Here is a 56,535-nt window from a genome sequence, read left to right as displayed (position 1 = left end):
CATTACTAGCGGGGTAGGCATTCGCGAGGGTGTGTACTTGCAAGATTTGCTACGCCCTAAACACACTTTTCCTGTAAATTTTAACCCTAGTTTAAAATCTCTACAAGATAGATTTCTTCAAGGAAATATAAACAACAAAACACCTTATTTTTCTATACAAATTTTTAAAGTCTTACAGGGTCTTCATAAAATCCATGAAAAATATCAACAAAGCCTATTAAATGCCGCAAAACTTTGTCATTTGGGTGAATATTTGAATTTTTACTTTACTAATGAACACTCTGCATATTTTATTTTAAATGGATTAAATTATGGCTTTTCACACCAAGAAAAAGTGTTGATTGCAACTCTTATTAAATTAAATGGCAAGAAGGTGAATCCTTATAATCTTGAGCCCTATAGACAGCTTTTGCCAAACACACATATCATTTCTTGGTTGAATTTTATTCTTAGCTTAGCTAAAATACTAAGCACAAATGAAAATAAAATCGAAATTGCTTTTGCCAACAATACACTTTATATTTATAGTGAGTCAAAAATTCTTGATCTACCTAAAGATGAACTGAAAAAAATCACCAAACCAGCCACGATAGCCTTAGCTATCAATCAAAAGCCTTAAGATTTTTTATTCTTTTGGCGTTGCTCTATAAGACTTTGGATACGCTTTTTATTCTCTTCAAAGAAAGAATCAAAATTTTTTTCAGATTTTTCTGTAACCTTTGGCTCATAATCTGGAATTTCAATCTCTTCTAATACAATATTAGAATTGCCCACTATCATAGTATAACGCTTGCTTGCGTATTCAAAAACTATCAATTGATTATTTTTATCTAAAAATCTTTGAAATACCATACGAAAATCTCTAGAAACACCCGTATTTTTAAAAGCTAAAGTTCTCTTAAGCCACCAAAGCACTATAAGCAAGACAAATAAAACCAGCATTACTAAAATGTAATTTGTATAATCATAGCCTTCTAAGCTTGTCTTTTTAGAATTTAAAATCGGCTCTTCATTTGTACTTAAATTGCTTTGTTCAGGATTTATACTTTCTTTACCTTGCTGAACCGCTCTTATCCTAACTCCAAATTTATCATTAATAGAGCTTAATTCTAAGGAGATTGGCTCTTTGTTCTGTAGCATGATATATGTATTATTATCTTTAGAACTGATACCGATCTTATCCACAAGTCCTGAATTTAAACTTTTGAGTTCTTCTTTGCTGTATTTTAAATCACTCAAGGTTAAAAGAGTAAGATTTTTTTCTTTTTTCTGAGAAATTTTACCCCCATAAGCACTATCAAAAGATAGCATTAAATCTACTCTATCATTTCTATCGTAAATATTATAACTGATTAATTCTACAGCAAAAAGGGGCAGTGCGAGTATGCTTAATAATAAAACTTTCATTAAATTTCTTTTTTGAAATATTGAAGTACGGTTTTAGAATCTAGAATTTCATTAATTCTAATTGCTAAATTTTTCTCATAAACCATAACTTCGCCCTTACCAAAGATACGCTTATTGATATACAATTCAACACTTTCCCCAGCAGGTTTTTCAAGATCGATAACCGAACCTACTTCAAGTTTTAAAAGTTCAGCTACACTCATATTGGTAGTGCCAAGCTCACTAACAAAATCTACTGTGATATCTAAGATATCTTCATAAGACTGCAAAAGTCCATGACGATCTCCAAAATCAATGTCGCTGCCCATTATTTACAATATCCTATTCTAAAATAATGATTTTCAAAGCTATAAGTTAAAGATTCATCTAATATAATAGATGAAAAATCAACCCTACCTAAATACTCTGGTATGCCAAGTTTATACTCATCATCTCCCTTAGCATCATTGAGTAAATTTTTTGCATAACCTATGATTTGATTGGCGCATTCTTTACTTAAATCACACCAATCATCTTCTTTAAATTTTTCATCACGAACTAAAACATTAGCAATTGTTTGTAGAAATTCTTTTGGAAAAAATAAATAAAAATGATATTCTCTACCACTTTTTTCCATTACAGGAATACTGGCTCCATAAAGTTCACCTACTATATCTTCAGCCTTTTCGATATGAAGTCTTAGGATATGTTCAAAAAAATGTGTTATTGAATATTCAAGAACTTTCAACATAATATCACCTTTATAAAAAACTTAATTAAAAATTATAGTAAATATAAAATAAAAATATGTTTTAAAAAATTATTTTTCAAAAATTTCTTCTACACCTTTTAAAATTTGATTTACATCATTGCTTGCAAAAAGCTTTACTATATTCGTTCCTACTATCACTCCATCGGCTAGTTTACGCATATTTCTTACATCTGTGTTATTTTTTACCCCAAAACCAACATAAATAGGCAGTTGTGTGAAAGATCGGATTTCTTGTATTTTTTCTTGCAAAAGTTTATTATCCGCACTTTGTCCTCCTGTTATGCCTACACTAGCAAGTAAATAAATAAAACCCTTAGCATTTTTTACAAGTTCTTTAACACGCTCTTTAGGAGTTGTAATGCTTACAAGAGTAATCAAAGCTATGTCATACTTTTGACATTCTTTATACAAAGGCTTACTTTCTTCATAACTTAGCTCAGGAACTATCAAAGCAGAAATTCCCAAAGCCTTGGCTTTTTTAACAAAATTTTCTAAGCCGTAGGAAAAAATTAAATTATAATACACCATAAAAACAAGGGCTTTTTTTGTTTTTATTTTGGCTAAAAGCTCAAATATTTTATGAATGTCTGCGCCTTGTTCTAAGGCAATTTTTGCAGCATTGGCGATGATCTCACCATCAGCAATAGGATCACTATATGCGATTCCTAATTCCAAAACATCGATCGAACTTTCATCCAAACGCTTTAAAAACTCTTCACTAATTTTTAAATTTGGATAGCCTAAAACCATATAAGCTACATTTGCCTTATCCTTGTAAAATTTTGTAAAATCAACCATAAATTGTTCCTTTTTTATATTCTCTAATCGTTTGCATATCTTTATCGCCTCTACCTGATAAATTAACCACTATCACGCTCTTTTTGTTTAACTTAGGACAAAGTTTTTCCAAAAATGCCAAAGCATGAGAACTCTCAATAGCAGGGATAATCCCCTCTTCCTTACAAAGCATTTTTAAAGCCATCATGCATTCTTCATCGGTAATGGCATAATATTTTGCCCTACCGCTTTGAGATAAAAAAGCATGCAAAGGACCAATTCCTGGATAATCAAGTCCCGCAGAAACACTATGCACAGGTAAGATGTTTCCTAATTCATCTTGCAAAACCTTCGTTTTCATACCATGGATAATACCTGTTTTTCCCTTGGTTAAAGTTGCTGCATGATAAAGGGTGTCAACACCCAATCCCCCTGCTTCAATTCCAATAAGATTTACACTCTCATCTTTGATAAATTCGTAAAAAATTCCACCCGCATTACTTCCACCTCCTACTGCAGCGATGATATAATCTACTTTTTTACCTAATTTTTTAAGTTGACTTTTGCATTCTTTTCCTATAACACTTTGAAAATGTGTAACCATTTTAGGGTAAGGATAAGGTCCTACAGCACTTCCAACTACATAAAAAAGATTTTTAATATCCCCCACCCAAGCTTGGATAGCAGCAGTTGTAGCTTCTTTTAAGGTTTTAAGTCCACTTTGTATAGCATTAACCTTAGCTCCTAAAAGCTCCATTTTATAAACATTTAAAGCTTGTCGTTGCACATCAGTCGCTCCCATGTAAATTTCACACTCAAGTCCTAAAAGTGCTGCAGCAGTAGCAGTTGCTAATCCATGCTGCCCTGCCCCTGTTTCGGCAATGATTTTTTTCTTACCCATTTTTTTTGCTAAAAGTGCTTGAGCTATAGCATTGTTGATTTTATGTGCTCCTGTATGGTTTAAATCTTCACGCTTAAGATAAATTTCATGTCCGTATTTTTTACTTAAATTTCGAGCAAAATAAAGCGGAGTGGGGCGTCCTACATAAGTAGTTAAAAGGTCTTGAAGCTCTTTTTTAAAGGCTTTATCTTGTGCAAATTTTAAAAAAGCATCTTCAAGCTCATTTAAAGCAAACATCGCACTCTCAGGCAAAAACTGCCCACCAAATTCACCATAATACGCCTTTTTCATTTTCTCACCTCCTTTAAAATATACTTGATTTTTTCCACATCTTTTAAATGATTTTCCTTTTCTATCTTTGAATTTAAGTCTATGATTTTTGGTTTTAAACTTAAAGCTTCATTGATATTATGAGTTCCTATGCCTCCTGCTAAGGCAAAATCTTTTTTAAAGTCTTTCAAAAGATCCCAGTTAAAACTTTCCCCATTGCCTCCATGAAATTTTCCCTTAGTATCAAATAAAATTAAATCCGCATAAATATTTTCTTCCAATTCCAAACGATCCCCTACACTTAAAACCTGCCAAACAAAAACTCCACTTTCTTTTAAGGTTTTAAACTCAAATTCACTGATTTTTCTATGAATTTGCACTCCATCAAGCTTTGCTTGTTTGATTGCTTTTAAAATAAATTCCAAATTTTCATCGACAAAAACTCCTACACTCTTTTTAAATCCCGCATGGATGATATCGCTTAAATTCATTGCTTGTTCTAAACTAAGCTGTCTAGGGCTTTTTGCAAAAATAAGCCCCATGAAATCGACATTTAATTCAGCGATTTCCTTGGCATTATTTTCATCCTTAATGCCACAAATTTTAAGCTTTGTCATTTAGACTCCTAAAATACTCCATCACCTTGCCAGAATATATAGCCTCTAAAATAATATCTTTTGCTTTTAAAGGTGTTGAAACTTTGTTGGCTGTATAAAGTGCGAACATAGAATTTAAAACCACGATATCAAATTTAGCCCCTTGTATTTTTCCACTTAAGATATCTTTTAAATCCTTAGCATTTTCATAAGCATTGCCACCCATAATCTCACTATGAAAAGCTCGCTTAAAACCAAATTGTTCGGGTGTAACGCCGTATTCATAAATTTCACCCTCTCTTACTTCAAAAATCTTTGTTTCATCGCAAATACTGATCTCATCCATGCCATCATTGCCACGCACCACCAAAGCTCTTTTTCGTCCTAGTGATCTTAAAACTTCAGCCAAAAGCTTATGCACAGGTGCATGATAATTTCCCATCATTTGATATTTAAGCTTTAAATTAGGATGAAGCAAAGGTCCTAAAACATTAAATACAGTTCTTATGCCAAGCTTTGCCCTAAGCTCTCTTAGCTCACCTACTAAAGGATGAAAATACGGGGCATGAAAAAAGGCTAAATTTTTATTTTGCAAATCATTTAAAGCACATTCTAAATTATCAGGAATTTTTACATCTAAAGCATCTAAAACATCGGTGCTTCCACTTGAACTAGAAATCGCTCTGTTTCCATGTTTTGCTACTTTTACCCCCAAAGCTGCTAAAATAAAAGCACTTGCTGTTGAAACATTGATACTTTTAAAATTATCTCCTCCAGTACCACATATATCTATCATATCGCTTTCATCACTAAAGGTTTTAGAATAACGCAAAATTTCACGCACAAGACTGCTTAATGATTTTTGATTGAGGGATTTTTCACTGATTAAAACAAGTAAAGCAGCCGCTTGTAAAGGCTCATAATCCCTGCTCATAATAATCTTGCAAATTTCTGAAAAATCTTCACTTTCTAAATAATGATTTTCACTCATTTTTTGCAAATAAAATCCAAGAGTATGTTTTTTATCCTGAACTGCTTTTTCTTGATTTAAAAAATTAGCAAAAATTTTGATTCCGTATTCGCTAAAATAACTTTCAGGATGAAACTGCACGCCAAAATAAGGTAAAGTTTTATGTTTTATAGCCATGATAACATTATCATCACTCAAAGCCAAAATTTCAAAATCATCGGGCAAAATTTTAACTTCTAAAGAGTGATAACGCATCACACTTACCTCATCTTCAAAATCTTTAAAAATTGTATCTTTATTATAAATTTTAATTAAGGAATTTTTTGCATGCATAGGGTTTTGCAATTTAGCAATTTCGGCCTTAAAACTAAAACCCAAAGCTTGATGTCCTAAGCAAATTCCAAGCGTAGGGATGTTGAGTCGTGATTTAAAAATTTCAAGACACACTCCACTATCTTTTGGGTGTTTTGGACCAGGACTTAAAATGATATAGTTTGGATTTAAAGCTTTGATTTCATCAAGAGTGATTTTATCGTTTCGAACAACTAAAATTTCACCCTTGTATACATTTTCGAGCATGGATTTGATATTGAAAACAAAAGAATCATAATTATCAATTAAAAGTATCATCTTAACTCCTTTTAGCCATTTTTTCAAAACTTACTAATAAAGCTTTACGCTTAGCGCAAATTTCTTCATATTCTTTTTGTGGATCACTTTGTAAAACTATACCCGCTCCACTTGCTATAAAAGCTTTATTTTCTTTAAAAAAAGCCGATCTTATGGTAATAGCTAAAACCACATCTTCATTAAAATTTAAAAACCCAACAGCGCCTCCATAAACTCCTCTGTCTAAATTTTCAAGCTCATTGATAATTTCTAAAGCTCTAATCTTTGGGGCACCACTTAAAGTTCCTGCTGGAAAAACCGCTCCTATAATATCAAAAATATTGGCTTGCTTATCCATCGTCGCATAAACTTCACTGACTATATGCATGACAAATTTATTTCTTGTTATACTAAAAAGATTTTCAACTCGCGTATTTGTACCGAATTTAGATGCATCATTTCTAGCTAAATCAACAAGCATTTTATGCTCACTCAATTCTTTTTCATCGCTTAAAAGATCTTTTTCTAATTTTAAAATATCTGAATTTTCATCCAAATTTCGAGTACCTGCTATAGGAGCTAAAAAAATTTCTTTGTTTTTTATTTTCAGTAAAAACTCTGGAGAAGAACCTAACACAACCCCATATTGAGTCGGAAAATAAAACATATAAGCACTAGGATTTAACTCACTTAAAGTTTCATAAAATTCAAAACTATCAAAATTATGCTCTATGCAAAGCTGCTTGCTTAAAACCACTTGAAAAATATCTCCGCTTAAAAGATATTCCTTGGCTTTTTCCACACTTTGGATAAAATCTCTTTTTTCTTCTTGAAAATCCTGCAAGATTTTATATTCGCAAACTTTTTTATCGAAAACAAAATCTTCTTTTAAAAAATCAAAATACTTATTTTCTCCGTATTTAAAAAACATTTTGCTAGTTTTTTCATAAACCAAATAAGCTTTAGCATTGGCAAATAAAAAATTTGGAAAATCATAATTTTTATTTTCATTTGAGGGTAAATTCTCAAACAAAGAAATAAAATTTGCACTAAAAACACCAAAAAATCCAGAATATTTGCAAATTTGCTCCCTTGAAGCATTTTCATAAAATTTCGCCTTTAATTCGCTAAGAGTGATATCCTTAGCATCATAAAAATCGCAATCAATACCTATAATAACCCTGGTAGAATCTTCAGCAAAGTAAGAAGAAGGAAATTCTTTTAAAATTTGCCTATAATATAAATTTGCTTTCATTTCAAGCATAATACAACCTTTATAAAAAATAAAATAAAAAAATATTGAGAAGTTAAAAAAAGAAGCTTAGAAGCGCCAAGAACGAAGAGTGTGTGTTGATACTAAAATTAAAGAATTATTTAAAAAATCGTTTTCATTCATCTTCTACCTTTCAAAAAATTAAGCCTCATTTTAAACTATGATGACTTTTATTAATTTTAGAGAAAAAAACATAAAATTATCCTTTAATATTTATTTCATTTTCAAAAAAATAAATCCATGTAACTCTGTGGAAAATATTTTGTCAAAATAAGCCTTGTAAAACATTATAAAAAATTTTAAAACTAAGATAAGCTTGATAAGATAAAATTACTCCTTATTTAATCAACAAACGATATAAATTTAGGAAAAAGTATGAATTTTGCAGATTTGCCTTATATCTTTATAGGTATATTTTCAGGTATTACTTCAGGACTTTTTGGCATAGGTGGGGGAATGATTATCGTGCCCTCAATGTTTGCTTTAGGAGCAAGTGCTCATCATGCTATTGGAATTTCTGTATTACAGATGATCTTTGCGGCCATTTTTGGTTCTTATATTAATTATAAAAAAAAGAATTTAAATCTCAAAGATGGTATTGTTATAGGACTGGGCGGTCTTTTGGGGGCAAGTTTTAGTGGAATTTTATTACAAGCCTTAAGCGATGTAGCTCTTACTGCTATATTTTTAGGAGTAAGTTGTGTATTTTTTATCAAATATGCCTTTGGCATCAAAGAAAGTGTTGTAAAAAGCCATAAAAGCGTATGGGTTAAAAATGGAATTTTATTTATAGCGGGAGCTTTTACGGGAATTTTTGCTATTTCTTTAGGTATAGGCGGAGGGCTTTTAATCGCTCCAATTTTAGCTTGTTTCTTAGGCTATGATAGCAAAAAAGTGGTTTCGCTTTCTTTATTTTTTGTTATTTTTGCTTCAATCTCTGGTATCATCTCTTTTGCAAATTCAGGTGTAATTGACGCTGAAGTTATCCACAAAGGTGTTTTAGTAGGTTTTGCTTCTATGATAGGTGTTTTTATAGGTATAAAAATCATAGAAAAAATGCATATTTCAGCTCATAGAAAAATTTTACTTTGCGTATATGCTTTATCCATACTTGCAACCACTCTTTCTCTGCTTAGAAAACTTGGAATTTTAGCATTTTAATCCATTAAAATGCTAAAAAATTTAAAAACATAATTTTTATATTTTTATGTTAAAATGTTAAATTTATTTAATGCTTAGGAAAAACTTATGAATGATACGATAAAAATCATTGGCGCAAAGGAAAATAATCTTAAAAATATTCATCTTGAAATTCCAAAAAATAAACTCATTGTTTTTACAGGATTAAGCGGTAGCGGAAAATCAACCCTTGCTTTTGGCACACTCTATGCCGAAGGTCAACGCCGTTATATAGAAAGTTTGAGTGCTTATGCAAGACAATTTTTAGACAAGGTAGGCAAACCCGATGTGGATAAAATCGAAGGTTTAACCCCTGCTATTGCGATTGATCAAAAAACCACTTCTAAAAATCCGCGTTCTACAGTCGGAACCATCACTGAAATTTATGATTATTTAAGACTTTTATATGCAAGAGTGGGCATTCAGCATTGCCATCAATGCGGACAAAAAATCTCATCTATGAGTGCAAGTGATATAGTAGGAGAAATTTTAAAATTTCCAAAAGGAGCTAAAATCATCATCTACGCTCCTTTGGTGCGTGAAAAAAAAGGAACTTATGCGGATTTACTTGAAAATTTGCGCAATAAAGGCTATGTAAGAGCGCAAATTGATGGGGTTTTAGTAAGACTTGATGAAGATATAGAACTTTCAAAAACTAAAAAACATACGATAAAACTCGTCATTGATAGACTCGAAATACAAGAAGATCTACTTTCTCGCCTTGCAAGCGATATAGAAAAAGGTTTGGAAGAAAGCTTTGGAGAAATCGAGATAGAAGTCTTAAATCCCGATGAAGTAGGACTTAATAAGCACTATCACTTTAGCGAACACTCCGCTTGCTTTGCTTGTAAAATTTCCTTTGTTCCTCTTGAGCCTTTAAGTTTTTCTTTTAACTCTCCAAAAGGGGCTTGTGAAGCCTGTGATGGACTTGGAATTCGCTATACCCTAGATATGAAAAAAATCATCGATGAAAGCCTAAGTCTTGAAAATGGCGCGGTAAAAATAATGTATGGATTTAACAAAAGCTATTATTATAAATTTTTAATTGCTTTTTGCGAGCAAAATGAAATTCCTATTAAACTCCCTTTTGCTGAACTTAGCGAAGAACAAAAACGCCTTGTGCTATACGGAAATGCAAAAACCATTGACTTTTTTTGGAAAAGAAATCGCCTCAAACGCACCTTTGAAGGTGTGGTAAAAATGGCTTATGAAATGCTAAAAGATGAAAAAGACTTAGCAGAATACATGAGTGAAAAAATTTGCAAAGATTGTGCAGGTCATCGTTTAAAACCTGAAAGTTTAGCCGTAAAAGTAGCCTCTAAAGGACTAGGCGAAATTTTAGATATGAGTATAGAAGATAGCACTAGCTTTTTTGCAAATAAGAAAAATTTCTCTTATTTAAGCGAGCAAGAAAGACTTATCTCTGAACCCATATTAAAAGAAATCAACGAAAGACTTTTCTTTTTATATGATGTAGGACTAGGCTATTTATCTTTAGGACGCGATGCAAGGACGATTAGCGGAGGTGAGGCACAAAGAATTCGCATCGCTTCACAAATTGGCAGTGGTTTAAGTGGGGTGATGTATGTTTTAGATGAACCTAGTATCGGACTTCATGAAAGAGATACAGCAAAACTCATTAAAACCTTAAGAAATTTACAACAAAAAGGCAATACTCTAATTGTCGTAGAGCACGATAAAATGACTATAGAAGAAGCTGATTTTATCGTAGATATTGGCCCAAAAGCAGGAAAATTTGGAGGCGAAGTGGTATTTGCTGGAACTTATAAAGAACTTTTAAAAAGCAAAAGTGAAACCGCACTTTATATGAACGGCAAGAAGCAAATTTCACAGCTTCAAAACAGAGAACAAAAAGAATGGCTAGAACTTAAAAATGTAAATATCAATAATATCAAAGATCTAAGCGTTTCTTTTCCTTTGCAAAATTTAGTCGCGATCACAGGTGTTTCAGGATCTGGAAAAAGCTCTCTCATACTTCAAACCTTACTGCCTTTTGCACAAGAAGAATTAAACCGCGCCAAAAAAGTAAAGAAATTAGGTGGGGTGCAGATTGAAGGGCTTGAAAAACTAGATAAGGTGATTTATCTTGATCAAAGTCCTATAGGACGAACCCCGCGATCAAATCCTGCTACTTATACAGGTGCCATGGATGAAATTCGCAATCTTTTTGCTGCTACCAAAGAAGCTAAAATGCGAGGCTATAAAGCGGGGCGTTTTTCTTTTAATGTTAAGGGTGGAAGATGTGAGAAATGCAGTGGCGATGGAGAGATTAAAATAGAAATGCACTTCTTGCCCGATGTAATGGTGGTTTGCGATACTTGCCATGGCAAACGCTATAATGATGCCACACTAGAGATTAAATACAAAGGTAAAAATATCAGTGAAATTTTAAATATGAGCGTTTTAGAAGCAAGTGAATTTTTTGCAGCTGTGCCAAAAATCAAACAAAAACTTGATACCTTAGTAAAAGTCGGACTTGATTATCTTACCCTAGGACAAAATGCAACGACTTTAAGTGGGGGTGAAGCGCAAAGGATAAAACTTGCAAAAGAATTAAGCCGCAGTGACACAGGAAAAACGCTTTACATACTTGATGAGCCGACCACAGGGCTACATTTTGAAGATGTCAATAAACTCATTTTAGTTTTACAACACTTAGTCGATCTTAAAAATTCTGTTTTTGTGATAGAGCATAATTTAGATGTGATTAAAAATGCTGATTATATCATCGATATGGGTCCAGAAGGCGGAGTAAAGGGTGGAAAAATCATTAGTACAGGAAGCGTGGAAAAAGTTGCAAAAGATCATAAGAAAACAAAATCTTATACAGGATATTATTTGGATTTAGAGCTTAAAAACGCAAAGAGTTAAAATGACACAGGAACAAAAAATATCATTTTTTAAGATTAAAAGATTAAGTATTTATATATTTTTTTGTGCTTTATATAATTTTTTTTACTTTTTTTCTTATGAAAATGTGGGAAGTTTACATTGTGAATTTCTTTGTATCAGCGGTAGATTTTTATGCTTTTTTTCTTGGATTTATATAGTTCTTGCTTTTATTTTTATGGTGGCAAGAATTTATTTTTTATTTTCTTCTAAGAAAATTTTAATTTATTTTTTGCTTGCCATTATAAGCCTTGGCTCATCTTTTTTTCTTTTGGAAAATAAAATTTTATTTTTAGGGCTTTTAGCTTTATTTTTCGTTTTTTATTTTTTATTTTCACTCACTCTTGCTTCGCTTTTTAAAGAAGTGAAAATGTCCTTTTATTTTGTGTTTTTATGTATGCTTTTAGCATTTTTATTTTTTGAGAAATTAAGCTTTTTATTTTTCTTTCTTGCTTTACATTTTTTAACTTTTGCTTATGCTTTTGATAGGTATGAAACTTTAAAAAAGCTGTATTGAGTTCAATTTTAAAGGAAAAAAATGTCAAATTTAAACTTTCATCAAATGTTTGAAATTCAAAGACAAAATGATTTTAAAAGTATCAAAAAGCTTGCGTGGGTAGTTTTTATAAGTTTTTTACTTTGTGTTTGTTTTCAGTTTTTACCCATTATTCTTGATTTTGCCTATGATTTAAAATTGTTGAAATTTAATTCTAACACTAATATTTTAGCTATGGTTTTTAATGCAATTTTTTTAATTTCTTATTTGATTATGATTTTAAAACTTTATTTTGTAAGTCAAAGTAAGGTTTTATTGATCAGTTTTTTTATAGCTGCATTTACTCAATTTATCGCTTTATTAAGCTTGAATTATCTTATTGCTAGTCCTGTTGTTGATAAGATATTACGTATTTTTCTATATGGCTTTTCTTTTTTATGTCTTGCAATAGCCATTTTTTGTACTTTTATATTTTTTAAGACTTTAAAAACTTTATGTGAAAATAAGATTTATTTTAAACTTTGTTTTATTTTCAAAAGTGCGATTTTGATAATTATCTATATACTTATGTTTGTTCTAATTTATAGCGAGCATTCTCTTGCTTTAATTATCGCTTATTTTATGATTTTTTTCTTTGCAGGCTTATTATTTACCATTTATTACGCACTATTTGCTTTCGCGCTTAGTAAAAACCAAAATATCAAATTATCCCAAACTTAAAGCTTATATCCAATGAAAAAGAAAATATTTAAATTTAGTATTTTATTTACCATTTTTATAAGTCTAAGCCAGAGTGCTTTGGTTTTTATTTTTAATCATTATTTAATTATTGATTATAGTGCTTATGAAACACTGCCACAAAGCTTTGCAATGCTAAATTTAGCCGATCAAAAACTTTATCATTTAACGCAAAATTTACGCTTTTTACATTCTATTTTAGCTTTTTTATTAATAATATCATTTTTCTTTGTGCATTTATTTTTCTTTTATATTTCCAGAAAAGAAAAATTTATACCTTATTCCTTTTTTTGTTTTGTGCTTATGGTAATAAGTGCTATTGCTAATTTACTTGAAGGTATAGAGCAAAAAGAAAGTATTTTTTGGTATTACAAGGCATTTCTTGATGTTGGTGTTTGTTTAATTTATCTTTTGTTTTTAGATAAATTTTTTCAAAGTCACCTTTTTAAAATCTTTTTTGTATGTGCTTGCTTGTGTACAATTTTAACAGAATTTAAATTTATGGATTTTACCACGCCTTTTGTTTTGCCTATTTATCTTTTTATTTTATTGATTTTAATGCGTAAAAAGAGCTTTAATGTTTGATTTTTTATATAATGATATTAGCTACTTAGGGCTTTTTATCGTATGTTTTCTTTCAAGCACGCTTTTGCCTCTTGCAAGTGAAGCCTTTGTTGTAGCTTTTATAAAACTTGATTTTAATGCTCATTTAGTTTTATTTATAGCTACTTTAGGCAATACCCTAGGAAGCTTAAGCACCTATGCTCTAGCCTATCTTGGCAAAGAAAAAATTTTAGAAAAATATTTTTCCAAATCTTTAAAAAAGCTTGATAAATTCAATGCAAATTTTACTAAATTTGGAAGTCTTTATGCTTTTTTAACCTTTTTACCCTTAATAGGCGATATCTTTGCTTTAGGCCTTGGTTTTGCAAAATACCCTTTCATCAAAGCTTGTTTTTTCATAAGTCTTGGCAAATTAAGCCGCTATATTTTTATAATTTTTATCGCTAATTCTTTATAAAAATCATCAATCTTTAAAGTGAATTTTGGGATAATAATTTAAAACCCACTAAGAAAGACAACCATGAAAACTTTAACTATTATCGATACTTTTGGCTTCTTTTTTCGTCTTTATTATGCACTCAAAGGATTTAAAAATTCTCAAGGACAAGCTAGTGGAATGATTAGCGGTTTTGCTAATTTTATCTATAGTCTTAAAAACGAATATAAAAGCGATTATATTATTTTTGCACTAGATTCTAAGGGCAAGACATTTCGTAGCGATATTGATCCAAATTATAAAAAAAATCGCACCCCGCCCCCACCCGAACTTTTGGAACAAATTCCAATTTGTATAGAAATGATAGAAAAAATGGGCTTTATGAGTGCCTCTTACGAGGGTTATGAGGCAGATGATATCATCGCTTCAGTGGTTAAAACTTGTAAAGATAAAGATATTTTTGTACGCATTATAACACAGGATAAAGATCTTTATCAGCTTATAAAAGATGGTAAAACAAGTATTTATAGCCCTATTTCAAAAAATGACTATGATGAAGAAGCTTGCTTTGAGAAATACGGTGTCAAACCTTATCAAATTAAAGATTTTTTAGCCTTATGTGGAGATAGCTCGGATAATATCCCAGGAGTTAAAGGCATAGGAGCAAAAGGTGCTAAGACATTGCTTGATGAGTTTGGAAGTATCGAAGGCATTTATGAAAATTTGACTCTAGTACGCAATGAAAGAAGTCGTAAATTGCTTCTAGAAGGTAAAGAAAATGCTTTTCTTAGTAAAAAACTTGCTTCTTTGTATGAGGATTTAGAAGTAAGCAACTTGTTAGAAAAAGCTGATTTTCCTCAAGATGAGCCTCTTTTAAAAATTCTTGAAATTTTAGAGCATTATGAACTCAATGTCTTACTTAAAAAACTTCGCCAAAACCCCGATAATAAAGATAAAAATTTAGGCTTTAAAGCCACTCTTATCCAAGATGAAGACAAACTCTTTGAAATTTTAAATTCTCTTGAACAAGAAAGTATCATAGCTTTTGATACTGAAACCACAAGCATTGATACCAAAGAAGCAAAAATTGTAGGATTTAGTTTTTGTATGAGTGAAAATGAAGCCTTTTATGTACCTCTTACTCATAATTATTTAGGTGTGGGTAAGCAAGTATCATTACAAAGCGCTAAAAAAGCTATAGAGCTTATTTTTAAACATTTTATCATAGGGCATAATCTTAAATATGATTTTAAAATCATAGAAAATAATTTTAAACTCTCTTTGCCGCAAAAATATGCTGATACTATGATTTTAGCATGGCTTAAAAACCCTTCCTTAAGAGTCAATATGGATGATTTGGCTCTAAGACTTTTTAATTATGAAACCTTACATTTTGAAAGTCTTGTAAAAAAAGGAGAAAATTTTGCAAGCGTAGAGCTTGAAAAAGCTTGCAAGTATGCAGCTGAAGATGCTTATATCACTTTAAGATTTTATCTTTATTTTTTAAAAAATCTTGAACCTCATTTGCTTGATCTTGCTAAAAATTATGAATTTGATTTTATTAAAATTATTATGATGATGGAAGAAAATGGCATAAAACTCGATACGCATGCTCTTGAAATTCTCATGAAAAAATTTGAATCTGAAATTAAAATTTTAAGCGAAGAAATCTATGCTTTATGTGAAGATAGATTCAATCTTAATTCCCCAAAACAAGTAGGCGATATACTTTTTGAAAAACTCAAGCTTCCAAGTGGAAAAAAAGGTAAGACAGGGTATTCTACCGATGAAAAAGTCTTAAATGAACTTCTCGATAAACATCCTGTTATTTCTAAAATTTTAGATTATAGAGAACTGGCCAAGCTTTATTCGACTTATTGCGAGCCCTTGTTAAAACTTGCTTTAAAAGATGAAAATTCAAGAATTTATTCGAGCTTTTTACAAACAGGTACTGCTACAGGCCGTCTTTCATCTAAAGATCCCAATTTACAAAATATCCCCGCGCATGGACAATATGCAAAAGATTATAAATCCTGCTTTATAGCCAAAGAGGGATTTAGTTTTATCAGCCTTGATTATTCTCAAATCGAACTTAGAATGCTAGCGCACTTTAGCGAAGATGAAAAACTTTTAAATGCTTTTAAAAACGATGAGGATATACATGCAAGAACCGCTATAATGATATTTGGCGAGAGTAATTATGAAACAAGAAGTATAGCAAAAAGTATTAATTTTGGCTTGATTTATGGTATGGGTTATAAAACCTTAAGCAAAAATCTAAAAATTGAAGCCAACTTAGCTAAAACCTATATAGAAAAATATTTTGAAAATTTTACTAGCATTAAAAGTTATTTCGAAAAAGTAAAAAATGAAGCCAAGGCTAATGGTTTTATTAGCACCTTAAGCGGACGTAAACGCTATTTTGACTTTGAAAATGCTAAGCCCATGCAAGTGGCTATGTATGAAAGAGAGAGTATAAATTCGATTTTACAAGGATCAGCTGCAGATATTATAAAATTTGCCATGCTAGAAATTGCTAAAATTTTAAATCAAGATAAAAGGCTTATCTTGCAAATTCACGATGAACTTATCTTTGAAGTTAAAGATGAATTATGTGAAAATTTTGTGAAAAAAACTAGTGATATTATGGAAAATATAGTAAAATTAAAGGTAAAATTAAAAACAAGCTCAAGTATCGCCAAAAAATGGGGCGATTTAAAATAATCAAGGAGTGATTTAATGGATCTTTCAACCATATTAGGAATGGTTCTTGCAGTAACTAGTATCTCAGTAGGAGATATACTCGAGGGAGGAAATCCTCTGCATGTTATCCACCTTTCTTCTTTTCTAATCGTTATGCCAACGGCAGCTTTTTGTGCCATGACTTCAACTCATAAAAAAATTGTAAAAGCAGCCTATAAAGAACTTAAAATCGTTTTTAAAGGTTCAGGTGTAAATCTACCTGAAAGAATAGCTCAGCTTATCGAATTCGCAATTATTGCACGCCGAGATGGTCTTTTGGCTTTAGAATCAAGAACAAATGAAATTGAAAATGAATTTTTAAGAAATGCTATGATGATGCTAGTAGATGGAAAAAGTTTTGAAGAAATTCATGAAAGTATGGAAATTCAAACCGAACAACTTGAAGAACACTATAAAGAATGTGCAGAATACTGGATAATCTTTGGTGAAACTTGTCCTACTATGGGACTTGTTGGAGCGGTTTTTGGGTTGATTTTAGCACTGAAACTTCTAGATAATCCTCAAGCAATGGCAGCAGGTATTTCAGGTGCTTTTACGGCTACGGTTACAGGTATTTTCGGTGCATATGCACTTTTTGCTCCTTGGGGAAGAAAGATGAAAGCTAATGGTATGGATCTTGTAAAAGAGCAAATTGTCATTACTGAAGCTATAAAAGGAATTGCAGAAGGTGCTAATCCTAGAGATTTAGAAGCTAAACTTTTTAACTTCTTAAGTCACGATGATCCAAGAATTTCACAATTTGACAAAGGTTAAAAATGGCTAAAAAACACAAATGTCCAGAATGTCCAGCAGGTGAAAAATGGGCTGTGCCTTATGCAGACTTTCTAAGTTTGCTTTTGGCGCTTTTTATTGCTCTTTGGGCAATTTCTAAAACAAATCCAGCTAAAGTAGAAGCACTGAAAACCGAATTTGTAAAAATCTTTGATTATACTGCAACCCAAACCGTGCAACAAGAAACACAAGATACTTATAAATATAAGGGTTCTCAAGAAGAAAAAGAAGATGAATTGAGCAAACTTAAACAAATGGCCGTAAATCAACAAGAAGTTATTAAAAAACTTCAAGCCGCTCTTGATCAATCCGAAAATCAAGAAATACTTAACCTACCTTCCAAGGTTGAATTTGAAAGAGGAAGTGCACAAATAGTATCTGCAGATATTCAAGATTATCTTAAACGCATTGCTCAGCTTATTTCATACTTACCTCCTCAAATAGAAATTGAAATCAGAGGTTATACTGACAATAGTGACTCAGCCTTAAGAAGCTATGATCTAGGCTATACAAGAGCAGAAAATGTTTTAAAATATCTTATAGAAGGCGGAGTTAGCACCAAAAATATAAACCTTAAAAGCTATGGATTAAATAGTCCCATCAATGGAAATCCACAAGCTTTAGAAAACAATAGAGTGCAAATTTATTTTAAAGTAGATATTAAGGATAATGACGCAAAACAATCAGTGCTTGATCTTATAGAAAAAAGCAAATAATAAAATTTATTTGCTTAATTATTTTTCTTGACCTGTCCTGCTAAACGACTTTTATTGTTAGTATTGTAAACAAATCCAAGTACCTCTGCTACAGCTTTAAACATTTCTCTAGGAATAAGATCATTAATATCACAAGCCTTATAAAGCTCTCTCGCTAAAGGTGGATTTTCATAAACAACTACATTATTATCATAAGCAACCTGTTTTATACGAAGTGCCAAAAAATCTACTCCTTTAGCCACAACTCTAGGAGCTTGTTCTTTTGTTGTATCATAACGAATCGCTACAGCATAATGCGTCGGGTTTGTAATAACCACATCCGCCCCTGCAACATCTTGAACCATACGGCGGCGTGCTGCTTCCATTTGTAAGCGACGAATCCTCCCTTTTACCTGAGGATCTCCCTCCATTTGCTTGTATTCATCTTTAATTTCTTGCTTGCTCATTCGCAAGCCTTTAAAATACTGAAAACGCACCAAAAAAATATCCAAAACAGCAATCACTAAAAATGCTATGATTACAATAGCTGCCAAAATAATAGCCCTATCCCTAAGCCAAATGAGTTGTCCAATGATATTATAACGCTCAACCAAAGGTAATTCTTGCATAAATTTTAAAAGCACTATAAAAGCTACAGTAAATACTACGCCTACCTTAAGCACGATCTTAACACTCTCGACAAGCTTTTTTAAAGAAAATAAATTTTTTAAGCCTTTTAATGGATTGATTTTTCCTAAATTAGGCATTATAGGTTTAGTCGTAAAAATAAAACCAAACTGCATAACATTACCTAAAATACCTGCGATCATAATACTCAAAACTATAGGTGCTAGCAAAATCAAAACTTCAAAAATGCTTTTAATCATAATGGCTTGGATAATACGCAAATCAAATTCAACACCTATAAAACTTTGATAATATCTATATAGATTAGTAATTCTTTCACCGATAAAACCCATCATAAAAAGTGTAATCACAAAACCAACTATTAAAGTAACAATAGCTGCTGCGTCTTGGGATTTGGGGACATTGCCTTCTTTTCTTGCGTCTTCTATTTTCTTGGACGTGGGTTCTTCAGTTTTTTCTTGATCTTCGCCTGCCATAATTAGCCTAAATTTAAGTTTATAAAATTAGATAAAATTATATAAAAAAATGATGAATTTTAATTAAAGTTAAGAGAAGAAATTTTATCAAGAAGAAAAGCCCTTTTTTAAGGGCTTGTTATTATAGTTTATCTTCGTTTTTATCAAGATACTCAGCAACACCTTTAGGGTTAGCTTTCATACCAGCATCACCTTTGTTCCAGCCTGCAGGGCAAACTTCACCGTGTTCATTAGTGAAAAGCATAGTATCTACCATTCTGATCATTTCATCAATATTTCTTCCAAGTGGTAAGTCATTAACTACAGCGTGGCGAACTGTTCCATCTGCATCAAGCAAGAAAGAACCACGAAGAGCAACTGCTTCTGCATAAAGTACATCAAAATTTCTAGCAATTTGTTTAGTTAAATCTGCAACAAGTGGGAATTTAACTTGACCAATACCCCCTTGATTTACTGGAGTGTTTTTCCATGCAAAATGTGAAAATTCATTGTCGCCTGAAATTCCGATTACTTCAATACCACGATTTTTAAATTCTTGATATCTTTTATCAAAAGCAATTATTTCTGAAGGACAAACAAAAGTAAAATCTTTTGGATAGAAAAATACTACCGCACCTTTTGGGCCTATATTTTTATAAAGATTAAAATCTTCAACGATTTCGTTATTTCCTAATACTGCTGGAGCAGTAAAGTCTAAAGCTTTTTTTGTAACTATCATGTTTTTCTCCTAATTAATAAATTTTATTGATAGCGAAATTATATCGTTTAAATCCTTTAAAGATTTTTAAATGATAATAAATTTTTGAAAATATTTTTTATAGTATTTTATATTATATTATAAATGATAATCAAAATCTAAAAATTATCAAATATATATATTTTTTGATTATCAAAATTATAGTTTTTTAAGAATACTTTGATAAAATGCTTAGTTGAAAAAAGTAAATTTCATATTAATCAAAAAGGAGACAAAATGGCTGTAAAAATTACAGATAGTTGTATTGCTTGTGGTTCTTGTATTGATGAGTGTCCAGTTAGCGCAATCGTTGACGATGCAAACAATCCAGAGGGCGAAGATAGATATTATGTCTATGCGGATAAATGTGTTGAATGTGTAGGACACAATGATCAACCAGCTTGTGCAAGCGCATGCCCAACTGATGGCTGTATAGTATGGAGTGAAATTGCTTCAGGGCAACCAAGTCGTGATAATATCGGTAGCGATATGAGAGATGGAACTACCCCAGTTTTTGCATAATTCTACAAAGGCTAGTTAAAAAGCTAGCCTCTTTTTAACTTTTTTTAAACAAATTCAAGTATAATTTTAAGCTTTATAAAAACCAAGGAGTATAATCAAAATGGAAAAAACCCTATCGATTATCAAACCTGATGCCGTAAAAAAAGGTGTTATAGGTAAAATTTTAGATCGTTTCGAAAGTAATGGATTAAGAATTGCTGCTATGAAAAAAGTTCAACTTAGCAAAGAGCAAGCTGAAGCTTTTTATGCTGTTCACAAAGAAAGACCTTTTTTTAAAGATTTGGTTGAATTTATGATCAGCGGCCCTGTTGTGGTTTCTGTTTTAGAAGGCGAAGGTGCTGTTCTTAAAAATAGAGATTTAATGGGAGCAACAAACCCAAAAGAAGCACAACCTGGCACCATTAGAGCAGATTTTGCTGAAAGCATTGACGCAAACGCTGTTCATGGAAGCGATAGCTTAGAAAATGCAAAAATTGAAATTGAATTTTTCTTTAAATCTAACGAAATTTGCTAATGAAAATAGCCTTTTCTAGGATTAACAATACTAACTATCCTTTTAAACTCAATCTTGAAAATGTTGTTTTTGAAGGAAATTTAGTAAAAGTAAATCCTAAACTTGTTAAAATAAATGCCACAATGCAAGGTTTTGTTTATAGACCTTGTGATAGCTGTGGTGAAGAACTTGAGCTTGAAATAAAAGAAAATTTGGATCTTTTTGCAAGTGATGGTATTTTTAAAGATAATACGAATGAATTAAGCAATACCATTGAATTTTTTGATGGTCATATTGATTTAATAGAAGTTGCAGTTAGTGAGCTTGAAGCTTATTTGAGTGATTATTTTTATTGTAATAATTGCAAAAATAAAAGCTAACAAATTTTAAAAAAGGAGATAAAATGGCAGTACCTAAGAGAAGAGTGAGTAAAACTCGTGCAGCAAAACGCAGAACTCACTATAAAGTAAGTCTTCCTATGCCTATAAAAGACAAAGATGGAAGCTACAAAATGCCTCATCGTGCAAATCCAAATACTAAGGAATACTAAAATCAATGATTGACATTGCTATAGATGCAATGGGCGGAGATTTTGGAGAAAAGCCCATTATAGAAGGCGTTATCGAGGCTTTAAAAGAAAGGCCTTTTAATGCTATCTTAGTGGGAAATCCCAATATTTTAAGACCTCTAATACCTAAAAATTTAGAACAATACATTCAATATGAGAATGCCAATGAAGTTTTCTCTATGAATGAAAATGCAACAGATGCCCTAAAAAGAAAAGAAACTACGATTTATAAAACCATCGAACTTGTCAAAAATGGAAAAGCAAAAGCCGCTGTTTCAGCAGGACATAGTGGTGCAAGTATGTCTTTAGCAACTTTAAGATTGGGCAGACTCAAAGGAGTATTACGGCCCGCAATTGCAACCTTAATGCCAAATACTACAAGTAAAACTTTGTTTTTAGATGTGGGTGCAAATACCGACTGTAAAGCCGAAAATTTATTTCAATTTGCTATAATGGGCGATGCTTATGCAAAAGAAATTATGAAAATTTCAAAACCTCGCCTGGCTTTATTGTCTAATGGCGAAGAAGAGTGTAAAGGCAATGAACTTACTAAAGAGGCTCATCAGCTTATGAAACAAATTCCTAGTTTTGTTGGAAATGCTGAAGGTAGAGATATTTTTAATGGTGAAGTTGATGTCTTAGTTTGTGATGGATTTGATGGCAACGTAATCCTAAAAGCCTGTGAAGGCGTAGCTACAGCAATTATCCACATTTTAAAAAATGAAATCAAGCAATCTTTGATATCAAAAATAGGCGCATTGCTAATGAAACCTTCATTTAAAAGACTTAAAAAACATATTGATTGGCAAGAATATGGCGGCGCCCCACTGCTTGGTGTCAACGGCTGCGTTATTATAAGTCATGGAAAAAGCGATGCTAGAGCAATCAAAAATGCTATTTTTCAGGCTATTAACTTTAGTGAATCAAATATCAATCAAATAATAGAAAAGGAGCTTGAGAAATACAATGCCTAAAGCGAGTTTAAAAAGTATAGCTTCTTATATACCTGAACAAATTTTAAGTAATCACGATCTTGAAAAGATTATTGATACAACAGATGAGTGGATCACAAGACGCACAGGTATAAAAGAAAGACGCATTGCAAGCAAAGATGAAAGCACAAGTGATTTAGGCACCAAAGCAGCTATAAAAGCTATAGAAAGAGCGAATTTAAAACCACAAGATATTGATGCAATACTAGTAGCTACCTTAAGCCCTGATTATTTTACCATGCCTTCAACTGCTTGTAAAATCGCAGCAAATTTAGGACTTAATGGAATCAGTGCTTTTGATATTTCAGCAGCCTGCTCAGGTTTTATCTATCTTTTAGAGCAAGCTAAGGCTCTTGTAGAAAGTGGTTTGAAAAAAAATGTTTTAATCATAGGAGCCGAAAAGGCAAGCTCTATCATGGATTATACCGATAGGAGTATTTGCATACTTTTTGGCGATGGTGCAGGTGCTGGAGTAGTAAGTCTTGATGAGAACAATCCTATAATCGATGTACATACAGCAAGTAATGGAAATTATGGTGATTTACTAATGACAGAACGCTCTCAAGAATCAAAAGAAGCTTCAAGCCTAGCAATGAAAATGAAAGGTAATGAAGTCTTTAAAATAGCGGTGCAAACTTTAAGCAATGATGTCGTTGAAATTTTATCTAAAAATCAAATTTTGCCTGAACAAATTGATCTTTTTATCCCACACCAAGCAAATTTACGCATCATTAAAGCTGTGCAAGAAAGACTGAATTTAAGCGATGAAAAATGCGTTGTAACTGTGCACAAATATGGCAATACCTCAGCTGCTTCTATCCCTATGGCGATGAATGATGCCTATGAAGAGGGTCGTCTTAAAAAAGGGAATTTGATCCTGCTTGATGCTTTTGGCGGTGGTTTTACTTGGGGTTCTGCCTTACTTAAATTTGGTGGTGAGAATTTCTCCTAAAACCTTAAATTTACATTTTAACACTGTGTAAAATTTACCTTAAAAAAGATTTGAACCAAATCTAATTAAACTTTCTATATCTTAATACTAGATATTTTATTGGATTAAATTTATTTTGAAAATTTACATATTTCTATTTTTACTTTTTTGGGATTTTTTATTTAAAACTTGAGTAAATTTTCTGCCACCTTTGAGTGAATTTTATGCAAAGTGGCAGAAGGATTAGTTTAGTTATATTTTTTAGCAAATTCTTTCATAAATTCACACAGGGTTTTAACCTGATCTAAAGTAACAGCATTATAAATACTTGCGCGAATTCCTCCTAAAATTCTATGACCTTTAAGTCCTAGCATACCCACTTCTTCAGCTTCTTTTACAAATATTGGTTCAAGTTCTGAATTTTTAGCGATATTAAAGCTTACATTCATCAAGGATCTATCTTTTTTATCAGCATGTCCCTTGTAAAATCCTTCACTTGAATCAATACACTCATAAAGCATCGCAGCTTTTTGAGAATTTTTAGCATCGATAGCATCTAGTCCACCTTGATCTAAAAGCCATTTCATTTCAAGATTAAACATATAAATTGCAAAAGTCGGAGGAGTATTAAACAAAGATTGATTTTGTGCATGTATGGAGTATTTTAACATACTTGGCAAGTTTTTATTTTGAGATCTTTCTAACATATCTTTGCGTATAAAAAGACAGCTGATGCCCGAAATTCCTGCATTTTTTTGTACTCCGCCATAAAAAAGCGCAATATTTGAAAAATCAACTTTTCTTGAGAAAAAATCACTCGAAGCATCGACGATTAAAGGGGCTTTGGTTTTAGGATAGTTTTTAAATTGTGTGCCATAAATAGTATTATTTGAGCAAATATAGGCATAATCGGCATTATCACTAAACTCAACTTGAGGTATGTGATCAAACTTACTTTCTTCACTACTAGCAACAACCTTGACATTTACCCCTAAAATTTGAGCTTCTTTTATAGCTTTTTGAGTCCAAACTCCTGTATTTGCATACTCACAAACCCCGCCTAAAGATAAATTCATAGGTATCATAGCAAATTGCAAACTCGCACCACCTTGCAAAAATAAAACCTCATAGTCATCATTTAAACCATAAAGTTCTTTTGCTTTTTGCATTGCTCCAAAATGCACTTCTTCAAATACTTTTGAACGGTGAGAAATTTCCATGATAGAATAGCCCTTGCCCTGATAATCACAAAGCTCATTTTTGGCATATTCTAAAAGCTCCAAAGGTAAAGTAGATGGACCTGCGCTAAAATTAATTTTTCTCATTATTTTTCCTTATAGAATTTTTGCTTCTTTTTGTAAAGTTTGAGAACTCAAAGTGATGATATCTTCACTTTTTAGCTCTTCTAAATTTGCTATTTTACCATTTTTTTTAATGGAAATTAGGTTTTTGCTTTTTTTAAAAAAATTTTCATGCTGAAAAAAAGCATTTTGGAGTTTTTGCAGTTCTAATTCAGCTTTTTGAATTTTGCTTTCTATTATGATTTTTGCTTGCTTAAGCAAAAATGCAAGCTGTTTTTCTTTTGCCTCTATCATAGCTTCTAAAGATTTTGCTTTAAAAAATTTGTGTAGATTGCTGAGTAAATTTTCACAATATTCTAATTTACTTTCCCAAAGCTTTGTCAATTTTTCTTCCAAAAGGTCAAGTCCTTGTTCTAAATCAAGTCTAGAATAAAGCAAAGTATCGATAGCAGCTGATGGAGTGGGTGCTCTAAAATCAGCTACAAAATCACTGATCACATAATCAATCTCATGACCAATTGCCGAAATAATAGGTGTTTTAGCTTTAAAAATTTCCCTTGCTAAGCCCTCATCATTAAAACAAAAAAGATCCTCTCTGCTACCACCCCCTCTAGCGATAATGATAACATCTAATCCTATCTCATCAGCTTTTTTTAAAGCTTGAATCAAAGAATAAGCTGCGCCACTTCCTTGCGTAAGTGCGTTAAAAACATAAATTTTAGCTAGAAAATATTCTTTTTGATTGATAAGTTTTAACATATCTTGCAAGGCCGCTGAAGTCTTTGAAGTGATGATTCCGATTTTTTTAGGGAATTGAGGCAAGGTTTTTTTATACTCACTATTAAACAATCCTTCTTTTTGCAAGCGCTCTTTTAATGCTAGAAATTGAGCCTCTAAATCTCCCATTCCCGCTTTTTTCATGCTACTTGCAATAAATTGATAACGCCCACTTTCAGCATACAAACTCACACTTCCAACAAGCTCTAAAAAATCACCTACCTTAGGCTGAAAATCAACTTTTAAATTTGCACCCTTAAACATAGCACAAGCTATACTTGATTTTTCATCTTTTAGATCAAAATACCAATGTCCTGATCCGTGCATGGTGATTTTTGAAAGCTCTCCGCTTAAAACAATATCATTAAGATGTGTTTCCAATAAAGCCTTGGCTTTTAAATTTAATTCGCTTACTTTCATGATTTTCCATATATAAAGTATTACAAAAAGTATCAATTTAACTATATTTTGTATAATAAAGTTACATTTTTTTAAGAATTTTAATCTTTATCTTATAAAAATAGTAAATTTTATAAAAAAGATTATATATAATACTTATATATTTCAAACTTAAAGATTAAAGGATTTTATCATGAAATTAAAAATTTTTTGTTCTGTTTTGATTTTTGGTTTTTCGTTAACTTTTGCTAAAGAACCTAACCGTCCCGAGTGTATTGCCCCAGCTCAACCTGGAGGCGGTTTTGATCTAACATGTAAGCTAATTCAAGTAGGTATGCTTAAAGCTAACATTATTTCAACTCCTATGAGAGTTACCTATATGCCCGGAGGAGTAGGTGTTGTAGCTTATAACACTATGGTTAATAATAGATCTAAAGATGGTAATGTTGTTGTAGCTTTTTCAAGTGGGACATTACTGAATATAGCCACAGGAAAACATGGAAAATATAATGAAAATAATGTCAAATGGCTTGCTTCAGCGGGTGTAGATTACGGAATGATAGCCGTCAAATCAGACTCTCCTTATAAAAATTTAGAAGATCTAATAAATGCCTTGCATAAAGACCCAAATTCTATTAGTATAGGTGCGGGAGGTTCAATAGGAGGACAAGACTGGATGCAAACAGCATTACTTGCAAAAACTATTAATATCGATGTAAAAAAGATACGCTATGTGGCTTTTGAAGGAGGAGGAGATGCTTTAACTTCTCTTTTAGGAAATCATATTGATGTGATTAGCGCAGGCATAGCTGAACTTGTACCTCAAATCGAAACAGGAACTATTAGAGTATTGGCTATCTTTTCCCCAAAGAGACTTCCGGGCACTTTAGCAAATATTCCAACCGCTAAAGAATTGGGTTATGAGGTAGAATGGCCAGTAATTAGAGCTTACTATATGGGGGCAAAAGTTTCAGACGAAGCTTATAATTGGTGGCTTGATGCATTTGATAAATTTCAACAAACCCAAGAATATAAAGATCAATTAAAACAAAGATCTCTATTTGAATTCGATAAAAAAGGTAAAGAGTTAGAAGATTTTGTCAAAAAACAAACTGATCAATACAGAATTTTAGCCAAAGAATTCGATCTTATAAAGTAAAATCATGTCAAGTATAAGAATTGTCGCTGGAATTTTATTGGTTATAAGTTTAATTGGAATTTACATAGGGTGGAATATACATTCAGATTTTAATTATGAGCCCTTAGGACCGCGTCCTTTTCCAGTAGGTACTTTAATTTTAATCGCCCTTTGTTCTATATTTCTTGTTTTTTTCTCTGAAGATACTAAGGTTAAATGGGGTGATTTTATTCTTTGGAAAAAGCTCATCGTTTTAACTTTAGCTTTTTTAATTTATGCGCTTTTTTTTGAGTTTTTAGGCTTTATAATTTGCACAATCTTTTTAATTTTTACAATAACTTTACTTTTTGGGGCAACTTTAATTAAAGCTATTGTTTTTTCTATCTCAAGTAGTATTATTTTATACTATCTCTTTAATACTTTATTGCAAATTACTTTGCCGTTTGGTTTTATATTTGATAATTTTTAATTAAAGGAAATTTATGGATACTTGGATGTATTTAATGCAAGGATTTAGCATAGCCTTAGATCCTTATAATATTCTTATAGCCTTAATCGGTTGTTTTATAGGTACTATTGTAGGTATGCTTCCAGGACTTGGACCCATTAATGGAGTAGCCATTTTACTTCCTCTAGCTTTTGCAATGAATTTACCTGCAGAATCCGCAATTATTTTACTTGCAACGGTTTATATGGGTTGTGAATATGGAGGTAGAATTTCTTCCATACTACTTGGAATACCCGGAGATGCAGCAGCTATTATGACAACCTTAGATGGACATCCTTTGGCTAAAAAAGGTCAAGCAGGAAAAGCTCTTAGCATCTCAGCTCTTAGTTCTTTTATTGGTTCATTTATAGCAATTTGCGGTATTATACTTTTTGCTCCACTTATTGCACAATGGTCGTTAAAATTTGGTCCTGCTGAATATTTTGCTCTTATTGTCTTTGGTTTAGCAACTTTAGGAAGTATGTTAGCCCAAAAACCTATAAGATCTTTTCTATCAGCTTTGATAGGACTTTTTTTAACCACTATAGGTATAGATGGAAATACAGGTGTTTATCGCTTTACTTTTGATAGTCCACATTTATATGATGGAATTTCTTTTGTTGTTTTAGTAATGGGACTTTTTTCTGTTAGTGAAATTTTTCTAATGTTAGAGCATACTCAAACAAGTCAAAACATCATCAATAAAACAGGTAAGATTTTGGTAAATATCAAAGAATTCTTCTTTTGCTTTTGGACCATTATAAGATCCTCTATTATAGGATTTTTTGTAGGAGTTTTACCGGGTGCTGGAGCAACTATAGCTAGTGCCATTACTTATATGAGTGAGAAAAAAATAGCCGGTGAAAAGGGTAAATTCGGCCAAGGAGATTTAAAAGGTGTGGCAGCCCCTGAAGCAGCTAATAATGCTTCAGCCTGTGGTTCTTTTATCCCAATGTTAACACTTGGTCTTCCAGGTTCAGGAACAACTGCGGTTATGATGGGCGCATTAACACTTTATAATATTACTCCAGGTCCTACAATGTTTACTGATCAAGTAAATATAGTGTGGGGACTTATAGCTTCCTTGTTATTTGCAAATGTAATTTTACTTTTAATGAATTTGCCCTTGGTAGGAATTTTCGTAAAAATTTTAAGCATACCTATGTGGAGCTTGGCTCCAATTATAGCAATTGTTTCAATTATAGGTGTTTATTCTATCAATAGTACTGATTTTGATATCATTTTAATCTTAATTATTGGTATTTTAGGCTATTTTTTAAGAAAACTTGAATTTCCAATGGCTCCACTTATACTCGGTTTTGTATTAGGAGAACAATTAGAAACCAATCTAAGAAGAGCTTTATCTATCAGCAATGGAGATTTTTCAATACTTTGGAGTGGGATCATAGCTCAAAGTTTACTGATAGGAGCTGTGCTAATTATACTAATACCCCTTTTAATAAAAAAGCTAAGAAAGTCTAAATTTTAGACTTTCTTAGCTATAAACATAGAACTTACGCCGAAACTAAAACTTTTAAATTCAAGCATTTCAAAACCTACCTGTTTAAGTTCGGCGATAAATTCCTCTTTACTTAAAAAACCTTCTATAGAATTAGGCAAGTATTCGTATGCACTTTTATTTTTGCTTATCATTCCTCCCAAGCTTGGTAAAATATTTTTAAGATAAAAATCCCTACAAGAGGCTACAAAACCTCCTTTTTCTCTTTTAGTAAATTCTAAAACTACAAAAATTCCATCTTGTTTAAGCACTCTTGAAAATTCTCTCAAGGCTTTTTCTCTCTCCACTACATTGCGTATCCCATAGCTTATACTTACGATATCAACACTTTCACTTTGCAAAGGCAATTCTTGCGCTCCAGCTTCTATAAATTCGATATTTGGGAATTTTTGTTTTGCTATATTTAACATACCCTCACTTGGATCAATACCTTTGATGTGGGCTATATTTTTATTTAATTTTTTCGCACTTTCTTGCCAAATTTCTATCATATCTCCTGTGCCACAAGCCACGTCAACTATGTTTAAATTATCCTTTTGGTAAAGCTTTAAAACTCTTTTACAAGCAAATTTACGCCAACTTACATCAACACCAAAACTCAAAATTCTATTAGCCTTATCATAGGTCGGAGCTATTTCATTAAACATTTTTATGATTTTATCTTGCTTTTGCATTAATATCCTTTATAAATTTTCAATTTCTTACTTGCTTTATGGATTAATTTTCCAAGTTTTTCTTTTTTCTTGGTTAATTTTAAAAGCGTCTTTTTTTCAAGATCGCAAATAAAATATTTATTATATAGTTTGCTCAAAATTTTCAAATTATATAAATTATGAAAATATTCTAAAAAAACTGAGAGTCCTAAAAAATTTTCTTCAAAAGTTTCGATTTCAAAATTTTTCAATAAATTTTTCTTAAACAATACAAGTCTTTTTCTTAACTGCATGGCAATCATTTGCTTAAAAAAATATTTTTCTTGCTCGCTCTTATAGAATGAATCTTCTTTGATAAAAAAATCAAAATCACTCAATAAATTTTGCAATTCTTCGCCACTTAAAAATAAAAGTAGATTTTCACCTAGTTCATTATTTGCCAAAATACAATGAGATTTTTTCACTAAGTCTTTGAATCTAAGAGCTAAATTTTTATTTAACTCCTCATCAAAAATTTCTTCTGTACTCATTAAGATAATGTAAATCTTTCTCGCATAAGAAAAAAATTCACAAAAAACCTCTCTTTGTCGGTTTTCTAAAGCTAAATTCCAATATAATTTTAATTTTCTAAATAGATAAAATAAGGAAATTCTATATCCATCAAAAGCTAAAATAGAACTTGGAAAATCTAGGGTAAAGTTTTGATTTTTTTCTATAATTTTAAAACATTTTTCTATGTCTATCTCTAAATTATTAAAACCATAAAGTATTATATTTTTAGAATCCAAAACTCCACAAAGCTCTCTTTGAATTCTAAATTCTTTAGGCAGTATAAAAAGATTTGCTATCTCTAAAGTCGGAAAAAAAACCTTTAAAACATATAGATTAAGATCTTCATATACATCAATAAAGCTTTTAAAAGAACAAAGTTTAAATTCATAGCGTTTTTTCTTGATGCTTTTTTCTATGAGTTTTTTACGGGCTTTTTCATAATCCTTTTTAGAAATCTTTTCTTCTTGATTTTGCTCTAAAATCGGGTTATTTAATCGGGTTATTTTATAAAAATTTCCATTTAAATTTTGAAATTTTACATCATAAAAATATGTTATCTTAGTATAGAATGTTTCAATTTCATAAATTTCAAAAACAATTCCATCTTTTTGTAATTTTTCTAAAAGAGTAGCATCAGGAAGTAAAAAAGTCTTCTGAATTTCATGAACCATTAAAATAACCCTTAAATTCTTTGGGTTATTTTAACTTTATTTTGCTTAATGGCACTTTTTACAAGTGCTAACATGAGCACAAACTGCTAAATGATCGATGATATTTCCCATTTTTTTCTCTAATTTTTCTTGATATTCATCAAGTTCAGCATCTTGAAAACTCATATCTTCGATATTGCCACATTTGTTGCAAATTATATGTATATGTCTTTCTTCATAGATATCATAACAAGTTTTTTGATTTGCTACATTGATTTCTACAACTAAGCCTTGTTCTTGTAAAGTGTTAAGATTTTTATAAACTGTAGCAAGAGAAATGGAAGGGTATTCTTTTTTGATTTCCTCATAAAGCTCTTCGATATTTGGATGTTCATGTCTTTTTAAAATTTTTAAAACACACAATCTTTGTGGGGTTGCCTTCAATTCATGTTTTTTAAGTATTTGTAACAATTCCATTCTTTTATCCTAGTTCTTTTTAACTAGGAATAATAATAAATTTTTTATTAAAAAAAGTTTATATCAAATGATATTTTTTATTAGATAATAAGAAGCTATGAAATTTTAAACATTTTTTTGTTGTTTTGGTTCAAATTTAAAGGATGTTATCGACCCAATTTATTTTTACCCTTTGCACCAAACTATCAATGTCAAGTTTTAAAGCTTTTTCTACTTCATTGGTTTTGCCGTGCTCAATAAAACTATCTTCATATTCAAAAGAAACAATTTTAATTTTTAAATCATTCTTCTGTACAAAGCTCTCTAATAAACTCGCTACGCCACCTATTCTTGCATTTTCGCTAAAAACAAACCAAATTTGACTCTGTTTTGCTAACTCTTTTAAAAGTAGTTTATCTAAGGGTTTAGCAAAAATCAAATCAATCAAATTAGCATTTTGCCCCTCATCTTGCAATTTTCTTAAAACCTTCCAAGCCTTACCCACCCCTTGTCCATAACCTAAAAAAGCGATATTGCTTTGATTTTTTACAAGCCATTGCGCCTTTCCAAGTTCTATCTTGGTAGGGTTAAATTCCTCATCTAAAATAAAAGATCCTCTAGGATAACGAAAAGCCAAACATCCCTCATGGGTATAAGCATACTCCATAATATTTTTCATCATAAGCTCATCTCTTGGAGCTATAAGGGTTAAATTAGGCAAGGGAGCTAAAAAACTTACATCAAAAGCTCCTTGGTGGGTTTCTCCATCTTCTCCTACTATACCTGCCCTATCCATAGCAAAAACCACATTTAAATTCATAATCGCACAATCATGGATAACTTGATCGTAAGCGCGTTGTAAAAAAGTGCTGTATATAGCAATAAAAGGTTTAAATCCTTCTTTAGCCATAGCCGCCATAGAAGTAACAGCGTGCTGCTCAGCAATACCCACATCCCAAAAACGATCAGGATAATGCTCTATAAGCTTTTCAAGTCCTGTTCCACTTGGCATAGCAGCAGTGATACCGACTATATTTTTATATTTTGTAGCCAAATCAAACAATGCCTTAGAAAAAATTTCTGTTGCAGAATTTTTAGCATCAGGCTTTTTAATACTCTCTCCACTATCTACATCAAAAGCACTGACCCCATGCCATTTAGCATTTTTTCCTTCGGCTAAACTATAACCTTTTCCTTTTAAAGTTTGCGCATGAACAATACAAGGTTTTTGCATAGCCTTTGCTTGTTTTAATGCAGAAATAACCTCACTTAAATTATGTCCATCAATAGGTCCTATATATTCAAGACCCAATTCTTCAAATAAGAGTCCTGGGGTTATTAATTTAAAGCTTTCTTCAAAACGCTTAGCCATATAAGTAGCAGAATCAGGTAATGCATCTAACATTTTAGCCACGCGTTTTTTGAAATTTTGATAAAACTGCGTTGCCATGGCTTGAGAGAGGTATTTTGAAATTGCACCTATGGGTTTTGAAATACTCATTTCATTATCATTTAAGATAACTACACAAGGAAATTTAGAATCTCCTAATTCATTCAAGGCCTCATAAGCCATACCTGCACTTAGAGCTCCATCGCCTATCAAAGCTACAGGAGTGCGTTTTTCGCCTTTTAGTGCTATGGCCTTACAGGCTCCTACAGCTAAAGAAATAGAAGTACTTGAGTGTCCTGCTACAAAATAATCCCCATCATTAGGCTTGGTATACCCACTAAGCCCACCAAATTGGCGCAAAGACTCAAAAACATTTTCTTTTCCACTTAAAAGCTTATGTGTGTAAGATTGATGGGATACATCAAATATAAGAGGATCTATCCCATTATCAAATACCGTGTGCATAGCTATAGTAAGCTCAACTGCTCCCAAATTGGAGCTTAAATGCCCTCCATTTTTACTTACTACATCAATAATTTTTTCTCTAATGCGAGCCGCTAAATCTTCAAGCTGGGTTAAATTTAGCTTTTCTAACTCTTCTTTAGTATAAGCAAATTGATAATCTTTTTTAATTATTTCATTCATTATTAACCATTTTTTTGATTTTAATAAGACGCGCATTCAAATTGGATTCTATATTGCCACTATCGCTTAAAATGATAACACTACCCTTGCTAATAGCATCATCAAGAGTGATTTTAATATGAGAATTCTCACTAAAATGCTCTTTTAGATAATTATAATCTATAGAATTTACTTTTATTTCAATAGAACCTGCTCCTTTAAGCTCATTGATGAGATCTTTAGCTAAAGCATAAGCAATTTTGCTTGAGTTATTTTCAAGCTCTTTTAAAATAACCTCTTTGGCAATATCTATAGCTGTATCAGCAAGTTCTTTTTCATTTTTTTCAATAAAAGCATTAAGATTTACACAAGCTTCTTCTAACTTTGAAACACTTTTTAAATACTTATCGCGCAAGTCATTTAATTCTTTTTCAAATTCAGCTCTAGCCTGTTCATAACCCTCTTTAGAAAATTTTTCCTTAGCGCTTTCAAGCTCTGAATTTAAGCGGTTATTAAACTCATTTTCTTGACTTTCAATTTGCATTTGAAGCTTAATGATATTGCTTGACATTTCATCTGTTTTTTTAAGCAAATCCTCAACAAAACTAGGTTGAAATGCAGGAGTTTGCACCTCTTGTACTACTTGAGAGGGTGCGGGGGTTTGACTTTCTTCGACAGGACTTTCATCTTTTGAAGATGTAGTTATATTTTCTTCATTTGAAATCTGTGAATGCTGCTTCTCTTCTGCATGGTTATCAAATTCTGAAATTACCTTAAAACGATATCCTTCAACAACATGTTGATCAGAAGTTCCTCCTGAAATAACATTACTACGATTAACCATCACTCACCTACTCTATCATTTCATCAGCATCGCCTGTTTGTACAAGTCCTTGCTCTGCAAGTTTTTGCACCACTTCAACCACTTTTCTTTGGGCATCTTCAACATCTTTAACACGCACAGCACCCAAAAAGCCCATTTCTTCAAGGAAGGCTTCACTTGCACGCGTAGACATATTGGCTAAGAATTTTTGCTTTAATTCTTCGCTTGCACCCTTTAAACCTATCATTAAATCGCGCTTATCTGCAACTTTTAAAATTTCTCTTATAGCTTGAGTGCTAAGTTTTTGTATATCATCAAAAGTAAACATCAATTCTTTAATCGTTTCAGCCAAACGTTCATCGCTTTGTTCGATGTAAGTAATGGTAGATTTGCTTGCTTTTTGTCCTAAGCGATTAAGTACTTCTGCAACTGCTCTTGGGCCTCCCACTTCAACCTTATAAGAAGTAAGACTTTCGAGTTTGCTTTCAAGTACTGCAGACACTCTTTTAATGATACTTGGAGAAATATCACCTAGATTTGCCATTCTTATAACAACCTCAGCTCTTAACTCATCACTAAAATACTCTAAAGTTTCTGCCGCATGAATTGAATCCATATGAGCTAAAATAAGTGCAATGGTTTGCGGGTGTTCCTTAGTGATGAAGTCAGCAAGTTGTTGAGGTTTAATCTGAGCCAAATAAGCAAAGTTTTGGTTATTCTCCATACTTTTGGTAAGTTTTTCAAGAATTTTATTGGCAATTTCTGGACCAAAAGTACGGAAAAGTATTTCTTTAGCGTATTCCAAACCACCGCTTTTAATGTATTGATTAGATTGAAGCAGGGTATAAAATTCTTCCAAAACCGCAGTAGCTACAGCGCGGTCAACATTTTTTGCCATAGCAATATAGCGTGAAATTTCGGTAATAACATCAATTTCCATATGTGAAAAAACTGAAGTCGTTGCATCCTCGCCAAGTTGTATGAGAAATATCGCTACCTTTTCAGGCATCGATAAATCATCATAGAGCATTTTTTGTTCTTCGCTAAGTTTTATCATCACATATCCTTTTCGCCGAATTCGGTATCATTTTGGATTAAGTTTTGCAAAAGTGCTGCAATTTCTTCGCTTTTATCACTTACTAAGCCTCTTAATTTTTCAAGTAAAACTTCATATTGGATAGAATCCTCATTGAAATTCTCCCCAAAACCAAGCTGCTCTTCAACCTTTTTCCTAGCTGCATTAAATTTCTCTAACGCATCCTCAGCATCATCTAAAACAGCATTTGGACCTTGCTGCACTTCCTCTTGTGCTGCAACATCTTCAAGCATTTTTTGCGTAAATGGAGCAATAACTTTTTTGTAAAAAATAAAAAGCAAAATAGCCGCAATAATATATTTAACCGGTGGGATAAATGGCTCGATAAAACGGCCATAGAAAGTTTTAACCTTGCTTTCTACTCTAATAGACTCACGATGGAAAGGTAAATTCTGCACGACTACACTATCCCCTCTATTAGCACTATAATTAATAGTATTTTTAACTATGCTTTCTACACTTGCAAGCTCTTCTTTACTTAAAGGAACATATTCACTTTTTACATCTCCATTTTCATCCACAACATCTTGATATTTTCCATCTATTGTTACTGCTGCTGAAGTACGCACAACGGTTGCAAATTGTTTTTTTGTATTTGTTATAGTTTTTGAAAGCTCATTGTTTGTAGTAACTTGATTTTTCTTATAGGTATCAATTTGTCCTTTATTATCAAGTCCTTCTACTGGACCTATATTTGAAACCGCACCTGGCACACCTTGAATTTCAGGCTCTTTTCTGCCTGTTCTTTCTTCATTAAGAGTTTGCTCACTTCGAACTATAGGGTTTGGATCATAAATTTCACTTTGGGATTCTTGCTTAGAAAAGTCAAAATCTATATTGACACTTACCCTTACTTTATCTGTGCCTCCTGCATAAGGAGCTAGGGTTTCTATGATTTTATCTTCTAAAGCTCTTTCTTGATCGCTTTTATATTTAATTTGAGCACGAACCAAATCATCTTCATAAGCTTCTTGCTCATCTAAAGGCACACCACTTTGATCACTAATTCTTACATTTTCTTTGGTTAATTTCGGAATAGCAGCTGAAACTATATTTTTAATCCCATCGATTTGTTTTCTAGTAAGTTTTAATCCCTCGCGCACATTTACAACGACTGAAGCTGTAGGAGGAATTTGTCTTTCGGTAAAAACACTGTCTTTTGGAAAGGCTATATGCACTACCGCACTGCGTATAGGCTCTAGAGTTTCAATCGTTCTTGCAAGCTCTCCTTCTATAGCTCTTTGATACTTTACTCTTTGTTCTTCATTTGTAGCTCCAAAACTTTGCGTATCAAAAGCTTCAAAACCCACGCGACTATCTTTTATCAATCCTTCGCTAGCGATAAACATTCTTTGACGATATACCTGATCTTGTGGAACTAAAATTTTACTTTCGCTTTCTAGTATATAAGGTACATTATTTTGTTCAAGTTTAGCTACAATAGCTGCAGAAGAACTTGGATCAACATTATCAACTAAAACAGCATAGCCATTATTAGCACCACTGCCACTTCCACGAAATAGTGCCAAAAATACCAAAAATCCAACAACCACAACGATAGAAGCTGCGATAACTATACGTTGCTTTCGAGTCAAATTTTGATAAAGCTGTCCAATTTGGTGAAGCATATTTTTAAAATCCATTAATTCTCATCCCTTAGTTTAGTGAATCTTACCCATTTTATTCTAAATACCATAAAAATTATCCTTGATTTGAAAAATCAAGACTATTTTAAAATTCCTTCAAATTCTGTAAAAAATCTTTCATTTTCATAAGGCGTTCCTATGGTAATTCTCATAGCATTTAAACCATAACTTTTTAAATTTCTTACTATTATACCCTTTTTAAGCAATTTTTCAGACAAATCTGTGCTATTTTTTTCCTCAAAAAAATAAGTGATAAAATTTGTATAGCTTTCGATAAATTTAATATGATGCTTTTTGGCAAATTCCTTATAAAGCTCCATTTGAGAAAAATTATTTTCCAAAGTTTTTTTAGCAAATTCTTCATCATGTAAAGCCGCAACCGCTGCTTTTAATGCTAAATTGCTTACATTAAAAGGGGCGCGAAGTTTATAAAATGCACTGATAATTTCTGCATTTGCTATACCATAACCTATACGCAACCCACCCAATCCATAAAGTTTAGAAAAAGTTCCTAAATAAAGCACATTTTTAAATTCTTGCACAAGATCACAAGGCTTTAGATACTTATTTTGATCCTTAAAACTTGCAAATTCATTATAAGCTGCATCAATTATCACTAAACAATTCTCATCAATACCGCGTATAAACTCAAACACCTCGTTTGTATCTAAGCACTCGCCCAAAGGATTGTTAGGCAAACATAAGAATATGATCTCAATCTCATCCTTATGTGCTTCATAAAGTGTTTTAAATTCAGATAAATCATGAGTGATACTTTGAGTTTTATAGCATTTTGCACCGCATTGCTTAGCATAAATTTCATACATAGCAAAGCTTACCCCTGCTTGCAAAAAAGCATTTTGAGGGTTAAGTTTAGAATGTATAGCAAATTCAATAACCTGATCGCTGCCCGCACCAATGATGATATTTTCATTTTTTACATTGTATTTTTGTGCTAACTCACCTTTTAGCTCTACCATACTATCATCTGGATAAAGATTTGCTTTAAAAGCATTTTCTTGCAAAACTTTAACCGCTTTAGGTGGAGCACCAAAAGGGTTTTCATTGCTTGCTAATTTTATCACTTCTTTTATGCCATATTCTCTAGCGATAACTTCAATATCCTTGCCCGGCTCATAATTGCTTAAATGATTTAAAAAGTCATTGAATTTCATTCTTTTCTCCTGATAAATAAGATCCAAGCCAAACTACCTCATCTGCGTTTTTCAAAGCGCGTTGAACATTTTCATCATCAATATGCCCTTCAAAATCTATGTAAAAACTGTGTAAAAATTCTTTTGATTTTACAGGACGAGATTCAAGCTTAGTAAGATTGATATTTTCTTTTTTAAATTGCTCCAGTAAAGAACTAAGACCGCCAGGCTTATGTGCAGTGTGAGCTAAAATAGAAGTTTTGCAATTTGGCATTTTTGGATTTTTAATATCACTTAAAATCAAAAATCTTGTACGATTTGCCGCATTATCTTCTATCTTATCAAAAAGTACAGGCACATTGTAAAGCTTTGCAGCTATTTTAGAACAAATTGCAGCCGAATACTTATCTTGAGAGGCTAAATAAGCAGCATTTGCTGTGGATTTTGAAGGCACAAATTCTATATTGCTTAATTCGTGGCTTTCTAAAAATTTGCGACATTGATTATAACCTTGTGGGTGGGAATAAATGCGTTTTATCTCTTTTAAATTTTCATTAATTCCTACAAAAGAATGATGAATATCCATATAAATTTCACCAAAAATTTTAAGCTCATTATACTTACCTAAGCAATCTAAAGTTACACCTACAGCGCCTTCTGTATTATTTTCTATAGGAACAACGCCGTATTTTGCTTCTTTATTGCTAAGCTCTTTAAAAACATCCTCTATGGTTGCAAGTGCGATATAGCGACTCATAGCACCAAAACGACTTCTTGCTGCTTGATGAGTATAAGTACCTTCAGGCCCCAAATAAGCAACAATTTGAGGCATTTCTAAATTCCTTGAAACAGCAAAAATTTCTTGATAAATTGCCTCTATGGCATTTTGATCCAAAAGTCCTAAATTTGCATTTTTTAAGCGATTGATAATCGCTCTTTCACGTTCAGGACGATAAATCGCTCCACCACTTGTTTGCTTGATCTCTCCTATGCTTTTAACATAACTCATTCTTTCATTTAAAAGTTCTAAAATTTTATCATCTACCATATCGATTTTATTTCTAAAATCTTCTAAGTTTAAATTTGACATTTCAAATCCTTTAAAATTTCTAAAACACTAGGATAAACTCCATCAAGCAAATCCGTATCAAACCCTTTTGTGTCGCTTATCTTTCCGCTTAAAACCAGCAAGGTTTTCATGCCAAGTTCTTTTGCCTTAAGCAAGTCACCCCTAAAATCATCACTAACGATTTTAATATCTTCAAAATCGATTTTTGAATTTTGTCTTCTTATTAAATTTAAAGCTTCTTTATAAAAAGCAATGCTAGGCTTACCCACAACCTCATATTCAAAATCAATAGCATTTTTAAGCATAGCCATAATGCTACCTACACCAGGATAAGGCCTACCTTCTTTTTTATAAATACTAGTTTCGTGCATAGCTATAAATCTAACTTCTCTTCTAGCCAATTCTATCATACTAGCAAAATCTTTAAATTTAAAATCATCATAACTAGCTACAAGTACAGCACTAGGATTTACAAAATCGAGTTCAAAACCAAGATTTTCAAGACTTTTTACAAACTCATCTGCACCAAAAGCCGCAACTTTACAAGGTCTTAAAAGGTGTTTTAAAACGCTGAAAGGATCAATATAAGCATTTTCTTTTATAGCCAATCCTTTTTGCTGTAATTTTTCTAAAAAATCAAGTTTTTTTGTATTGTTAGTGATGATAAGATAAGGAAGATTTTTTGCATTTAAAAAATCGATTAGTTCTTTAGCACCATGGATTAAAGATTTATCATGATCAGAAATTAAAGTCCCTTGAACATCTAAAAAAAACATTTTAAGCCTTTAAAAATTTCTCTTCTAAAGCGATTTGATCTTCAAAATTTTCTCTTTGACGGATCAATCTTACCTGTCCTTCTTCAAGGGCTAATTCGCAAACTTTATTACGAGTATTGTAATTACTACTCATGCTAAAACCATAAGCTCCAGTATTTTTAATAACCATTATATCACCACTTTGAGTGCTAGGCAAAGACCTTGCCTTGGCAAAAAAATCTCCACTTTCACAAATTCCACCCACAACATCGCAAGGACTTTCTTCTCCTTGATTATAAGGCAGTAAAATTTCATGATAAGCTTCATACAAACTTGGGCGAATTAAATCATTCATAGCCCCATCTACTATAACAAAACGCTTTGTTTTATTGTGTTTTTCATAAAGCACAGAGCATACAAATTCTCCACTATTGGCAACCAAAAATCTTCCTGGCTCCATTCCTATAGTTACATCCAGTCCGTGTAGTTGAGCAAGTATTCCTTGTGCATAATCATAAAGATCAGGCTCTACATCTTCTTTTTCATACCTTACTCCAAGTCCACCGCCTATATCAAAGAATTTAAGCTCTATTTGCAAGGCCTTAAGCTCTCTTACTAATTTTGCAACAATCGCAGCCGCTTCATGGATAGGCGAGATATCTAATAATTGAGAACCTATATGAAAATGCACTCCAATAGGCTCTAAATGGGGTGAATTTTTAGCATAAAGATACATTTTTCTTGCAAGGTCAATTTCTACGCCGAATTTATTTTCATTTAAACCTGTAGAAATATAAGGATGAGTTTTAGCATTTACATTTGGATTGACACGGATACTTATCCTTGCCTTTAAATTTAACTCTTTAGCTACACTTTCTAAAAGCATCATTTCAGCTTCGCTTTCAAGATTGATATATAAAATATCGTATTCTAAAGCAAGTCTTAATTCTTCTTGAGTTTTTCCTACGCCACTAAAAATTATCTTATAAGATTTTGCACCTGCTTTTAAAGCGCGTTTAACCTCTCCTATGCTTACACAATCAAACCCGCTGTCAAGCTTTACAAGCATTTGTAAAAGACTTAAATTTGAGTTTGCTTTTACCGCATAAAAAATTTGAGATTTCCTAGCTTTGAAAGCATTTTTAAGTTTTAAAAAACGCTCTTTAATAAAATCAAAATCATAAATATAAAAAGGGGTTTGAAATTCATCTTTGAGTTTTTTATAATCCATTTTTCACCTTTATTTTTAATTTTACTATATTAAAGCTTAATTTATCGGTGCTTGTAAAACATAAAACCACCTAAAAAAATTAACAAAACAATAGGCATAACAATGCCTAATTCACTTAAAATCACACCATTTTCGCTCAATCTTGATAGTAAAAATAACATACCCCAAGTAAGCAAAGTGACTACAAAAGCTACAAAAGCTACAAAAGCTAAATTAAAAAATCTTGCAATAACTGGGAAAAAATAATACATAATAAGCATTAAAAAGGGTGCAAAAAACGGCATAAATACAAGCTTATAAAGACTAATTTTAAGCGATTCTATGCTGATATTTTGTGTTTTAAAAAGCTCCAAACTTTCAAGTATATCTAAGATAGAATAATCACTATCACTAGCTACCCCTTCGATGATCTTAGGCTTAAAACCTTCAAGAGTATTAAGCTCTTTAAATTCGCTGATATTTAACCCCTTATTGCCAAGCTCATATTCTTTAGGAAGTAGGGTTAAATTTCCTTCTTTTAAAATCCAATTTTTCTTTTCAAAAATACCGCTCTTAGCTTCGATAAAAGAACTTAAATTTAAATCCTTAATATTAAAAATTTTAATATTTTGTGCGGTACTTTGTCCATTATTAACCTTAGAAATATAAATAAATTCGTTATTAAATTTTAAAAAAACTTCACCGCTTTGTTTTAGCATGGTGCCATTTTTTAGAATATTTCTTTTATAATCATTTGCATAAGCAAAAGGAGTAAAATTTAACCCCACATACACAAAACAAAAAAATAAAGCCCACAAAAAAGGAAATATTATGACCAAATTTTTACTAAGCCCTAAAGCATAAAGGCTTACAAATTCATTAGCCCTTATCATAGAAACCAAAGAAAGCACCAAAGCAAAGATTAAAGAAACAGGCAAGACATAAGTAACAGCAGAAAAAGCCAAAAAAATCACATAAAGCAAGCTAAGATTTGCTGCATCGGGTAAATCATTGAAATTTAAAAGCAAATCAATACCACAATAAAAACCCAGTAAAGACAGAAAGATAATAAAAAAATTCTTAAGATAAATTCCTGAAATAAAACGAAAAAATATCCACATCTTAAGCCTTTAAGCTATACTTTGAAGATATGGCTGATAAATCATCATTGCGGATAAGCTCAAGTAAAGCTTTTTTAGAATGCTCTAAAACCTTACTTAAAATTAACTCTTCTTCGGCTCTAAATTTACCTAAAACATGAGAAATAACATTCTCACCCTTGCCCACTCCTATACGCACTCTTTCATAATCACTTCCGCATAGATTATCTATGCTTTTAAGTCCATTATGTCCTCCGCTAGAACCGCCTCTTTTAAAACGCAAAGCGCCTAAATTGATATCGATATCATCATGAACGACTATGATTCTTTCACATTTGTAAAAATCATTTACCGCTTTTACGCTTAATCCAGAATTATTCATATAAGTATGAGGTTTAAGAAGTAAAGAAGAGCCCATTTTGAAAAGCTCTCCTTTGAATTTTGAGTTTGTGAGATTTGTGAAATTGCCTTCTTTTAAAAGCAAGTCAATAAGCATAAAGCCGACATTATGGCGAGTATCTTCATACTCTTTGCCTATATTGCCAAGCCCTACGACTAAGATCATCTAGCTTTTTCTACGCCCACTACCGCTACTCTATCAGCATCTATCATAGTTACACCTTCAGGCACTACAATATCACGAACAAGTAAAGCATCACCCACATCAAGCTTACTTACATCAAGTTCGAAGAAATTTGGTAAATTTTCAGCTGGACATTTTACTTTTAATCTTCTTTTTGATTGGATTAAAACACCTTTATTTTTAAGACCTATAGCTGTTCCTGTGATTTTAACTGGAACCATGTATTTAGAAATCACACCTTTTTGTGCAACTTTTAAATCCACATGTTTAAGTTCTGCAGTTACAGGATCTTTTTGATAATCTACAACTACAACGCTTAAAGTTTGAGAACCTACTTTTACATCAAAAATTAAAGTAGTTTTTTTACGAACTTCCTTAATAAACTCATTTACTTTAAAAGCGGCATTGATGTTTTCTAATCCTTTTCCATAGATGTTTGCGATTAGATAACCATCTCTTTTTAAAGCTTTAGCAGCTTTTCTACCGATACTCTCTCTAACGATGCCTTCTAACATCTTTTGTCCTTTCTTAAAAAATGAGCTTTGATTATATCTAATTTTGGCTTATGGAAAAGTAAATTTATAGCTTCTTTTAATTTCTTTAAGATATAATTTGTTTTACAAATATTATGTTAATTTAAGGCTTCATGTGAATGAAAAATTCAATATTAATATAGCTTGGTTTTTAATAATCTTAGGTGGAATTATAGAATGCTTTTGGGTAAGTGGACTTAAATATTCTACAGAAATTTGGCAGTATATTTTAACAGCCATTGGGGTTTGTATTTCTTTTACTTGCTTTTTAAAAGCTTGTGAAAGACTTGAAGTAAGTATTACTTATAGTGTTTTTGTAGGCATTGGCACTATTGGGGTGGTTTTAAATGAAATGTTTATTTTTAACGAAGCTGTTTCTATAATTAAACTTGTGCTTATAGCAATTTTACTTTTAAGTATTATAGCCCTTAAATGGGTAAGCAAGGAAGCTTAAGCTATGGAATGGTTTTATTTGTTTTTAGCTACTGCCTGTGAAATTTTTGGCGTGGTGATCATGAAAGAACTTGTAAGCACTAAAAATAAGCTTTACCTTTTAGCTTTGATAGTGTGTTTTGGATTTTCTTTTACTTTTTTAAGCTTAAGTATGCAAAATATCGCTATGAGCGTTGCTTATGCTATATGGACAGGAGCTGGAACCGCTGGTGGGGTAATGATAGGAGTGCTTTTTTATAAAGAAAGTAAAAGTTTTTTGAAACTTTTTTTAATCGCTGTGATTATTACCTGTACAGCGGGTTTAAAATTTCTTTCTTGAGGATTTTTTGTGCAAATTTATGTAAGTGGAATACATACTGATGTAGGAAAAACACATTTTAGCGCAGCTTTTTGTGCGAATTTTAACTATGATTATTTTAAACTCATTCAAGCAGGAACTCCAACAGATAGTGAGTTTATTGCAAAATTTAGCCCAAAAACAAAGATTTTTAAAGAAGGTATTTTTTTGCAAACTCCAGCTTCTCCTCATCTTGGAAAAATCAAAGAAAAGCTTGATTATAAATCCTTAGATATCATTTTACCAAAAAGCAAAAACCTACTTATTGAGCTTGCGGGTGGGCTTTTTTCTCCTATGGATGAAAATTACACTATGATTGATTTTGTGAATATTTTCAAACACCCTACGATTTTGGTAGCAAAATACTATCTTGGAAGTATTAATCATATCTTGCTTAGCATTGAAGCTTTAAAGCAAAGAAATATCAATCTTTTGGCCCTTGTAATGATGGGTAAAAAAGATATCTTACAAGATGATTTTATAAAAAATTATGCAAAAATTCCTATAATCAATCTTGATTTTTTTGATGAAAATAGCATTTTAAATAAAGATTTTAAAGAGCAAATGCAAGAAATTTTACAACTTAAAATTCCTTAAAAATCTGCTCTAAACTCTCTAGTACATAAACGATTTGTTCTTTTGTGATGATGTAAGGAGGCATAAAATAAATCGTATTTGCTAAAGGTCTTAAAAGCAAACCTTTTTCTAAGGCTTTTTGAAATACAAAAAGTCCTACGCGTTTATACTTGGTGCTTAAAATATCAAAAGCACTGATCATCCCGCAAGTTCTAAAATTACCCAAAAAGTCAAATTTTTCAAGTCTTGAAAATTCTTTTTTGATAAACTCGCTTAAAATTTGATTTTTTACTAAAATATTTTCATCCTCAAAGATATCTAAAACCGCATTTGCTGCCGCGCAAGCTAAGGTATTTCCCGTATAGCTATGAGAATGTAAAAAAGCCTTTTGGCTTTCATAAGTATCATAAAAAGCATTATAAATTTCATCTCTTGTAAGCACTACAGAAAGTGGCATAAATCCACCCGTTATCCCTTTTGAAAGGCAGATAAAATCGGGGCTTTGTTTGCATTGATGTAAGGCAAACAAAGTTCCTGTGCGTCCAAAGCCCACTGCAATTTCATCAAAAATCACTTGCACTCCAAATTTATGGCAAAGCTTTATGGCCTCATCAATAAATCCTGCTTGATACATATGCATATTTCCTGCACATTGCACCAAGGGTTCAAGTATAAAAGCACAAATTTCACTTGCATTTTTTTCTAAAATATCTTTTAAAATTTCAAGCTCTTTAGTGTAGTCTTTGCCTTGTGGCACAGGCGTGCTTAAACACTCTAAAAGCAAGGCTTTGTAAGTATCTTTATAAAGCGCAACATCGCCCACACTTAAAGCCCCTAAGGTTTCACCATGATAAGAATTGCTTAAAGATAAAAATTTACTTTTTTTCACCCCCTTATTTAAATGATAATGAAAACTCATCTTAAGTGCTACTTCAATAGCACTTGAGCCATTATCTGCATAAAAACATTTGTTAAAATTCCTGCCTACTTTTTCGCAAAGTCTTGCAGAAAGCTTGATGATGGGCTCATGTGTAAAGCCTGCTAAGATCACATGCTCTAGCTCATCAACTTGTTTTTTAATGGCATTTGCGATTTTTTCATTACAATGACCAAAAAGATTGACCCACCAAGAACTCACACAATCCATATAAGCTTTATCATCAAAATCATAAAGCCATACGCCTTTTGCTTTTTTTATAGGAATTAAAGGTAGGGTTTCGTGATCTTTCATTTGTGTGCAAGGGTGCCAAATGTGTTTTAAATCGAGATTTTTTAAGATTTGATTTTGCATTATAACTTCTTTTTTAAAAATATTTTGGCAAAATAATACTTTAAATTTCTGAATTTTAGGAAAAAAATGAGCCTTAAAAATATCTTAGAAACCCTTGAAAAAAACCATAATCTTAGAAAACTTACAAGCCTTAAACATGAAGGAAATTTTGTTTTTAAAGAGGGTAAAAAGCTTTTAAATTTAGCGGGGAATGATTATTTAAATTTAAGCTTTTGCAAATCTTTAAAAGATGAATTTTTAGATAATATCAAAGAACAAGACTTATTTTTTTCAAGTTCAAGTTCAAGAAGCTTGAGTGGAAATTTTACAATTTATGAAGAATTAGAAAGCTTTTTAAAATCCAAATTTAAAGAAAAAGAAATTTTACATTTTAACAGCGGTTATCATCTTAATATCTCTTGTATAGCTGCACTTGCAAGCATTCCAAACACACTTTTTTTAGCAGATAAATTCATCCATGCAAGTATGATTGATGGACTAAAACTTGGCGGAGCAAAATTTTTTCGCTTTTATCATAACGATATGAATCATTTAGAAAATTTAATTCAAAAACATTATGATCATTATGAAAATATCATCATTTTAAGCGAAGCGTTATTTAGCATGGATGGTGATTTTTCTGATTTTAATACACTCATCGCCTTTAAAGAAAAATACCCTAAAATCAAACTTTATATCGATGAAGCACACAGCGTGGGTTGCTTTGATGAGGAGGGCTTGGGACTTGTTAAAGCTTTAAATTTGGAAGAAAAGGTTGATTTTATAGTTTTTACCTTTGGCAAGGCTCTTGCTTCTATGGGTGCTTGTATGATTTGTAATAATCTTTATAAAAGCTTTTTTATCAACAAGGCTAGAGCTTTTATTTATTCTACAGCATTGCCTCCTATCAATATAGCTTGGACAAAATTTATTTTTGAAAAAATGAGCGAACTAAAAGAAAAAAGAGAAAAACTACAAATCATAGGCAATTTTTTTAAAAATCAACTCATAGAAAAAAGTCATCAAATTTTAGGCGATGCTTACATCATCTCCTTGGTTTTAGGAGAAAATCAAAAGGCTATAGAATTAGCAAAAAAACTTGAAGTAAATGGCATTTTTGCACCCGCTATAAAAGAACCTACTGTGCCTAAAAATACAGCTAGAATTCGTTTTTCTTTGCATGCAGGACTTAGCAAAGAAGACTTAAAGAAAGTGGTAGAACTTTTATGAAAATAAGCAATTTAATTCAAAATCAAAACTCACAAGAACTTATCTTGGTATTTGGTGGTTTTGCTTCACATCCTAGTCATTTTGCACATTTAAAAAGCGATAAAAATGTAGTTTTGGTTTATGATTATGAAAATTTAGACTTTAAATTTGATTTAAACTCTTTTTCTAAAATCACTCTCATAGCTTTTTCTATGGGAGTTTGCGTGGCAAGTAGAGTTTTAAAAAATATAGAGTTTTCGCAAAAAATAGCTATCAATGGTACTCCTTTTGGTATAGATAAATTAAAAGGAATTCATCCTGCAATTTTTGCTAAGCAAATTAAAAAATTTGATCTTACAGCTTTTAAAAAATCTTTATTTAAAGAGCGCGAAAATGAAGCAAAAGATTTTATCTTTAAAGATGAAAAAGATTTAAAAACCGAGCTTGAAAAACTTTTCGAATTTGCCTTAAAAGAGCGTAATGAAAGCTTTATTTGGGATAAAATTTACTCAAGCAATCATGATGAAATTTTTCCTCAAAATGCTTTAAAAAATACTTTTTCAAAGCTTATTTTTTTAGATGAGCCGCATTTTGCTTTTTTTCATTTTAAAACTTGGGATGAAATTTGAATTTTTTAAAAGCAAAAGATTATCAAAAACACGCAAAAGTGCAAGATTTAATGGGCTTAAAACTTTGTGAAATTTTAAAAAATTTAGAAATTTCGCATTTTAAAAAAGTGTTTGAATTTGGTTGTGGCAGGGGCGAATTTAGCGACAAACTTTCAAAAATTATCACTTTTGATGAATATTTAAAAAATGATATTTTGGATTATCCTGATAATCTTAATGTAGAAATTTTTGATATGAATACCCTAGCTACACAGAATTTAAGCAAGCAAAAATTTGATCTTATCACTTCTAATGCAAGTTTGCAATGGCTTGATTTAAAGCAGGTTTTGCCCACGCTAGCAAATATGCTAAATAAAAAAGGAATTTTACTTCTTTCTACTTTTGGAGAAATGAATTTAAAAGAGATCAAACAAAGCACAAGCTTGGGTTTAAAATATTTTAGCACAAAAGAACTTGAACAAATTTTCAAACCCTATTTTTCCGATATTAAAATCACAGAAGAAATTGTAAATTTGGAATTTCAAAACGCTTTAGAAGTTTTTAGACATTTAAAATTAAGCGGAGTAAATTCTTTGGGATTTTATCGCTTAAACAAGCAATTCTTAAAAGAATTTGAAGAAAAATTTCAAAATAAACTCACTTATCATCCTATTTTTATTTTATGCAAAAAAGATACAAAATAAAATTTCTTATGTTATAATACAAAAAATCAAGATTATCGACAAAGGAAAGTGCAATGAAAAAGCTCGTGTTATGTTTTATAGTGTTGTTTTTATCTTTAAATTTAAATGCACAAAATTTAAGTGTTTTCGTAGCTTCTTCGGCTTCAAAAGCTATGGAAGAGGTCAAAAATGAATTTTTAAAATCACACCCTAATGACAATATAGATCTTGTTTTTGGCGCTTCAGGAAAGTATTATCAACTTTTGAAACAAGGGCGGGAATTTGATCTATTTTTTTCAGCCGATACAAAATACGCGCAAGCAATTTATGAGGATCAAAACGCTTTAGATAAACCAAAAGTTTATGTTTTAGGTATCTTAGCCCTATATAGCTTAGATGAAAGCTTACTTGAAGGTGGGATAGAAAAGCTAAAAGATAAAGCAAATAAAATTCATCACCTAAGCCTTGCAAATCCAAAGGTTGCTCCTTATGGAGTAGCTGCTAAAGAAGTGCTTGAAAATTTAAATTTAGACAAACTCTTTGAAGATAAAATTGTTTTAGGTGAAAATATCTCCGTGCCTGTTTTACATGTCGATAGCAATAATGCAGATTTGGGTATTGTGGCTTATTCTCTAGTATCTTCTATCAATCATCCTAAAGGCAAAGCTATTTTAATTGATCAAAAATACTTCACTCCTTTAAAACAAAGCTATGTCATCACAAAATACGCTAAAGATAAAAAATTAGCCTTTGAATTTAGCGATTTTATCAGTTCGCAAAAAGTAAAAGAAATCTTTAAAAAATACGGATTTGACACACCTTGAATATCTTAAATGGTAAGATTATAGAGCTTTTAAATGAGGGTGAGATTGTCATCGTTAAGATCAGTATTAAAGAGCAAATTTTTAAAGTTTTAATGCTTGATCTTCATTCTTTGCAAGATCTTAAAATAGGTACAAAAATTCAAGTACTTTTCAAAGAACACGAACTTGGCTTTACTTTACCCCATTCTATTTTAAGTGTGGAAAATTCATTTCTAGCAAGGATTAAAAGTATCAAAAAAGGCAAAATTCTATATCATATCTTTTTTGATTTTGAGGGTGATGAAATTTCTAGCATTATCACCAAAGAAAAAGCCTTAGAGCTCAAACTTGAAGAAGGACAAGAATGGCTTTGCTTTGTCAAGGAAAATGATATCATTTTAAAGGCTGTTTATGGATAATGATTTTTTACAAACCCTTTATCTTACCTTTAAACTTGCATTTATCACCACCTTTATGCTCTTTTTCATCGGAGTATTTTTAGCCTATCTTTTAAGCTTTGTGAAATTTCCTTTTAAAAGCTTGGTGCAAACCTTTGTAGCTTTGCCCTTGGTTTTGCCTCCAAGTGTTTTGGGTTTTTATTTGCTCATAAGCTTTTCACAAAACAGCTTTTTAGGACAATTTTTAAAAGAATATTTTAACCTTTCTTTGGTTTTTAGCTTTGAAGGTTTGGTATTTGCTTCTTTGATTTTTTCCCTACCCTTTATGGTAAATCCTTTACAAAGCGCTTTTTCATCGATCAATCAAAACCTACTTGATGCTTCTTATACTCTAGGAAAGGGTAAAATTTACACACTTTTTAGAGTAATTTTGCCCAATTCTAAAGTAGGGATTTTTAGCGCTTGTGCGATGAGTTTTGCACACACTATCGGTGAATTTGGAGTGGTGATGATGATAGGTGGACATAAAAAAGGTGAAACTTTGGTCGCAAGTATTGCTATTTATGATGAGCTTGAAGTTTTAAACTATACTTTAGCACATCAATACGCTTTTACTTTATTTGCGATTTCTTTTACCATACTCTTAAGTCTTTATTTTGTAAATAAAAAAATCGCTCTATAGGCCACTTTTATGATAAAAATCGATATAAAACTTCCCATCAACACAGCAAAAGGCAAGAAGCAACTAGAATTAAACACTTGCTTAAAAGCAAATGAAATCACTGCTATTTTTGGGGAAAGCGGTGCGGGAAAAACAACTCTACTTAAAATCATTGCAGGACTTATAAAACCTGAATTTGGACGCATAGAAGTAGGAGATGAGCTTTGGTTTGATACCCAAAAAAATGTCAATTTAGCCATACAAAAAAGAAAAATCGGCTTTGTTTTTCAAGATTACGCTCTTTTTCCAAATATGAGCGTAAAAGAAAACATTTCTTATGCTGCGACTTCAAAACAAAAAGCAGAAGAGCTTTTAAGCTTAATGAATTTGGAAAATTTAGCCAAAATTTATCCCAAAAATTTAAGTGGCGGACAAGCACAAAGAGTGGCTTTAGCAAGGGCTTTAGCAAGAGAGCCACAAATTTTACTTTTAGATGAGCCTTTGAGTGCATTGGACTTTAAAATGCGATCTTTTTTACAAGATGAGCTTGTGAAAATTTTACAACATTTTAAAATCACGACTTTATTAGTAAGTCACGATTTGGCTGAAATTTACAAATTGAGCCATAGAATTTTAGAGCTTAGTGATGGAAAAATCATCAAAGATGCAAGAACAAATGAATTTTTTACCTCATCAAATTTAAGTGCGAAATTACGCTTAAGTGCAACTTTGCTAGAAATTAAAAAAAGTGATATTTTAGTGGTTTTAACCTTGCTTTTAAATCAAGATATTATTAAAATCACTCTTAGTGAAGAGGAATTTCTAAAAGCTTATCAAGATGTAAAAATCGGCGATACGCTTTTGCTATCCATAAAAGCCTTTAACCCTATCATCGTAGGAAAACTTGATAAATAAGAGCAAAAATTTAATTTTTTAATGAGTACTTTAAGTGTACGCAAATCATACAATTAAGTATTTTTGCATTTTACGAAATACTCACTAGCCATCATTTTTAACTTTTTTTACAAGTTCATCTAAATATTTTTCTAAAATTTTTTCTCTTTTATATAAATCTTCAAATTTATCAATATCTAAATTTAGCGCGAAAGCCTTATATTTATTTTCATCTTTTAAATACACAAAACCTACAATCCAAGCAATTTTTTGCTCATCATTAAAACCTGTTTTTCCAAAAAGCTCTAAATTTTCCATATTTTTTAAATAAATCATTTCCTTAACACTATTCATTGCTTCTTGAGAAAAAGGTAAGCTATTTTGTGAAAGTCTAAAAAGCAAAATTGCTTGTTCTTTAGCGCTTATTTTTAGTGAGTTGTCAAGCCAAAAAGTATCGATCTTGGAAATTTTAGCATTACCATAATGAAGCTTGTTTAAATATTCTTGCATAGTTTTGATACCAATTCTTCTTGCCACTTCTTTAAAAGCAAGAACATTAGAATATTTTATAGCTGAACTTAAATTCATATCTTGCGCCCAAGAAGATAAAAATACTTTTTCACCTCTATAGTGATAAAAAATTTCTTTTTTAGTTTTTATCACACCACTATCAAGTGCAATTAGAGCATTAAAAATTTTAAAAGTGGAAGCGGGAGAGAAAGTCTCCATAGCCCTTGAAAAGTCGTTACTCGCCCAAGTTTTTCCATCATAAAAAACAAAAGTGCCGCTTGTATTATACTCTTTAAACCAATTATTTAATATCTTATCTTGCCCAAACACTAAATTTAAGAAAAGTAAAAATAAAGTTATTTTTTTCATAAAATATCTTTCTATTTAAATAATTTTAAACAAAATACTTTTTAAAGCTTTATTTTCTTTAAATATCCTTTAACATGAACTGAAATTTTCTAAAATTGTGACCATTAAAGCAATCCATCGATTAAATATAACTTACTTTATCATTCATTTACTATTTATGAAAAATTATATGCTAGTTTTTTGCTTATTATTTTATAGCTAAAAATTGAGGTATGCAAAATGAGAAAAAGTATGATTAGTTTTTTGGAAAAAAAGGCCAAAAATGAAAAAATAACCATGGTAAGTGCGTATGATTATCATAGTGCAAGAATTTTAGACAATAGCGATATAGATATTATATTGGTTGGAGATTCATTAGCCATGACGGTACTTGGTATGCAAGATACTTTAAGTGTTACTATGGATGAAATGTTGATTTTTACCAAAGCTGTTTCTCGCGGAGCTAAAAAGTCTTTCGTACTTGCTGATATGCCTTTTATGTCTTATCAAAGTTCAGATCGTGACGCTATCTTAAATGCCTCAAGATTTATCAAAGAAAGCCACGCAAATGGGGTAAAAGTGGAAGGGGGTATAGAAATCGCAAGCAAGATTAAATTGATTTCCCAATCAGGAATACCCGTCGTTGCTCACCTAGGTTTAACCCCACAAGCTGTAAATATGCTAGGTGGCTATAGGGTTCAAGGTAAAGATTTACAATCGGCCCAAAAAATTATAGATGATGCAAAAGCTGTGCAAGATGCGGGTGCTTGTATGTTGGTTTTAGAATGTGTGCCTGTAAAACTAGCACAAAAAATAAGCTCTATTTTAGAAATTCCAACAATCGGCATAGGTTCAGGCAAATACTGCGATGGACAAGTTTTAGTTTATCACGATCTTTTGGGTTTAAATAAAGATTTTAAAGCAAAATTTGTAAAGCATTTTGATAAAATTGATCCTCAAGTAGGAGTTGAAAAATATAGAGATGAAGTTAAAAGCGGTATTTTTCCTTCCCAAGAGCACAGCTTTGATTATTTAGATGATGAATTATTAGATAAATTATACTAAGGATACAAATATGCAAGTCATTACTTCTGTCAAAGAAGCAAAACAAATTGTAAAAGATTGGAAATCACATCAACTTAGTATAGGCTATGTTCCAACCATGGGTTTTTTACACGATGGACATTTAAGTTTAGTCAAACATGCCAAAACACAAGATAAGGTTATAGTAAGTATCTTTGTAAATCCTATGCAATTTGGGCCTAATGAAGATTTTTCTAGTTATCCAAGAGATTTAGAACGCGACATTAAAATGTGTCAAGATAATGGCGTTGATATGGTTTTTATCCCCGATGCAACTCAAATGTATCTTAAGAATTTTAGCACCTATGTAGATATGAATACGATCACTGATAAACTTTGTGGGGCTAAAAGACCGGGGCATTTTAGAGGCGTTTGCACGGTTTTAACTAAATTTTTTAATATCCTAAACCCTGATATAGTCTATATGGGGCAAAAAGACGCGCAGCAATGCGTAGTCGTTAGGCATATGGTTGATGATTTAAATTTTGATTTAAAAATTCAAATTTGTCCTATCATTAGAGAAGAAGATGGCTTAGCTAAAAGCTCTAGAAATGTATATCTTAGCAAAGAAGAAAGAAAAGCGTCACTAGCTATATCTCAAAGCATTTTTTTGGCTGAAAAATTAGTCCGAGAGGGAGAAAAAAATACTTCTAAGATCATCCAAGCTATGAAAGATATTTTAGAAAAAGAAAAACTAATCAAAATCGATTATATAGAATTAGTCGATTTTAACACCATGGAAAATATCGAAAATATCACTGATAATGTTTTAGGAGCGGTGGCTGCTTTTGTTGGAAAAACAAGACTCATTGATAATTTTTTAGTACAAGGATTAAAATGAATATCACTTTACTCAAATCAAAAATACATCGCGCAAGCGTAACAGAAGCTAGGCTTGATTATGTAGGAAGTATAAGTATAGATGAAAAATTATTGCAAGCGAGTGGAATTTTAGAATACGAAAAAGTCCAAGTAGTCAATGTCAATAATGGCGCTAGATTTGAAACCTATACCATAGCCACGCAAGAAGAAGGAGTTGTATGCTTAAATGGTGCTGCGGCTCGTCTTGCAGAAGTGGGAGATAAGGTGATCATCATGTCTTATGCTGATTTTAATGAAGAAGAAGTAAAAACATTTAAACCAAAAGTTGTTTTTGTGGATGAAAATAACACTGCTACAAAAATAACAAATTATGAAAAACACGGAGCTATTTTCTAACATCTAGCTATTTTTGTAATTTTTTCTATCTTAGATAAATTCATTTATCTAAGATAAGTAAAAAATGATTTTTATATCTTTTAATCCATTATTTTTGCTTATCTTAACTTCTAGTTTTTATAAACCACATCTTTTTTCATTAAAAATTTTTTTAAATTTTGTCCCTCTTTGATAACCTTGTTTTCCCTTATAAGTTCAAAACCATTTTTTAAGAAAAAATCTTTAGCACTTAAGGATGCGAAAGTGTAAATTTCATTATGCAAATAAGTTTTTAAAATAAAATCAAGTAAATTTTGTGCTAAACCTTGTCTAACAAAATCAGGATGAGTAAAAAGCAAATCAAGCAATTTCTGCTCTTGTTTAACACTTATAAAACTTGCGATTTTTCCTCTTTTTTCATAGACAAAGATCTCATCATATTTAAATTTTTCTTCCCATTGTTGTCTATCAATTTTAATCCAAGCACAAATTTGATCTTTTGTATAATCCTTAGCACAAAGTGTTTTTACGCTTTGCTCAAAAAGCGACAAACAAGCATTTAAATCCTTAATATCAGTTTTTCTTAGCAAGAACTTTTCTTAATGCCAAGCTGGCTAGGGCTAAACCAAAAGATGCAGTCACACCCATAAAAGATCCAAGATCTTTACAATGCGCTTCCTCATCTGAAAATACCACATCAAAATTTCCTTTAAAGCCTGATTTTCTAAGTTCATAACGGAATTTTTTCGCTAAAGCATCTCCGTGGGTTTTAAATATACTTGTAGTTTTTATACGCGTAGGATCAAGCTTTCTAGCCCCACCCGTAGAAGAGATAAAAATTTGACGCTTAAAATCGATCAAATTTGCAAGCGCTACTTTTGCAGGAATATCATCAATTGCATCGATGATTAAATCAAATTCACTTAAATCAAAATTCGCTAAAAATTCATTATCTATTTTACTTACTATACCCTTAGCATTGTAAATTCTAGCAAAAACCTTAGCTTTTTCTTCGCCCAAATTTTCACTATGAATTTGGCGGTTTTGATTGGTGATTTCAAATTTATCCGCATCGATTAAAGTAAGATTTTGAAAACCGCTACGATAAAGTGCGTCTACACACATCCCACCTACTCCACCAAGTCCGCATACGAGCACCTTGGTTTGTGAAATTTTATTGAAGTTTTCCTCGCTTACTAGCCATTTTATACGCGTAAATCTATCATTCATTATTTGCCTTTAACCATTTTTTAACTTTTTTCATTTTGTCATAAGCACTTAAATCAAGCATTATAGGAGTTATAGTCACATAACCCTTTTTCAATAAAGCTATATCGCTATCTTTCTCATCTTCAAAATCCAAATTTGCTGCTGCTAGCCAATAATACTCCACTCCGCGTGGATTGATATTTGAATGCGCTTCAAAATTATACACTCGCTTACCTGCTTTACAAATTTTAATGCCTTTTATATTGGATTTTGCTGGAAAATTAATGTTTAAAAATTCTTTTTTTCCTAAAGGAAAGCCTTTATCAAAAATATTTTGAACGATTTTTTTAGTAATTTTTAAAGCATTTTTAAAATCAAGCTCTTTTTCACTTTTTTTGTAAAATTGCGAAAGAGCTATGGCTGGAATTCCTTGTAAAACTGCTTCCATAGCACCCGCACAAGTACCTGAATATGTGATATCTTCACCCACATTTGCACCTTTATTAATCCCACTTATCACAAGATCAGGCAAACGCGTTTTATAAAGCGCATGAAGAGCAAGATAAACACAATCTGCAGGGGTTCCATCATCAAGCTTGTAAAATCTTTTTCCTACTTTGATAAAACGCAAGGGTTTTGTAAGGGTTATAGAATGTGAACAAGCTGATTTTTCAGTAGCAGGCGCAACTATGGTAATTTTTGCTTTAAATTCTTTTTTTAACATTTTAATGAGTTTTTTAAGTCCCTCACTTTCAAAACCATCATCATTGGTAATAAGAATTTCTTTCATTGCTCTTCCTTGCAAAAGATAAAATTTGGATTGTAGCATATTTTTGTAATATAAATTTTGATTTTAAAATATTAATTTTAATACTATTTTTAATTATATTTTTATTTAATATTTATTAA

General features: G+C 31.5%; 63 protein-coding genes (1 of these 63 only partly in view). 32 read left to right on the top strand and 31 right to left on the bottom strand.

Features of this window, described 5'->3' with window-relative positions:
* Window positions 1-619 carry the 3' end of a Ppx/GppA phosphatase family protein gene (locus tag CCO88_RS05780; RefSeq protein WP_002839702.1) on the top strand. Its footprint begins 842 nt before the window's first position, so the window shows 619 of its 1,461 coding nt (coding positions 843-1,461); its start codon lies off the left edge, out of view; its stop codon occupies window positions 617-619.
* Here CCO88_RS05780 and CCO88_RS05775 read toward each other — a convergent pair.
* From CCO88_RS05775 to CCO88_RS05740, 8 genes are all read right to left on the bottom strand, one after another.
* The gene (locus CCO88_RS05775) at window positions 616-1,407 is read right to left on the bottom strand and encodes a hypothetical protein (RefSeq protein WP_002839701.1); all 792 of its coding nucleotides are present in this window, start codon (window positions 1,405-1,407) and stop codon (window positions 616-618) included. The genes CCO88_RS05780 and CCO88_RS05775 overlap by 4 nt on opposite strands.
* Window positions 1,407-1,715, bottom strand: a complete 309-nt coding sequence (fliN, locus tag CCO88_RS05770; protein WP_002778241.1) for a flagellar motor switch protein FliN — start codon at window positions 1,713-1,715, stop codon at window positions 1,407-1,409. The genes CCO88_RS05775 and fliN overlap by 1 nt, the downstream gene beginning before the upstream one ends.
* Entirely contained in the window at window positions 1,715-2,137 is a 423-nt protein-coding gene (locus CCO88_RS05765) for a chemotaxis protein CheX (RefSeq protein WP_002778240.1), read from the bottom strand. Before CCO88_RS05765 ends, fliN begins: the two co-directional genes overlap by 1 nt.
* Window positions 2,138-2,206: 69 nt before the next feature.
* Window positions 2,207-2,956, bottom strand: a complete 750-nt coding sequence (gene trpA, locus CCO88_RS05760) for a tryptophan synthase subunit alpha (protein WP_002778239.1) — start codon at window positions 2,954-2,956, stop codon at window positions 2,207-2,209.
* A complete protein-coding gene (gene trpB, locus CCO88_RS05755) occupies window positions 2,949-4,127 on the bottom strand; it encodes a tryptophan synthase subunit beta (protein ID WP_002817474.1) in 1,179 nt (392 codons plus the stop codon). The genes trpA and trpB overlap by 8 nt, the downstream gene beginning before the upstream one ends.
* Window positions 4,124-4,723 (bottom strand): phosphoribosylanthranilate isomerase, encoded by a 600-nt coding sequence (locus tag CCO88_RS05750; protein WP_002817473.1) that lies wholly within the window; start codon window positions 4,721-4,723, stop codon window positions 4,124-4,126. The genes trpB and CCO88_RS05750 overlap by 4 nt, the downstream gene beginning before the upstream one ends.
* Window positions 4,710-6,302 (bottom strand): anthranilate phosphoribosyltransferase, encoded by a 1,593-nt coding sequence (gene trpD / locus CCO88_RS05745; RefSeq protein ID WP_002780671.1) that lies wholly within the window; start codon window positions 6,300-6,302, stop codon window positions 4,710-4,712. The genes CCO88_RS05750 and trpD overlap by 14 nt, the downstream gene beginning before the upstream one ends.
* 1 nt (window position 6,303) lies before the next feature.
* Window positions 6,304-7,545: an anthranilate synthase component I family protein gene (locus CCO88_RS05740; protein WP_002839699.1), complete on the bottom strand. Its 1,242-nt coding sequence runs from the start codon at window positions 7,543-7,545 to the stop codon at window positions 6,304-6,306.
* 384 nt (window positions 7,546-7,929) lie between these two features.
* On the opposite strand from CCO88_RS05740, the gene CCO88_RS05735 reads away from it, so the two are divergent.
* The 9 genes from CCO88_RS05735 to motB all read left to right on the top strand — a co-directional run bounded on the left by CCO88_RS05735 (window position 7,930) and on the right by motB (window position 18,127).
* Window positions 7,930-8,715 (top strand): sulfite exporter TauE/SafE family protein, encoded by a 786-nt coding sequence (locus tag CCO88_RS05735; RefSeq protein WP_002839697.1) that lies wholly within the window; start codon window positions 7,930-7,932, stop codon window positions 8,713-8,715.
* 87 nt (window positions 8,716-8,802) lie between these two features.
* Window positions 8,803-11,625 (top strand): excinuclease ABC subunit UvrA, encoded by a 2,823-nt coding sequence (gene uvrA, locus CCO88_RS05730; RefSeq protein WP_002796781.1) that lies wholly within the window; start codon window positions 8,803-8,805, stop codon window positions 11,623-11,625.
* Window position 11,626: 1 nt separating this feature from the next.
* Entirely contained in the window at window positions 11,627-12,160 is a 534-nt protein-coding gene (locus CCO88_RS05725) for a hypothetical protein (RefSeq protein WP_002778227.1), read from the top strand.
* A 21-nt stretch (window positions 12,161-12,181) separates the two neighbouring features.
* A complete protein-coding gene (locus CCO88_RS05720) occupies window positions 12,182-12,859 on the top strand; it encodes a hypothetical protein (RefSeq protein ID WP_002778226.1) in 678 nt (225 codons plus the stop codon).
* A 12-nt stretch (window positions 12,860-12,871) separates the two neighbouring features.
* Window positions 12,872-13,462 (top strand): hypothetical protein, encoded by a 591-nt coding sequence (locus CCO88_RS05715; protein WP_002793460.1) that lies wholly within the window; start codon window positions 12,872-12,874, stop codon window positions 13,460-13,462.
* On the top strand, window positions 13,455-13,898 hold the full coding sequence (locus CCO88_RS05710) for a YqaA family protein (protein WP_002778224.1): 444 nt from the start codon (window positions 13,455-13,457) through the stop codon (window positions 13,896-13,898). The genes CCO88_RS05715 and CCO88_RS05710 overlap by 8 nt, the downstream gene beginning before the upstream one ends.
* 63 nt (window positions 13,899-13,961) lie before the next feature.
* Window positions 13,962-16,601 (top strand): DNA polymerase I, encoded by a 2,640-nt coding sequence (gene polA / locus CCO88_RS05705; RefSeq protein WP_002780668.1) that lies wholly within the window; start codon window positions 13,962-13,964, stop codon window positions 16,599-16,601.
* 15 nt (window positions 16,602-16,616) lie between these two features.
* On the top strand, window positions 16,617-17,393 hold the full coding sequence (gene motA / locus CCO88_RS05700) for a flagellar motor stator protein MotA (protein WP_002778220.1): 777 nt from the start codon (window positions 16,617-16,619) through the stop codon (window positions 17,391-17,393).
* A 2-nt stretch (window positions 17,394-17,395) separates the two neighbouring features.
* On the top strand, window positions 17,396-18,127 hold the full coding sequence (gene motB / locus CCO88_RS05695; protein WP_002778217.1) for a flagellar motor protein MotB: 732 nt from the start codon (window positions 17,396-17,398) through the stop codon (window positions 18,125-18,127).
* A gap of 14 nt (window positions 18,128-18,141) precedes the next feature.
* Here motB and flhB read toward each other — a convergent pair whose 3' ends face one another.
* Together flhB and CCO88_RS05685 are read right to left on the bottom strand one after the other, a co-directional pair.
* A complete protein-coding gene (flhB, locus tag CCO88_RS05690; protein ID WP_002778215.1) occupies window positions 18,142-19,230 on the bottom strand; it encodes a flagellar biosynthesis protein FlhB in 1,089 nt (362 codons plus the stop codon).
* Window positions 19,231-19,351: 121 nt separating this feature from the next.
* Window positions 19,352-19,948: a peroxiredoxin gene (locus CCO88_RS05685; protein ID WP_002778213.1), complete on the bottom strand. Its 597-nt coding sequence runs from the start codon at window positions 19,946-19,948 to the stop codon at window positions 19,352-19,354.
* 255 nt (window positions 19,949-20,203) lie between these two features.
* Between CCO88_RS05685 and CCO88_RS05680 the strand changes: the two genes are divergently transcribed.
* From CCO88_RS05680 to CCO88_RS05655, 6 genes are all read left to right on the top strand, one after another.
* Window positions 20,204-20,488: a DUF362 domain-containing protein gene (locus CCO88_RS05680; protein WP_002778210.1), complete on the top strand. Its 285-nt coding sequence runs from the start codon at window positions 20,204-20,206 to the stop codon at window positions 20,486-20,488.
* Between the two features lie 100 nt (window positions 20,489-20,588).
* The gene (gene ndk / locus CCO88_RS05675; protein ID WP_002778209.1) at window positions 20,589-21,002 is read left to right on the top strand and encodes a nucleoside-diphosphate kinase; all 414 of its coding nucleotides are present in this window, start codon (window positions 20,589-20,591) and stop codon (window positions 21,000-21,002) included.
* On the top strand, window positions 21,002-21,361 hold the full coding sequence (locus tag CCO88_RS05670) for a hypothetical protein (RefSeq protein WP_002778207.1): 360 nt from the start codon (window positions 21,002-21,004) through the stop codon (window positions 21,359-21,361). The genes ndk and CCO88_RS05670 overlap by 1 nt, the downstream gene beginning before the upstream one ends.
* A 23-nt stretch (window positions 21,362-21,384) precedes the next feature.
* Window positions 21,385-21,531, top strand: coding sequence for a 50S ribosomal protein L32 (rpmF, locus tag CCO88_RS05665; RefSeq protein ID WP_002778205.1), 147 nt, complete (start codon window positions 21,385-21,387; stop codon window positions 21,529-21,531).
* 5 nt (window positions 21,532-21,536) lie between these two features.
* The gene (gene plsX / locus CCO88_RS05660) at window positions 21,537-22,523 is read left to right on the top strand and encodes a phosphate acyltransferase PlsX (protein WP_002786211.1); all 987 of its coding nucleotides are present in this window, start codon (window positions 21,537-21,539) and stop codon (window positions 22,521-22,523) included.
* Window positions 22,516-23,493: a beta-ketoacyl-ACP synthase III gene (locus CCO88_RS05655; RefSeq protein WP_002778202.1), complete on the top strand. Its 978-nt coding sequence runs from the start codon at window positions 22,516-22,518 to the stop codon at window positions 23,491-23,493. The genes plsX and CCO88_RS05655 overlap by 8 nt, the downstream gene beginning before the upstream one ends.
* Window positions 23,494-23,720: 227 nt before the next feature.
* Here the strand turns inward: CCO88_RS05655 and serC are convergent, their stop codons facing one another.
* A complete protein-coding gene (serC, locus tag CCO88_RS05650; protein WP_002778200.1) occupies window positions 23,721-24,797 on the bottom strand; it encodes a phosphoserine transaminase in 1,077 nt (358 codons plus the stop codon).
* A gap of 9 nt (window positions 24,798-24,806) precedes the next feature.
* A complete protein-coding gene (gene xseA / locus CCO88_RS05645) occupies window positions 24,807-25,970 on the bottom strand; it encodes an exodeoxyribonuclease VII large subunit (protein ID WP_002812333.1) in 1,164 nt (387 codons plus the stop codon).
* 172 nt (window positions 25,971-26,142) lie between these two features.
* Here xseA and CCO88_RS05640 point away from each other — a divergent pair, with 172 nt between their 5' ends.
* The 3 genes from CCO88_RS05640 to CCO88_RS05630 are packed head-to-tail and all read left to right on the top strand — an operon-like array spanning window position 26,143 to window position 29,063.
* Complete coding sequence (locus CCO88_RS05640) at window positions 26,143-27,108, top strand: Bug family tripartite tricarboxylate transporter substrate binding protein (RefSeq protein WP_002787974.1); 966 nt, start codon at window positions 26,143-26,145, stop codon at window positions 27,106-27,108.
* 4 nt (window positions 27,109-27,112) lie between these two features.
* Window positions 27,113-27,556, top strand: coding sequence for a tripartite tricarboxylate transporter TctB family protein (locus tag CCO88_RS05635; protein ID WP_002778194.1), 444 nt, complete (start codon window positions 27,113-27,115; stop codon window positions 27,554-27,556).
* A 13-nt stretch (window positions 27,557-27,569) separates the two neighbouring features.
* Entirely contained in the window at window positions 27,570-29,063 is a 1,494-nt protein-coding gene (locus CCO88_RS05630; RefSeq protein WP_002794034.1) for a tripartite tricarboxylate transporter permease, read from the top strand.
* On the opposite strand, the gene ubiE is transcribed toward CCO88_RS05630, so the two are convergent.
* The 14 genes from ubiE to CCO88_RS05560 all read right to left on the bottom strand — a co-directional run bounded on the left by ubiE (window position 29,060) and on the right by CCO88_RS05560 (window position 43,369).
* On the bottom strand, window positions 29,060-29,767 hold the full coding sequence (gene ubiE / locus CCO88_RS05625; protein WP_002778189.1) for a bifunctional demethylmenaquinone methyltransferase/2-methoxy-6-polyprenyl-1,4-benzoquinol methylase UbiE: 708 nt from the start codon (window positions 29,765-29,767) through the stop codon (window positions 29,060-29,062). The genes CCO88_RS05630 and ubiE overlap by 4 nt on opposite strands.
* Window positions 29,767-30,969 carry a CYTH domain-containing protein gene (locus CCO88_RS05620; RefSeq protein WP_002783196.1) on the bottom strand — a complete coding sequence of 401 codons (1,203 nt, stop codon included), beginning with the start codon at window positions 30,967-30,969 and terminating at the stop codon, window positions 29,767-29,769. The genes ubiE and CCO88_RS05620 overlap by 1 nt, the downstream gene beginning before the upstream one ends.
* 45 nt (window positions 30,970-31,014) lie before the next feature.
* Window positions 31,015-31,425 carry a peroxide-responsive transcriptional repressor PerR gene (gene perR / locus CCO88_RS05615; protein ID WP_002778185.1) on the bottom strand — a complete coding sequence of 137 codons (411 nt, stop codon included), beginning with the start codon at window positions 31,423-31,425 and terminating at the stop codon, window positions 31,015-31,017.
* A gap of 136 nt (window positions 31,426-31,561) precedes the next feature.
* The gene (dxs, locus tag CCO88_RS05610) at window positions 31,562-33,439 is read right to left on the bottom strand and encodes a 1-deoxy-D-xylulose-5-phosphate synthase (RefSeq protein ID WP_002839687.1); all 1,878 of its coding nucleotides are present in this window, start codon (window positions 33,437-33,439) and stop codon (window positions 31,562-31,564) included.
* Complete coding sequence (gene fliH, locus CCO88_RS05605) at window positions 33,432-34,262, bottom strand: flagellar assembly protein FliH (RefSeq protein ID WP_002778181.1); 831 nt, start codon at window positions 34,260-34,262, stop codon at window positions 33,432-33,434. Before fliH ends, dxs begins: the two co-directional genes overlap by 8 nt.
* A 7-nt stretch (window positions 34,263-34,269) precedes the next feature.
* A complete protein-coding gene (gene fliG, locus CCO88_RS05600) occupies window positions 34,270-35,298 on the bottom strand; it encodes a flagellar motor switch protein FliG (RefSeq protein WP_002783207.1) in 1,029 nt (342 codons plus the stop codon).
* On the bottom strand, window positions 35,298-36,980 hold the full coding sequence (fliF, locus tag CCO88_RS05595; RefSeq protein ID WP_002778177.1) for a flagellar basal-body MS-ring/collar protein FliF: 1,683 nt from the start codon (window positions 36,978-36,980) through the stop codon (window positions 35,298-35,300). The genes fliG and fliF overlap by 1 nt, the downstream gene beginning before the upstream one ends.
* A gap of 83 nt (window positions 36,981-37,063) precedes the next feature.
* Entirely contained in the window at window positions 37,064-38,158 is a 1,095-nt protein-coding gene (hisC, locus tag CCO88_RS05590) for a histidinol-phosphate transaminase (protein ID WP_002806992.1), read from the bottom strand.
* A complete protein-coding gene (gene pheA / locus CCO88_RS05585; protein ID WP_002799803.1) occupies window positions 38,145-39,227 on the bottom strand; it encodes a prephenate dehydratase in 1,083 nt (360 codons plus the stop codon). Before pheA ends, hisC begins: the two co-directional genes overlap by 14 nt.
* Window positions 39,215-39,982, bottom strand: a complete 768-nt coding sequence (locus CCO88_RS05580; RefSeq protein WP_002839683.1) for an HAD-IIA family hydrolase — start codon at window positions 39,980-39,982, stop codon at window positions 39,215-39,217. Before CCO88_RS05580 ends, pheA begins: the two co-directional genes overlap by 13 nt.
* Window position 39,983: 1 nt before the next feature.
* Window positions 39,984-41,192, bottom strand: coding sequence for a diaminopimelate decarboxylase (lysA, locus tag CCO88_RS05575; protein WP_002778164.1), 1,209 nt, complete (start codon window positions 41,190-41,192; stop codon window positions 39,984-39,986).
* A gap of 41 nt (window positions 41,193-41,233) precedes the next feature.
* The gene (locus tag CCO88_RS05570) at window positions 41,234-42,292 is read right to left on the bottom strand and encodes an LptF/LptG family permease (RefSeq protein WP_002778162.1); all 1,059 of its coding nucleotides are present in this window, start codon (window positions 42,290-42,292) and stop codon (window positions 41,234-41,236) included.
* Between the two features lies 1 nt (window position 42,293).
* Window positions 42,294-42,836: an aminoacyl-tRNA hydrolase gene (gene pth, locus CCO88_RS05565; RefSeq protein ID WP_002778160.1), complete on the bottom strand. Its 543-nt coding sequence runs from the start codon at window positions 42,834-42,836 to the stop codon at window positions 42,294-42,296.
* Window positions 42,833-43,369 carry a 50S ribosomal protein L25/general stress protein Ctc gene (locus CCO88_RS05560; RefSeq protein WP_002783216.1) on the bottom strand — a complete coding sequence of 179 codons (537 nt, stop codon included), beginning with the start codon at window positions 43,367-43,369 and terminating at the stop codon, window positions 42,833-42,835. The genes pth and CCO88_RS05560 overlap by 4 nt, the downstream gene beginning before the upstream one ends.
* Before the next feature lie 133 nt (window positions 43,370-43,502).
* Between CCO88_RS05560 and CCO88_RS05555 the strand changes: the two genes are divergently transcribed.
* The 3 genes from CCO88_RS05555 to CCO88_RS05545 are packed head-to-tail and all read left to right on the top strand — an operon-like array spanning window position 43,503 to window position 44,774.
* Complete coding sequence (locus CCO88_RS05555; protein WP_002783219.1) at window positions 43,503-43,841, top strand: DMT family transporter; 339 nt, start codon at window positions 43,503-43,505, stop codon at window positions 43,839-43,841.
* Window positions 43,842-43,844: 3 nt separating this feature from the next.
* A complete protein-coding gene (locus CCO88_RS05550; RefSeq protein WP_002783223.1) occupies window positions 43,845-44,159 on the top strand; it encodes a DMT family transporter in 315 nt (104 codons plus the stop codon).
* Window positions 44,160-44,168: 9 nt separating this feature from the next.
* The gene (locus CCO88_RS05545) at window positions 44,169-44,774 is read left to right on the top strand and encodes a dethiobiotin synthase (protein ID WP_002783225.1); all 606 of its coding nucleotides are present in this window, start codon (window positions 44,169-44,171) and stop codon (window positions 44,772-44,774) included.
* Here CCO88_RS05545 and CCO88_RS05540 read toward each other — a convergent pair.
* On the bottom strand, window positions 44,761-46,044 hold the full coding sequence (locus tag CCO88_RS05540; protein ID WP_002783226.1) for an adenosylmethionine--8-amino-7-oxononanoate transaminase: 1,284 nt from the start codon (window positions 46,042-46,044) through the stop codon (window positions 44,761-44,763). The two genes, CCO88_RS05545 and CCO88_RS05540, sit on opposite strands and share 14 nt — an antisense overlap.
* A 66-nt stretch (window positions 46,045-46,110) precedes the next feature.
* Between CCO88_RS05540 and CCO88_RS05535 the strand changes: the two genes are divergently transcribed.
* The 7 genes from CCO88_RS05535 to CCO88_RS05505 are packed head-to-tail and all read left to right on the top strand — an operon-like array spanning window position 46,111 to window position 51,300.
* A complete protein-coding gene (locus tag CCO88_RS05535) occupies window positions 46,111-47,253 on the top strand; it encodes an aminotransferase class I/II-fold pyridoxal phosphate-dependent enzyme (protein ID WP_002783227.1) in 1,143 nt (380 codons plus the stop codon).
* On the top strand, window positions 47,250-47,861 hold the full coding sequence (locus tag CCO88_RS05530) for a pimeloyl-ACP methyl esterase BioG family protein (RefSeq protein WP_002839680.1): 612 nt from the start codon (window positions 47,250-47,252) through the stop codon (window positions 47,859-47,861). Before CCO88_RS05535 ends, CCO88_RS05530 begins: the two co-directional genes overlap by 4 nt.
* Window positions 47,858-48,544 carry a malonyl-ACP O-methyltransferase BioC gene (gene bioC, locus CCO88_RS05525; protein WP_002778141.1) on the top strand — a complete coding sequence of 229 codons (687 nt, stop codon included), beginning with the start codon at window positions 47,858-47,860 and terminating at the stop codon, window positions 48,542-48,544. Before CCO88_RS05530 ends, bioC begins: the two co-directional genes overlap by 4 nt.
* 53 nt (window positions 48,545-48,597) lie before the next feature.
* The gene (gene modA, locus CCO88_RS05520; RefSeq protein ID WP_002839677.1) at window positions 48,598-49,347 is read left to right on the top strand and encodes a molybdate ABC transporter substrate-binding protein; all 750 of its coding nucleotides are present in this window, start codon (window positions 48,598-48,600) and stop codon (window positions 49,345-49,347) included.
* Window positions 49,344-49,745 (top strand): TOBE domain-containing protein, encoded by a 402-nt coding sequence (locus tag CCO88_RS05515; protein ID WP_002778137.1) that lies wholly within the window; start codon window positions 49,344-49,346, stop codon window positions 49,743-49,745. The genes modA and CCO88_RS05515 overlap by 4 nt, the downstream gene beginning before the upstream one ends.
* Window positions 49,738-50,406 (top strand): molybdate ABC transporter permease subunit, encoded by a 669-nt coding sequence (gene modB, locus CCO88_RS05510; RefSeq protein WP_002778136.1) that lies wholly within the window; start codon window positions 49,738-49,740, stop codon window positions 50,404-50,406. Before CCO88_RS05515 ends, modB begins: the two co-directional genes overlap by 8 nt.
* Before the next feature lie 9 nt (window positions 50,407-50,415).
* Window positions 50,416-51,300, top strand: coding sequence for a sulfate/molybdate ABC transporter ATP-binding protein (locus CCO88_RS05505; RefSeq protein ID WP_002785357.1), 885 nt, complete (start codon window positions 50,416-50,418; stop codon window positions 51,298-51,300).
* Window positions 51,301-51,384: 84 nt separating this feature from the next.
* Here the strand turns inward: CCO88_RS05505 and CCO88_RS05500 are convergent, their stop codons facing one another.
* Complete coding sequence (locus CCO88_RS05500) at window positions 51,385-52,158, bottom strand: OXA-61 family class D beta-lactamase OXA-193 (RefSeq protein WP_002783228.1); 774 nt, start codon at window positions 52,156-52,158, stop codon at window positions 51,385-51,387.
* Window positions 52,159-52,377: 219 nt separating this feature from the next.
* Here CCO88_RS05500 and panB point away from each other — a divergent pair, with 219 nt between their 5' ends.
* From panB to panD, 3 genes are read left to right on the top strand one after another with little or no spacing between them, the layout of a single operon-like run.
* Complete coding sequence (gene panB / locus CCO88_RS05495; RefSeq protein ID WP_002783229.1) at window positions 52,378-53,202, top strand: 3-methyl-2-oxobutanoate hydroxymethyltransferase; 825 nt, start codon at window positions 52,378-52,380, stop codon at window positions 53,200-53,202.
* A gap of 10 nt (window positions 53,203-53,212) precedes the next feature.
* The gene (gene panC, locus CCO88_RS05490) at window positions 53,213-54,061 is read left to right on the top strand and encodes a pantoate--beta-alanine ligase (RefSeq protein WP_002778123.1); all 849 of its coding nucleotides are present in this window, start codon (window positions 53,213-53,215) and stop codon (window positions 54,059-54,061) included.
* Window positions 54,058-54,438 (top strand): aspartate 1-decarboxylase, encoded by a 381-nt coding sequence (gene panD, locus CCO88_RS05485; protein WP_002778106.1) that lies wholly within the window; start codon window positions 54,058-54,060, stop codon window positions 54,436-54,438. Before panC ends, panD begins: the two co-directional genes overlap by 4 nt.
* A gap of 110 nt (window positions 54,439-54,548) precedes the next feature.
* Here panD and CCO88_RS05480 read toward each other — a convergent pair whose 3' ends face one another.
* The 3 genes from CCO88_RS05480 to surE are packed head-to-tail and all read right to left on the bottom strand — an operon-like array spanning window position 54,549 to window position 56,416.
* The gene (locus tag CCO88_RS05480) at window positions 54,549-55,007 is read right to left on the bottom strand and encodes a GNAT family N-acetyltransferase (RefSeq protein WP_002783237.1); all 459 of its coding nucleotides are present in this window, start codon (window positions 55,005-55,007) and stop codon (window positions 54,549-54,551) included.
* Complete coding sequence (locus tag CCO88_RS05475; protein WP_072212055.1) at window positions 54,991-55,650, bottom strand: ThiF family adenylyltransferase; 660 nt, start codon at window positions 55,648-55,650, stop codon at window positions 54,991-54,993. Before CCO88_RS05475 ends, CCO88_RS05480 begins: the two co-directional genes overlap by 17 nt.
* A complete protein-coding gene (surE, locus tag CCO88_RS05470; RefSeq protein ID WP_002781752.1) occupies window positions 55,640-56,416 on the bottom strand; it encodes a 5'/3'-nucleotidase SurE in 777 nt (258 codons plus the stop codon). The genes CCO88_RS05475 and surE overlap by 11 nt, the downstream gene beginning before the upstream one ends.
* Window positions 56,417-56,535: the final 119 nt, after the last annotated feature.

The sequence above is a fragment of the Campylobacter coli LMG 9860 genome, assembly GCF_000254135.1.
In the GTDB taxonomy this organism is placed as follows: Bacteria; Campylobacterota; Campylobacteria; order Campylobacterales; family Campylobacteraceae; genus Campylobacter_D; species Campylobacter_D coli.
This window is presented reverse-complemented; position numbering and strand designations above follow the sequence as displayed.

What these genes read in the sequence shown, in the direction of transcription:
- CCO88_RS05725 (WP_002778227.1), top strand. Translation starts at nt 11,627, where the DNA reads ATGACACAGGAACAAAAAATATCATTTTTTAAGATTAAAAGATTAAGT.
- xseA (WP_002812333.1), bottom strand. Translation starts at nt 25,970, where the DNA reads ATGAAAGTAAGCGAATTAAATTTAAAAGCCAAGGCTTTATTGGAAACA.
- fliG (WP_002783207.1), bottom strand. Translation starts at nt 35,298, where the DNA reads ATGATAAAACTTAGCGAAGAACAAAAAATGCTCTATGATGATTTATCG.
- CCO88_RS05765 (WP_002778240.1), bottom strand. Translation starts at nt 2,137, where the DNA reads ATGTTGAAAGTTCTTGAATATTCAATAACACATTTTTTTGAACATATC.
- CCO88_RS05535 (WP_002783227.1), top strand. Translation starts at nt 46,111, where the DNA reads ATGAGCCTTAAAAATATCTTAGAAACCCTTGAAAAAAACCATAATCTT.
- trpA (WP_002778239.1), bottom strand. Translation starts at nt 2,956, where the DNA reads ATGGTTGATTTTACAAAATTTTACAAGGATAAGGCAAATGTAGCTTAT.
- uvrA (WP_002796781.1), top strand. Translation starts at nt 8,803, where the DNA reads ATGAATGATACGATAAAAATCATTGGCGCAAAGGAAAATAATCTTAAA.
- flhB (WP_002778215.1), bottom strand. Translation starts at nt 19,230, where the DNA reads ATGGCAGGCGAAGATCAAGAAAAAACTGAAGAACCCACGTCCAAGAAA.
- surE (WP_002781752.1), bottom strand. Translation starts at nt 56,416, where the DNA reads ATGAAAGAAATTCTTATTACCAATGATGATGGTTTTGAAAGTGAGGGA.
- CCO88_RS05655 (WP_002778202.1), top strand. Translation starts at nt 22,516, where the DNA reads ATGCCTAAAGCGAGTTTAAAAAGTATAGCTTCTTATATACCTGAACAA.
- CCO88_RS05530 (WP_002839680.1), top strand. Translation starts at nt 47,250, where the DNA reads ATGAAAATAAGCAATTTAATTCAAAATCAAAACTCACAAGAACTTATC.
- CCO88_RS05685 (WP_002778213.1), bottom strand. Translation starts at nt 19,948, where the DNA reads ATGATAGTTACAAAAAAAGCTTTAGACTTTACTGCTCCAGCAGTATTA.
- CCO88_RS05580 (WP_002839683.1), bottom strand. Translation starts at nt 39,982, where the DNA reads ATGTTTTTTTTAGATGTTCAAGGGACTTTAATTTCTGATCATGATAAA.
- rpmF (WP_002778205.1), top strand. Translation starts at nt 21,385, where the DNA reads ATGGCAGTACCTAAGAGAAGAGTGAGTAAAACTCGTGCAGCAAAACGC.
- panB (WP_002783229.1), top strand. Translation starts at nt 52,378, where the DNA reads ATGAGAAAAAGTATGATTAGTTTTTTGGAAAAAAAGGCCAAAAATGAA.
- trpB (WP_002817474.1), bottom strand. Translation starts at nt 4,127, where the DNA reads ATGAAAAAGGCGTATTATGGTGAATTTGGTGGGCAGTTTTTGCCTGAG.
- CCO88_RS05550 (WP_002783223.1), top strand. Translation starts at nt 43,845, where the DNA reads ATGGAATGGTTTTATTTGTTTTTAGCTACTGCCTGTGAAATTTTTGGC.
- fliF (WP_002778177.1), bottom strand. Translation starts at nt 36,980, where the DNA reads ATGGATTTTAAAAATATGCTTCACCAAATTGGACAGCTTTATCAAAAT.
- CCO88_RS05720 (WP_002778226.1), top strand. Translation starts at nt 12,182, where the DNA reads ATGTCAAATTTAAACTTTCATCAAATGTTTGAAATTCAAAGACAAAAT.
- polA (WP_002780668.1), top strand. Translation starts at nt 13,962, where the DNA reads ATGAAAACTTTAACTATTATCGATACTTTTGGCTTCTTTTTTCGTCTT.
- motA (WP_002778220.1), top strand. Translation starts at nt 16,617, where the DNA reads ATGGATCTTTCAACCATATTAGGAATGGTTCTTGCAGTAACTAGTATC.
- motB (WP_002778217.1), top strand. Translation starts at nt 17,396, where the DNA reads ATGGCTAAAAAACACAAATGTCCAGAATGTCCAGCAGGTGAAAAATGG.
- CCO88_RS05740 (WP_002839699.1), bottom strand. Translation starts at nt 7,545, where the DNA reads ATGCTTGAAATGAAAGCAAATTTATATTATAGGCAAATTTTAAAAGAA.
- ubiE (WP_002778189.1), bottom strand. Translation starts at nt 29,767, where the DNA reads ATGCAAAAGCAAGATAAAATCATAAAAATGTTTAATGAAATAGCTCCG.
- trpD (WP_002780671.1), bottom strand. Translation starts at nt 6,302, where the DNA reads ATGATACTTTTAATTGATAATTATGATTCTTTTGTTTTCAATATCAAA.
- modA (WP_002839677.1), top strand. Translation starts at nt 48,598, where the DNA reads ATGAAAAAGCTCGTGTTATGTTTTATAGTGTTGTTTTTATCTTTAAAT.
- CCO88_RS05750 (WP_002817473.1), bottom strand. Translation starts at nt 4,723, where the DNA reads ATGACAAAGCTTAAAATTTGTGGCATTAAGGATGAAAATAATGCCAAG.
- panC (WP_002778123.1), top strand. Translation starts at nt 53,213, where the DNA reads ATGCAAGTCATTACTTCTGTCAAAGAAGCAAAACAAATTGTAAAAGAT.
- lysA (WP_002778164.1), bottom strand. Translation starts at nt 41,192, where the DNA reads ATGGATTATAAAAAACTCAAAGATGAATTTCAAACCCCTTTTTATATT.
- fliN (WP_002778241.1), bottom strand. Translation starts at nt 1,715, where the DNA reads ATGGGCAGCGACATTGATTTTGGAGATCGTCATGGACTTTTGCAGTCT.
- hisC (WP_002806992.1), bottom strand. Translation starts at nt 38,158, where the DNA reads ATGAAATTCAATGACTTTTTAAATCATTTAAGCAATTATGAGCCGGGC.
- CCO88_RS05540 (WP_002783226.1), bottom strand. Translation starts at nt 46,044, where the DNA reads ATGCAAAATCAAATCTTAAAAAATCTCGATTTAAAACACATTTGGCAC.
- CCO88_RS05635 (WP_002778194.1), top strand. Translation starts at nt 27,113, where the DNA reads ATGTCAAGTATAAGAATTGTCGCTGGAATTTTATTGGTTATAAGTTTA.
- perR (WP_002778185.1), bottom strand. Translation starts at nt 31,425, where the DNA reads ATGGAATTGTTACAAATACTTAAAAAACATGAATTGAAGGCAACCCCA.
- CCO88_RS05715 (WP_002793460.1), top strand. Translation starts at nt 12,872, where the DNA reads ATGAAAAAGAAAATATTTAAATTTAGTATTTTATTTACCATTTTTATA.
- plsX (WP_002786211.1), top strand. Translation starts at nt 21,537, where the DNA reads ATGATTGACATTGCTATAGATGCAATGGGCGGAGATTTTGGAGAAAAG.
- CCO88_RS05570 (WP_002778162.1), bottom strand. Translation starts at nt 42,292, where the DNA reads ATGTGGATATTTTTTCGTTTTATTTCAGGAATTTATCTTAAGAATTTT.
- serC (WP_002778200.1), bottom strand. Translation starts at nt 24,797, where the DNA reads ATGAGAAAAATTAATTTTAGCGCAGGTCCATCTACTTTACCTTTGGAG.
- CCO88_RS05620 (WP_002783196.1), bottom strand. Translation starts at nt 30,969, where the DNA reads ATGGTTCATGAAATTCAGAAGACTTTTTTACTTCCTGATGCTACTCTT.
- CCO88_RS05680 (WP_002778210.1), top strand. Translation starts at nt 20,204, where the DNA reads ATGGCTGTAAAAATTACAGATAGTTGTATTGCTTGTGGTTCTTGTATT.
- CCO88_RS05640 (WP_002787974.1), top strand. Translation starts at nt 26,143, where the DNA reads ATGAAATTAAAAATTTTTTGTTCTGTTTTGATTTTTGGTTTTTCGTTA.
- pheA (WP_002799803.1), bottom strand. Translation starts at nt 39,227, where the DNA reads ATGTCAAATTTAAACTTAGAAGATTTTAGAAATAAAATCGATATGGTA.
- ndk (WP_002778209.1), top strand. Translation starts at nt 20,589, where the DNA reads ATGGAAAAAACCCTATCGATTATCAAACCTGATGCCGTAAAAAAAGGT.
- CCO88_RS05735 (WP_002839697.1), top strand. Translation starts at nt 7,930, where the DNA reads ATGAATTTTGCAGATTTGCCTTATATCTTTATAGGTATATTTTCAGGT.
- panD (WP_002778106.1), top strand. Translation starts at nt 54,058, where the DNA reads ATGAATATCACTTTACTCAAATCAAAAATACATCGCGCAAGCGTAACA.
- fliH (WP_002778181.1), bottom strand. Translation starts at nt 34,262, where the DNA reads ATGGTTAATCGTAGTAATGTTATTTCAGGAGGAACTTCTGATCAACAT.
- CCO88_RS05630 (WP_002794034.1), top strand. Translation starts at nt 27,570, where the DNA reads ATGGATACTTGGATGTATTTAATGCAAGGATTTAGCATAGCCTTAGAT.
- CCO88_RS05775 (WP_002839701.1), bottom strand. Translation starts at nt 1,407, where the DNA reads ATGAAAGTTTTATTATTAAGCATACTCGCACTGCCCCTTTTTGCTGTA.
- CCO88_RS05710 (WP_002778224.1), top strand. Translation starts at nt 13,455, where the DNA reads ATGTTTGATTTTTTATATAATGATATTAGCTACTTAGGGCTTTTTATC.
- modB (WP_002778136.1), top strand. Translation starts at nt 49,738, where the DNA reads ATGGATAATGATTTTTTACAAACCCTTTATCTTACCTTTAAACTTGCA.
- CCO88_RS05560 (WP_002783216.1), bottom strand. Translation starts at nt 43,369, where the DNA reads ATGTTAGAAGGCATCGTTAGAGAGAGTATCGGTAGAAAAGCTGCTAAA.
- CCO88_RS05500 (WP_002783228.1), bottom strand. Translation starts at nt 52,158, where the DNA reads ATGAAAAAAATAACTTTATTTTTACTTTTCTTAAATTTAGTGTTTGGG.
- dxs (WP_002839687.1), bottom strand. Translation starts at nt 33,439, where the DNA reads ATGAATGAAATAATTAAAAAAGATTATCAATTTGCTTATACTAAAGAA.
- CCO88_RS05670 (WP_002778207.1), top strand. Translation starts at nt 21,002, where the DNA reads ATGAAAATAGCCTTTTCTAGGATTAACAATACTAACTATCCTTTTAAA.
- pth (WP_002778160.1), bottom strand. Translation starts at nt 42,836, where the DNA reads ATGATCTTAGTCGTAGGGCTTGGCAATATAGGCAAAGAGTATGAAGAT.
- CCO88_RS05505 (WP_002785357.1), top strand. Translation starts at nt 50,416, where the DNA reads ATGATAAAAATCGATATAAAACTTCCCATCAACACAGCAAAAGGCAAG.